Genomic DNA, 56,209 nt, shown 5'->3' with positions numbered 1-56,209 from the left:
TTTACAGTGGCCGCATGTCGTCCGCGTGGCACCGGCGCCCCGTGGTGGGTCGCGAGTCCGAACTCGCCGAGCTCACCGCCCTTCTCGAGCAGGCCCGCACCGGAAACCCCCGGGCGGTCGTCGTGGCGGGTCCGGCGGGGGTCGGGAAGACGGCGTTGCTGGACGAGTTCCTGCACCGGCACCCGGAGCTGCACGTGCTCCGCGCCTGCGGGCTCTCCTGGGAGCGCTCCGTCCGGTTCGGCGTCGCCGAGCAGCTGCTGTGCTCGGCCGCACCCGAGGGCGCGTGCACCGGCTTCCCGCCGCCGAGCGCGCAGCCGGCCACCGCGGCGGACGCGGAGCGCGCGGACGCGGTGGACACCGGTGACGACGACGTCGTCGAGACGGGACGCCGGTTGCTGAGCAGGTCGGTCCCGCCGTGCGGGCACGCGGTGCTGCTGATCATCGACGACGCGCATTGGGCCGACACCGCCTCGCTGCAGGCGGTGTCCTCCGCCCTGCGGCGGGCCGGATCCGCACGGCTGCTGGTCGTGGCCGCCAGCAGCGACGACCGCGAGGAGGAGAGCGCCGAACAGGCCCAGCGGCTGCTGACCGGGCACCGCGTCCCGGTGCTGCGGCCGGGGCCCCTGCTGCCGGAGCACGTCCGCGACATGGCCGCGTGGGTCGGCGTCGACGTGCCGCTGCCGGCGGCGCACCGGCTCGCCGAGCACACGGCCGGCGTCCCGCGGCACATCGACCAGCTGCTGCGGGAGTGCCCCGAGCAGCAGTGGGCGGGGCGCCGGCCGTACCTGCTGCCGGCGCCCCGGGCGGTGACCACCGAGGTGGTGAACCGGCTGCGCACCTGCAGCGCCACCGCCCGCGCGGTGGTGGAAGCGGCAGCGGTGCTGGGCGAGACCGTCTCGCTGGCCGATGCGGTCGCGCTGGCCGAAACCGTCGACGCCGCACCCGTCAGCGGCCCGGTGGCCGCGCTCGACGAGCTGTGCTCCGGCGGACTGTGCACCACGGCCGAGGGCGAGCTGCGCACCCTGCGGTTCGCCGCACCGCTGGTGCGCTCGGCCGTCCGCGGCACGATCCCGCCGGCGCGGCGGCAGCGGCTGCACCACTCCGCCGCGGCCGTGGTCGCCGACGAGGGGGCGCGGCTGTCGCACCGCGTGGCGGCCAGCCCGTTCCCCGACGCCGACCTGGCCGCGGAGCTCGACCGCTACGCCGGGGACCAGGCCGCCCAGGGCGCGTGGCCGGCGGCGGCGAACGCGCTCGTGCAGGCCAGCGAGCTCAGCCCGCGCCGCGCCGACCACGAGCACCGGTTGCTGCGCGCGGCCGACGCGCTCATCGGCGCGGGCCACCTGTTCGAGGCCGGTGCCTACACCCCGGCGATCCAGAGCTTCCCGCCGACCGCCTTCCGCGACGCGGTGCTCGGCTACCACGCGCTGGCACTGGGCCGCAGTTCCGACGCCGAGCAGCTGCTCGCCGACGCGTGGGAGCGCTGCGAGCCGGAGCACGACCCGGAGCTGGCCGCGCTCATCTGCCAGCGGTTCGTGCTGCACTCGCTGAGCCGGTGGCGCGGTGCGGACCTGGTGCGCTGGGCCCAGCGCGCCCGGACCCTGGCCGGCAGCGGCACCCCTGCGGTGGTGGAGTCCGAAGCGATCATCGGGCTGGGCATGGCTGTCTCGGGCCAGGTCGAGCAGGCCCGCGAGATCTACGCCGGCTCGAGCACGGCGGCCGGGGCCCAGGCGCAGCGGTTCCAGATGGCGCGGGGGTGGCTGTCCCTGGCGTTGGACGACCCCCTCTCGGCCCGCAAGGACCTGCAGAACGCCGTGCCCACGCAGTACCGCATGGGATCGGTGCGCATCTCGCTGTGGGCGCAGGCGTGGCTGGCGCGCACCGAGTTCTCCCTGGGCCTGTGGGACGAGGCGCTGCGCACCGTGGAGCGGGCCCGCGCGCAGCTGGACGACTCCGGGATCGAGCTGCTCGCCCCGCTGGTGCACTGGACGGGGGTGCAGATCCGCGCTCTGCGCGGTGACTGGGAACTCGCCGATGCGCACCTGAGCCGTCTGACCGGTGCGTTCGACTACGAGATCATGCTGCTGCCCGCGCGCATGGCCAAGGCGCACTACGCGGAGGCCCTGTCGGACTACGCCGGCGTGCTGCGCGCGCTGGAGCCGATCGCGCACGCGCCGAACCGCGAGCTCGTCGACGAACCGGGTTTTTGGCCGTGGCAGGACATCTACGCCAACGCGCTGGTGCAGACGAACCGCCTGGACGAGGCCGACGCGTTCCTCGAGCCGCACGAGAGGCGTGCCGCCGAGTGCGGGCACCGCTCAGCCATGGCCCGCACGGGGTACGTGCGCGGCCGGCTGCGCGGAGCGCGCGGCGACATCGAGCAGGCGCGCCGGCACTTCGACACGGCGCTGGAGAACGTGGCGCAGACGCCGATGCTGTACGAGCGGGCTCGGGTCAACTTCGCCTACGGGCAGACGCTGCGCCGGGCGGGCAAGCGCCGCGATGCCGACGTGGTGCTGCACCGGGCGCGGGAGCTCTACGCGGCGATGCGCGCCCGCACCTACGTGCAGCGCTGCGACCGGGAGCTCAAGGCCGGCGGACTGCACGGGCACAGGTCGGAGGCCGAGGCCGCCGAGCTGACCGCGCAGGAAAACGCGGTGGCCAAGCTCGTCGCCGAGGGCAGGAGCAACAAGCAGGTCGCCGTGGAGCTGTACGTGTCGGTCAAGACGGTGCAGTTCCACCTCACCCGCATCTACGGCAAGCTCGGCGTCGCCTCGCGCGGGGAGCTGGCGGCGCGCTTCCACGAGGAGGCGGGACGTGCGGAATGACGGCGGTGCGGCGGGGTTGCGGTGCCGCCGGCGGCTGCGGCGGGCGCGGCTCCGCGGGAGCAACGCCGCTGCGTCCCGGGTGCCTGGAGGGCGGTCCTGCGGAGCGCCCTCCAGGCACCGCCGGGCGCGGAGCCGGTGTCAGCCCGTCACGGCGAGGGCATCGATCTCCACCAGCAGTCCCGGGGGAAGGCCGACGTACACCGTGGTCCGCGCCGGGAACGGCTCCCCCACGACGCGCGCGTAGGTCTCGTTCATCTCCGCGAAGTGGGCGACGTCGGTGAGGTACACCCGCAGCATCAGCACGTCCTGCGCACCGGCGCCGCTGGCCTCGAGGATCGCGAAGACGTTGCGCAGGGCCTGCTCGGTCTGCGCGCGCACGTCGCCCTCGACGGGCTTGCCGGTCGCCGGGTCCACACCGGTCTGGCCGGACACCTGCACGAGGTTGCCCTTGCGCACCCCCTGCGACAGCGGGATCCCCGCCGCGGGCCGCGGTGCGTCGTCGGTGGTGATGACGGTCCTGTCCACGTTGCGTTCCTTTCCTCTCCGGGGACTGTCACGTTCCGCTCCACCCGAGCTCGGTGGAGATGCGCCGTGCGGTGGCCCGCAGGTCGTCGACGAGGGCCAGCAGACCGGTGCGGTCCAGCAGCACCTTCGGCACGGAGACCGAGACCGCTGCCACCACTGCACCGCGGTCGTTGCGCAGCGGAGCGGCGATGCAGTGGATGAAGTCCTCGTGCTCCGCGTCGTCGACCGCGTAGCCCTGCTGCTGCACCCGGTCGAGTTCGGCGAGGAACTGCTCGGGCGCGGTGATCGTGCTCGCCGTCAGGGCCGGGTACTCGAGGCGGTGCGCGAGCTCGGCGCGGGCGCTCCGGTCCCGCCCCGCGACGAGGACCTTGCCCACGGCGGTGCAGTGCAGGGGTGCGCGGCGGCCGATCCGGGAGTACATCCGCACCGGCTGGCTGCTGTCGACCTTGTCGATGTAGACGACTTCGTCGGCCTCGCAGATCGCCAGGTGGATCGCGTGCCCGGTCCGCCCGCCCAGCGCCTCCAGCTCCGCCCGGGCCGCGGCCCGCACGTCGAGGTCTTCGAGGGCTTGGTTGGCGAGGCCGAACAGGGCGCTCCCGAGGCGGTAGCGGTGCTGGTCGACCCGGTGGACGAAGCGGTGGTTCTCCAGCGTGCGCAGCAAGCGCATGGCCGTGGACTTGTGCACGCCGAGCCTGTCCGCGAGCTCGTCGAGGGTCAGCGGGTCCGCGGCGAGCTCGCTCAGCACGACGAGTCCGCGCTCCAGGCTCTGACTCACCCCTGACCTCCGCGTTCTCGTTCCTTTGACGCCCTGTTGGCCATATGCTAAACATTCGTTCACCATATTGCGCAACATGCATTGCACAAAATGCAATACCAGCGCTGCGCGCAGGGCGGACGGCCGGTGCGCACGCTGCGATACGACAGATTCCGACGCACCGATTCCGACGCATAGCGGGGTTCTCGTGCCGCGAACCGCGATCAATGAGACAGCCGTTCAGTCCCTCCAGGACGAACGCATCGACTGGCGCCACAAGGGGATGCCGCACACCGCCTTCGGCAGCACGGTCCGCGAGTTCCTCGCCGACCGGCCCGGTCTGTTCGACGCCGGGTTCACCGGGCCGCTGCTCGTGCTCGACGACCAGGCGCTCGAGCACAACCTGCGCTCGATGGCCGAGTGGTGCTCCCAGCGCGGTGTGCAGCTCGCACCGCACGGGAAGACGACGATGGCGCCCCAGCTCTTCGCGCGCCAACTCGCGCACGGGGCCTGGGGGATCACCGCCGCCACCCTCAGCCAACTGCGCGTGTACCGCGCCTTCGGCGTCGCACGCGTCCTGTTCGCCAACCAGCTCGTCGACCCCGGTGGCCTCGCGTGGCTGGCCCGGGAACTGGACGCCGATCCGGACTTCGCGTTCAGCTGCTGGGTCGACTCCACGCAGGGCGTCGAGCTCATGGACGCGGCGCTGCGACGAGCGGCACCGCACCGGCAGGTGGACGTGCTGCTGGAGCTCGGCGGCGCGGGAGGGCGCACGGGCGTGCGCGACCTCGCCGAAGCCGACCGGGTCGCCGCAGCTGTTGCGGCCAGCCCCGCGCTGCGCCTGGCGGGCGTGGGCGGCTACGAGGGGGCGCTGGCCCACGACCTCAGCGCGCACGACGTCTCCGCAGTGGACGAATACCTGGCACGGCTGCGCGAGGCGGTCACCAGGCTCGCCGCGGCGGGGCACTTCGACGGGCTCGACGAGGTGCTCGTGACCTGCGGCGGCAGCGCGTACTTCGACCAGGTCGCGGAAGCCCTGACCGCACCGTGGCCCGATGATCTCCCCGTGACCCCCGTGCTCCGCAGCGGTGCCTACCTCACCCACGACGACGGCCTCTACCGCACCATGTCGCCGTTCGGCAGGCAGCACCGCCTGGCCGCCACCGAGGCGGCGTTCCGGCCGGCGATGCGGATCTGGGCCCAGGTCACCTCCCGCCCCGAGCCCGAGCTGGCCCTGCTCACCATGGGACGGCGCGACGCCTCCTTCGACCAGCACTTCCCCGAGCCGCAGGTCGTGCGCTCCGGCGACGGGAGCACCCGCGCCGTCGCCGAGACCGCGCAGGTCACCGAACTCGCCGACCAGCACGCGTTCCTGCGCGTCGACCGCGGCACCGAGCTGCACATCGGTGACTGGGTCGGGTTCGGCCTCTCGCACCCGTGCACGGTCTTCGACAAGTGGAACCTCATCCCGGTCGTGGACGACCGGGGCACCGTGGTCGACCTGGTCCGCACGTACTTCTGAGCACCCGGGCCGGACCGGAGCGCGCCGGTCCGGTCCGCAGGGACCCGCACAGGCGCGTCCGAACACGAAAGCGCAGGTGAGGCATGGACACCGTCATCAGCGGAGCCGAGGTCATCGACGGCGCGGGAACACCGCGGTACCGGGCCGATGTGCGCATCCGGGGCCCGCGGATCGCGGAGATCGCCGAGGCCGGCAGCCTCTCCGGGAGCAGGACCATCGATGCCGGCGGGCTCGCGCTCGCCCCCGGGTTCATCGACATGCACGCGCACTCCGACCTGCAGGTCCTCGCGGAACCGGACCACACCGCCAAAGTCTCGCAGGGCGTCACGCTGGAGGTGATCGGGCAGGACGGCCTCTCCTACGCCCCGGTCGACGACAGCACGCTGGACGCCCTGCGCGGGCAGATCGCCGGCTGGAACGACGACCCGGCCGGGTTCGACTGGGACTGGCGCAGCGTCGGCGAGTACCTGGACCGGCTGGACCGGGGGATCGCGACCAACGCCGCGTACCTCGTTCCGCAGGGCACGCTGCGCATGCTCTGCGTCGGTCACGACGACCGGCCCGCGACCGAACGCGAAGTGCGGGCCATGCGCGCGCTGCTCGCGAGGTCCCTGGCGGAGGGGGCGTTCGGCATGTCCTCCGGACTGACGTACACCCCGGGCATGTACGCCTCCACCGCGGAACTCACCGCCCTGTGCGAAGTCGTCGGGCTGCACGGCGGGTTCTACAGCCCGCACCACCGCAGCTACGGCGCCGGGGCGCTGGAGGCCTACGCGGAGATGCTGCGCGTCACCGGCGACTCCGGCTGCCCGCTGCACCTGTCGCACGCGACGATGAACTTCACCGTGAACGAGGGCCGGGCGGGAGAGCTCCTGTCCCTGTTGGACGACGCCCTCGCCGGCGGGCAGGACATCACGTTGGACAGCTACCCGTACCTCCCCGGCTGCACCTCCCTGCACGCGCTGCTGCCCAGCTGGGCCACCGAGGGCGGTGTCGAAACCACCCTGCGCCGGCTGCGCGATCCCGAGCAGCGCGAACGGATCCGCGAGGTGGTGGAGGAAGTGGGCTCCGACGGGTGCCACGGGGTGCCGGTCGACTGGGAGTCCATCGAGATCAACGGCGTGCGCGACTCGGCGCGCAACGGCGGGTTCGTCGGTCGCAGCATCGCCGAGTCCGCGCGCCGCTCGGGCGTTCCGCCCTTCGAGGTGTTCTGCGACGTGCTCGTGCGCGACCACCTCGGAACGTCGTGCCTGATGCACGTCGGCCACGAGGACAACGTCCGGGCGATCATGCGGCACCGCGCCCACACCGCCGGCAGCGACGGACTGCTCGTGGGCGAGCGGCCGCATCCGCGCGCCTGGGGCACCTTCCCGCGCTACCTCGGTCACTACGCGCGGGAACTCGGCGTGTTCACGCTGGAGGAGTGCGTCGAGCACATGACCTCGCGGGCGGCCGACCGGCTCGGGCTCACCGACCGCGGACGCGTCCGCGCCGGCAACGCGGCCGATCTCGTCCTGTTCAGCCCCGAGGACGTCGCGGACACGGCAACGTTCGAACACCCGCGGCAGCAACCGGCCGGAATACCCCACGTCTTCGTCAACGGTGCCGCGGTCATCGACGCGGGCGAGCGCACCGACGCGCTTCCGGGCGGAGCACTGCGCAAACCCGCCTAAACCGCGGGCACGCGCGCCCTGCCGCGGGCACCGCACTCCGGGGTTCCGCCGCGCCGTTCTCCGCCGTGCCGTTCACGGGGCGGGGCGCACCCGCCCGCCGCCCACCGCCGCGACCCCCGCGGTCCGCACTGGTCCGACCCCCCGGTCCGAGGAGTACAGCGTGGATTCCTTAGTGCACTGGCTGCAGCACGAAACCGCCGGACTGCTCACGCTCTGCGCGAGCGGCATCGCCGTGCTGCTGCTCATGATCATCCGCTTCCGGATCGAACCGTTCATCGCGCTGATCATCACCAGCCTGCTCGTCGCCGTGGCGGCGGGACTGCCCCCGGAGCAGATCCTCGGCTCGGCGCAGTCCAGCGGGGACTCGCTGCTGGAGAGCGGTTTCGGCGACATCCTCGGGCACATCGCCGCGATCGTGGGACTCGGCACGATCCTCGGCTCCCTGCTGGAGCAGTCCGGAGGGGCGCAACGGCTCACCCGCTCGTTCCTGCGGGTGTTCGGGGACCGCAGGGCACCGCTGGCCATGGGTCTGTCCGGCTTCGTCTTCGGCATTCCCGTGTTCTTCGACATCGGCGTCTTCGTGCTCGCACCGCTGGTCTACGTCGCCGCGCGGCAGAGCGGCCGTTCGATCCTGCTGTACTGCCTGCCGCTGGTCGCAGGCCTGTCCATGACCCACGCGTTCCTCCCTCCCCACCCCGGACCGGTGGTGGCGGCCGGACTGCTGGGCGTGGATCTCGGCTGGCTCATCGTCATGGGACTGGCCTGCGGCCTCCCGGCGCTGGTCGTCAGCGGCGTCCTGTTCCCGGCGTGGATCGGCAACAGGATCCACGTCCCGGTCCCGGAGGAGATGCTCTCCGCGACCGACTCCGCGGAGGAGCCGGAGCGCGGGGCTCCCGGACTCGGCACGGTCGGTCTGATCATCGCCCTGCCGATGGTGCTGATCCTCGGCGGCACGGTCGGCAGCCTCGCGCTCACCTCGGGCACCACCGCGTACGACCTGGCGACGTTCTTCGGCAACCCGGTCGTCGCCCTGCTCATCTCCGTGCTGCTGGCCTTCTGGCTGCTGGGCGCGCGCCGCGGGATGTCCGGTGCCGAACTGTCGGCGCTGACCGGCAGGGCGCTGCGCCCGCTGGGCATGATCCTGCTCGTCGTGGGAGCCGGCGGGTTCTTCGGCACCGTGCTCGCCGAGACAGGTGTGGGCGAGGCCCTGGCCGGTTCCCTGAGCGCGGCCGGCCTGCCCCTGCTCGTCTCGGCCTACGTCATCAGCGCGGGACTGCGCATCGCCCAGGGATCGGCGACGGTGTGCATCGTGACCACCGGCGGCATCATCGCCCCGCTGGTCGCCGACCAGGGCTACGCGCAACCGCAGCTCGCGCTCATCGCGGTGGCGATCGCGGCGGGCTCGGTCGTCGCATCGCACGTCAACGACGGCGGTTTCTGGATCATCTCCCGGTACTTCGGGATCTCGGTCAAGGACACGCTGCGCACGTGGACCGTCCTGGAGACCGTGCTGTCGCTGGTCGCCTTCGGGACGGCCGCCGCGCTGAGCGCGTTGCTGGCCTGACCGCGCGGAGGTGCGCGAGCGCGGTTCAGCAGTCGTAGTCCACGGTGACCGCGTCGGTGTCCGGCAGCGACTGGCACGTCAGCACGAACCCGTCATCCACTTCGGACTGCTCGAGGGCGAAGTTGCGCCGCATGGTCACCGCGCCCTCGGTGACCTTGGCGCGGCAGGTGCCGCACACCCCGCCCTTGCAGGCGAACGGCAGGTCCGGCCGGGACTTCTGCGCCGCGTCGAGCACCGGCGTGTCCTTGGGCAGGGTGAGCGCGGAGGTGCGCCCGTCCAGGGTGATCTCCACCTCGGCGCAGTCCCCCTCGGGGACGGTTTCGCTGCGCCGCACCGGTTCCGGCGGAACCTCCTCGACGTGGAACAGCTCCTGGTGCACGCGCTCGTCGTCCACGCCGATCCCGGCGAGCACCTCGCGCGCTGCCGTGACCATGCCGTGGGGGCCGCACAGCCACCAGTGCTCGTCACCGGCAACGGCCACGAGGGAGTCCACGAGCCCGCGCAGCTTGGCCCCGTCGAGCCGCCCGGACACCAGGTCCGACTCGCGGGGTTCGCGGGAGAGCACGTGCACGAGTTCGAACCGGGCCGGGAACCGGTCCTTCAGGTCGGCGAGCTCGTCGGCGAACATGACCGTGTCGCTGCGCCTGTTGCCGTAGACGAGGGTGACGTGCGCGTTCGTCTCGCGCAGCAGGCTGGCGGCGATGGACAGCACCGGCGTGATCCCCGATCCCGCGGCGACGAGGACGTGCCGGTCGGAGGTGTCGTCGCCGGGGCTGAACGATCCGGTGGGCGGCTGCACCTCGATCACGTCGCCGGGCGCGACCTCGTTCACCAGCCAGCTGGAGAACAGCCCGTCCGGGACCAGCCGCACTCCGATGCGCAGCGCGCTGCCCCGCGCGGCGCAGATCGAGTACGACCGGCGGTGCTCACCGTCGGGCAGCCGGCGGCGCAGCGTCAGCGACTGGCCGGGCCGGAAGTCGAACACGTCGGCCGCCTCGCCGGGCACCTCGAAGGTCACCGCGACCGCGTCCTCGCACAGCCGGTCCACCGAGGCCACGCGCAGCGGGTGGAACTGCCGGCGCCGGTTCGGTGCGGCCGCGCTCGCGGGTGCGGTGGCGACCGCGGTGCGTTCGGTGGTGGTCACGTCACAGCTCCTTGAAGTGTTCGAACGGCTCGGCGCAGCTGCGGCACCGCCGCAGCGCCTTGCAGGCGGTCGACCCGAACCGGGAGAGCTCCTCGGTCTCGCGCGAGCCGCAGCGCGGGCAGGTCACCGCCCGCCGCGGGGGGCCGAGGGTCAGCGGCACCGGACCGCTGCCGTGCGCCGGAGCGCTGCCGGGCGGGGCGATGCCGTGCTCGGCGAGCTTGCGCCTGCCTTCCGCGCTGATCCAGTCGGTGGTCCACGGCGGGTCGAGCACGGTGCGCACCTCGACGTCGGCGAAACCCGCCCCGGTCAGGCGGCGGTGCACGTCCGCACGCATCTCCGCCAGCGCCGGGCATCCCGAGTAGGTCGGCGTCAGCGTCACCACGACGGTGCCGTCCGCGGCGAGCTCGACCGCGCGCAGCACGCCGAGATCGGCCAGCGTGAGCATGGGCAGCTCCGGGTCGGTCACCGCCTCGGCGACCGACCGCGCCCACTGCTCGGCGGAACGGGTGGGGCTGCCGATCACCATGTCGCCTCCGGGTGCGCACGCGCCAGGCTCTGCATCTCGGCGAGCACGTAGCCGAGGTGTTCGGTGTGCACCCCGTCGCGGCCGGCGCGGCCGCCGACGCCGGCGAGGGAGCTCGCCTCGGGCTGCGCCAGCGTCGCGGTGCTGCGCACCTGCTCCCAGGCCGCGTCGAACTCCGCTCGGGCCTGCGACGGGTCGACGCCGACACCGGCGTCGGCGGCGGCGCGCTCCGCGGCGTGCGGGCGGAACAGCTCGTCCACGAGCGGCCACACCTCCTCGACGCCGGACTGCATGCGGGTGTGCGACTCCGCGGTGCCGTCGCCGAGCCGCACGATCCACTTGGCGGTGTACTCCCGGTGGTACTCGAGCTCCTTGACGCCCTTGGCGGCGATGGCGGCCAGCACCGGGTCGCGCGAGGAGCGCAGGCGGGAGAACACCGCCAGTCGCCAGGAGGCGAACACGAACGCCCGCGCCATCGTCTCGCCGAAGTCCCCGTCGGGCGGTTCGACGAGGCGGACGTTGCGGAACTCGTGCTCGTCGCGGAAGTACGCCAGCGCGTCCTCACCGCGCCCGGTCCCGTCCACCTGACCCGCCCTGCCGAGCAGCATGCGGGCCTGGCCGAGCAGGTCGAGCGCGATGTTGGCCAGCGCCACCTCGTCCTCGAGCTCCGGCGCGGCGGTGACCCACTCGGTGAGCCGCTGCGCGGCGATGAGCGCGTCGTCGCCGAGCATCAGGCAGTACTCGCCGAGCAGCGCACCGTCCACACCGCCCGGAACTGCTGTGTCCACTCCGGACAGCGGATCGTCGAACCCGGTTCCGAACGCCCACCGGGGTTCGGCTTCGGCGGAGGCGAGCGCCTCGTAGGCGTTGTCGAACGACATGGCCGGCCTCACATGTGCGGGACGTCGTCGGGAATGCTGTAGAACGTGGGGTGGCGGTAGACCTTGTCCCCGTTCGGCGCGAACATCGGGTCCTTCTCGTCCGGGCTCGAGGCGGTGATCGCCTCGGCGCGCACGACCCAGATGCTCACGCCCTCGTTGCGCCGGGTGTAGAGGTTGCGCGCGTTGTGCAGCGCCATCTCCTCGTCGGCGGCGTGCAGCGAACCGACGTGGACGTGGTTGAGTCCGCGCTTGCCGCGGACGAAGACCTCGAACAGCGGCCACGAGGCGCGGGTCTCGCTCATGACGTGCCCTCCTCGGCGTGCTTGGCGGCGTGGGCGAGCGCGGCTTCGCGCACCCACCTGCCGTTGTCGTGCGCGGCGCGGCGGCGCCGCATGCGCTGGGCGTTGCACGGCCCCCGGCCGGAGATCACGTTCTTGAGCTCGGACCAGTCCGGTTCGCCGAAGTCGTAGTGGTCGCGCTCGGCGTTGAAGGCCAGTTCCGGGTCGGGCAGCGTCACGCCGAGCGCTTCGGCCTGCGGCACGGTCATGTCGACGAACTTCTGGCGGAGTTCGTCGTTGGTGTGCCGCTTGATGCGCCAGGCCATGGACTGCTGCGTGTTCGGCGAGTCCCCGTCCGGCGGCCCGAACATCATCAGCGAGGGCCACCACCAGCGGTCCGTCGCGTCCTGCACCATCCGGCGCTGCTCGGCGGTGCCGCTCATCATCGTCAGCAGCATCTCGTAGCCCTGCCGCTGGTGGAAGGACTCCTCCTTGCAGATGCGCACCATCGCCCGCGCGTACGGGCCGAAGGAACTGCGGCACAGCGGCACCTGGTTGCAGATGGCCGCGCCGTCGACGAGCCAGCCGATGACGCCGATGTCGGCGAAGTTCAGCGTCGGGTAGTTGAAGATCGAGGAGTACTTCTGGCGACCCTCGATGAGCTTGTCGGTGAGCTCGGCCCGGTCGACGCCCAGGGTCTCGGCCGCCGAGTACAGGTAGAGCCCGTGCCCGGCCTCGTCCTGCACCTTCGCCAGCAGGATGGCCTTGCGCCGCAGGCTCGGCGCGCGGGTGAGCCAGTTGCCCTCCGGCTGCATGCCGATGATCTCCGAGTGCGCGTGCTGCGCGATCTGCCGGACCAGGGTCTTGCGGTAGCCCTCGGGCATCCAGTCCCGGGGCTCGATGCGCTGGTCGCGAGCGATCCGCTCGTCGAAGTGCTGCTGCAGTTCCCCCTCGCCGGGGGTCTGCGCTTGTTCGACGACTGCTCCGCCGGTCGTCACGGGGACCACCTCCGCCGTTGCCGTGCACCGCTGGCATTCACGATCGGAATTACCGACCGTTCGGTCAGTAAATATTTTCGCGCAGGACACCTGCGGAACGCAACCCCCTCGCCGGGCCGTTCCGCGGTGCCTGCCGGGCCCGCTCAGGCGGAGCCGGCCGTCGCCCCGGCGTCCCGCTTGGCCACGAGCGTGAGCACGTCGTACTTGGCCACCGAGTCGCCGTTGCCGTTGGTCACGTCGGCGTCCCACCGGACCTCGCCGTGGGCCGCGTTCGCGCGCGGCGTGATGCGCTTGGCCGTCAGCGTCACCGTGATCTCGTCACCCGGGTAGGTCGGCGTGAGGAACCGCAGGTTCTCCAGCCCGTAGTTGGCCAGCACCGGTCCCGGCTCCGGCGCGACGAACAGCCCCGCGGCGAACGACACGACCAGGTAGCCGTGCGCCACCCGGCCGCCGAAGAACTCGTTGGCCGCCGCGGCCTCCTCATCGGTGTGCGCGTAGAAGGTGTCGCCGGTGAACTCCGCGAAGTGCTCGACGTCCTGCAGCGTGACCTGCCGCGGGCCGCCAACGACCGCGTCGCCCACCCGCAGGTCCTCCAGGTGCTTGCGGAACGGGTGCTCGTCGGTGACCGAGCGCCGGCTGCCCGGGACCCACTCGCCGCCGATCGCGGTGAGCGTGTCCGGATCGCCCTGCACCGCGGTGCGCTGCATGTGGTGCAGCACCCCGTGCAGGCCGCCCAGCTCCTGCCCGCCGCCCGCGCGGCCCGGCCCGCCGTGGACCAGCTGCGGCACGGGGGACCCGTGCCCGGTCGACTCGGCGGCGTTGTGGCGGTTGAGCACGAGCATCCTCCCGTGGCTCGCGGCCGCGCCGAGCACGACCTCCCGCGCGAAGTCGCGGTCGGCGGTGACCACCGACCCGACCAGGCTGCCCCGCCCGCGGCGGGCCAGCTCCACCGCTTGCGCCGCGCCCTCGTACGGCAGGAGCGTGCTGACCGGGCCGAAGGCCTCCACCTCGTGCGGCTGCGAGCGCTGCGGATCGTCGCAGCGCAGCAGCATGGGCGGGACGAAGGCTCCGTGCTCGGCATCGGCCCCCACCGGTTCCACCCGGTCCGGGTCGCCGTGGACCAGCTGCCCGGCCTCCAGCAGCGCCTTCACCGAGCGCCGCACCTCCTCGCGCTGCTCGAGGCTGGCCAGCGCCCCCATGCTCACGCCCTCGGCACGCGGATCACCGACCACGACGCGCTCCAACCGCTGCCGCGCGGCCGCGACCACGTCGTCGAGGAGACCCGCGGGAACCAGCGCCCGGCGGATCGCGGTGCACTTCTGCCCCGCCTTGACGGTCATCTCCGCGACGAGCTGATCGACGAACAGGCCGAACTCCTCGGTGTCCGGCCCGGCGTCGGGGCCGAGCACGGAGCAGTTCAGCGAATCCGCCTCCGCGTTGAACCGCACCGCCCGGTCCACCAGCGTCGGGTGCGCGCGCAGGCGTTCGGCCGTGGTCGCGGAACCGGTGAACGACACGAGGTCCTGGTCGGTCACGTGCTCCAGCAGGTCCCCGGCACCGCCGCACACGAGCTGCACCGTCCCCTCCGGCAACAACCCGGACTCCACGATGAGCTCGACCAGCCGGTGCGTGAGGTGCGCGGTCTGCTCGGCCGGCTTGATCAGGCTCGGCACGCCCGCCAGGAACGCCGGGGCGAGCTTCTCCAGCGGTCCCCACACGGGGAAGTTGAACGCGTTGATCTGCACCGCCACCCCGCGCAGCGGTGTGCACACGTGCCGACCGAGGAACGTGCCGCCCTTGCCGAGCGGTTCGGTCCCGCCGTCGAGGTAGACGGTGGAGTTCGGCAGTTCGCGGCGCCCCTTGCTGGCGTAGGTGAACAGCACCCCGATCCCGCCGTCCACGTCGAACTTGGCGTCTCCCCTGGTCGCACCGGTGCGCGCCGACAGCTCGTACAGCTCCTGGCGGTGCTCCCGCAGGTGCGAGGCCAGCGATTTGAGCAGTGCCGCGCGCTGGTGGAACGTCAGTTCGCGCAGCGCCGTCCCGCCGGCCTCCCGCCCGTGGGCGAGCGCGCCGGCCATGTCGATCCCCGCCGAGGAGACCCGGGCGATCTCCGCGCCGGTGACCGCATCGCGCATCGGGGTCCCCTCGTCGGCGGGCTGCTGCCAGCGACCGCCGACGTAACTGGGCAGTGCACTCATCTTCAACGACCTCCTCACCGGACGCGCCGGTCGATCGGTACCGCGGAGCCGGCGGCGACTCCGGCGGCGACTCCGCGGTTCGCCCGCGGGGCTACTCGCCCCGGAACTCGGGCTGCTGCTTGTTCAGGAACGCTTCGACCGCAGTGCTGTGGTCGCTGGTCGCGGCCAGGCGCTCCTGCGCCAGCGCCTCGGCCTCGAGGGTGGCGCCGAGCCCTTCCTGCGCCCGCAGCAGCGCCTTGAGCTCGGCGTAGGCGGCGGTGGGCCCGTGCGCGAGCTGCCGGGCCAGCTCCCACGCCGCCGACGGGGTCTCCTCGGCGGCGACGACGCGGTGCACCAGCCCCCACTCGTGGGCCGTCTCGGCCGGGATCATCTCGCCGAGGAAGAACAACCGGCCGGCGCGGGAAGCACCGATGGCGCGCACGAGGCTCGCGCTCAACCCCGAGTCGCTGGCCAGTCCGATGCCCGTGAAAGCGGTACCGAACTTGGCCCGGTCGGCGGCGACGCGGACGTCGCCGGCCAGGGCGAACCCCAGGCCCGCTCCCACGCACGGACCGTTGATGCCGACCACGACGGGCTTCGGCAGTTCGGCCAGCGCTGTCACGATCGGGTTGTAGTGCTCCCGCACCGTCGCCAGCGCGCTGCTCGCGTCGGAGCGCAGCGCCTGCGCGTGCTCGGCGAGGTCCTGGCCCACGCAGAAGGCCTTGCCCGCGCCGGTCAGCAGCACCCCGCGCACCGCGGTGTCCGCGGCGGCCTCGCGCAGGGCCTCCAGCAGCTCCTCCTTGAGCCGCCGGTCGAGCGCGTTCGCGGCCTCCGGGCGGTTCAGCGTGATCGTGCTGACCGCGTCGGCGGTTTCGCAGTGCACCGCGCTGTCGGTGGTCATGGACTGCCTCCGCTCACTCGTTCCAGTCGTGGAAGCCGCGCCCGCTCTTGCGGCCGAGTTCCCCGCGTTCCACCTTGTCCCGCAGCACCTGCGGCGGGGTGAAGCGCTCGCCGAGGGTGCGGCTCAAGTATTCGGCGACGGCCAGCCGCACGTCGAGCCCGACGAGGTCGGTGGAGCGCAGCGGACCCATCGGGTGCCGATAGCCCAGTTCCATGGCGGTGTCGATCGACGCGGCGTCGGTGACGCCCTCCTCGAGCATGCGCATGGCTTCCAGCCCCAGGGCGACTCCGAGGCGGCTGGTGGCGAACCCGGGGGAATCGCGCACGACGATCTCGGTCTTGCCGAGCGCCCGCGCCCAACCGCGCACGGCCTGCACCGCGCCCTCGCCGCTGGCGTCGGAGGCGACGACCTCGACGAGCTTCGAGGCGGGAACCGGGTTGAAGAAGTGCATGCCGACGAAGCGCTCGGGAACCCGCAGCGCGGCGCCGAGCTCGGCGATGGACAGCGAGCTGGTGTTGCTGGCCATCACCGTCGAGGCCGACACCGCCTCTTCGGCGGCGGTGAGCATCCGGACCTTCAGCTCCGGCTCCTCCGGCACCGCCTCGACGACGAGGTCCGCCTTCGCCGGCAGCTCGGAGAGCTCGGTGGTGGTGCGCAACCGCTGCAGCACCGCCTCCGGGGAGGCTTCGAGCTTCCCGCGCTGGCGGGCACCCTCCAGACCGTCGCGCACGCGCTCGCGGGCCGCCCGCGCCGCGGCCTCGTCGCTCTCGACGATGTGGACCTCGGCGCCGAGCGCGAGGAACACCTGGGCGATCCCCGCGCCCATGCGTCCACCACCGAGGACACCGACCAGTTCAGCCGTGTCGCTCACGTCCGTTCCTCCGTTCCTCCGACCCTGCTCGCCGTGCTCGGCCGCACCCGCGAGCGGCGCGGGGTGGGCATTTCCCGGGAAATGCCCGCGACTTCTCCCGAGAAGTGCTCCCGGTGCCGCTGGAGATCGTGCGCCACCGGCGGGCTCCGGCGGAAGCCGGCGGCGCGGCTGCTCCCCGATCGCGGCACGATCGGCGGTGTCCCCCCGAGCCGGATTCACCCCTCGGACGCGTGCTCCTCCCGCACCTCCGGTGAGACTGGACCGCGACGCGCAGCGATCCCCGTTCCAGCGGCGGGAACTCCGGCGGTGGAGCAGGGTTGACAACACATCGGGCACGGCCAACACTGCACATTAATAACCGACTGTTCGGTCAGTTCGCAAGGTGGTGAGACCCTGTGACCACGTCGGATCTGCCCGTGGCAGCGTCCACGCGCGCCATGCTCGACGACGACCACGCCTCCAGATCTCTCGGCATCGAGGTCGACGAAGCCGCCGACGGGTGCGCCTCGGCCCGGATGCGCATCACCGCCACCATGGTCAACGGGCACGGCATCGCGCACGGCGGCTACGTCTTCACGCTGGCCGACACCACGTTCGCCTGCGCCTGCAACAGCCACGGTCCCACCACCGTCGCCGCCAGCGCGGAGATCACCTTCGTCGCCCCCGCCCGCGAAGGGGACGTGCTGCACGCGCGCGCGGAAGAACGGGTCCGGTTCGGACGGAGCGGCATCTACGACATCACCGTCCGCCGCGGACCGGAGTCCGACAGCACCGTGGTCGCGGAGTTCCGCGGGCACAGCAGGAGCATGAAAGAAGGGAAGGAGGCAGGGAAATGACCGGGACAACGGAGTCGCCGGCACCCGCCGACACCGTCGCCGCACCGGCCGCGGTCGCACCCGGCGACGTCGCGCGCACCCGCACCGAACTCGAATCCCTGCAACTCGAACGTCTGCAGTGGACGCTCTGGCACGCCTACGAGAACGTCCCGTTCTACCGCGAGCGCTTCGACTCCGCCGGCGTCCACCCCCGCGACTGCCGCGCCCTGTCCGATCTGGCGAAGTTCCCGCCGACGACCAAGCACGACCTGCGGGACAACTACCCCTTCGGCATGTTCGCCGTGCCCCGCGAGCAGGTGCGGCGCATCCACGCCTCCAGCGGCACCACCGGCCAGCCCACGGTCGTCGGCTACACCGAGCACGACCTCCAGGTCTGGTCCGACGTGGTGGCCCGGTCCATCGCGGCCGCGGGCGGTCGCGCCGGCGACATGGTGCACGTCTCCTACGGGTACGGGCTGTTCACCGGCGGGCTCGGCGCGCACTACGGGGCGGAGCGCCTCGGCTGCGCCGTCGTCCCCGCCTCCGGCGGGATGACGGCGCGCCAGGTGCGGATCATCCGGGACTTCCGCCCCGAGATCATCATGGTCACCCCGTCCTACATGCTCACCCTCATCGACGAGTTCCGGCGCCAGGGCGTCGACCCGCGCGAGAGCTCCCTGAAAGTCGGGATCTTCGGCGCCGAACCGTGGACCGAGCAGATGCGCCGGGAGATCGAGCAAGCCGTGGACATCGACGCGGTGGACATCTACGGCCTGTCCGAGATCATGGGCCCGGGCGTGTCCTCGGAGTTCGCCAGCACCAAGGACGGCCCGCACGTCTGGGAGGACCACTTCTTCCCCGAAGTGCTCGATCCGGTGCACGGCACGCCGCTGGACGACGGCGAGAGCGGGGAGCTCGTGTTCACCTCGCTGACGAAGGAGGCCTTGCCGATCATCCGGTACCGCACGCGGGACCTCACCCGCCTGCACCCCGGTACCGCGCGGCCGGAGTTCCGACGCATGGAGAAGATCACCGGGCGCAGCGACGACATGATCATCCTGCGCGGGGTGAACGTCTTCCCCAGCCAGATCGAGGAGCTCGTGCTGCGCTGCGAGGGCCTGTCCCCGCACTTCCAGATCTCGCTGGAGCGCGAGGGCCGCATGGACCGCATGACCATCCGGGTGGAGTCCGCGGAGAGCACCACCGCGGCGCGGATCACCGCGATCCCCGAGCAGCTGACCGAGTCGGTCAAGGAAGCCGTCGGGGTGACCGCCCAGGTCGAGGTGCTCGAACCGGACACGTTGGAGCGCTCGGTCGGCAAGCTGCGCCGGGTCGTGGACCACCGATGACCGGCCCGCCGCTGCAGCTGGGAAGATGGTGGCCATGACGGCGAGGACGGCGAGCAAGAACTCGAATCGCGGACGTCCGGGCTACGATCTGGACTCCCTGCTGCGCACGGCGGCGGTGGTGTTCCACGAACGCGGCTACGACGGCACGAGCATGGAGGACCTCGCCAAACGGCTCGGCATCACGAAGTCGGCGATCTACTACCACGTCTCCGGCAAGGAGGAGTTGCTCCGCCTGAGCGTCGACCGGGCGCTCGACTCGCTGCTCGCGGTCACCGAGGAGGCCGCCTCGCAGCAGGGGGCGGCGATCGACCGGTTGCAGCACGTGGTGCGGCGGAGCGTGCAGATCCTCATCGAGGAGCAGCCGTTCGTCACGGTGCTGCTGCGCCTGCGGGGCAACAGCAAGGTCGAACGGCAGGCGATGGCGCGTCGCCGCACGATCGACCACTTCCTCAGCGACCTCGTCGACGACGCCCAGAGCGAGGGCAGCATCCGCACCGACCTCAACCCGGCGCTGACCACGCGGCTGCTGTTCGGCATGGTCAACTCGATCATCGAGTGGTACCAGCCCCGCAAGGGGCTGTCCGCCGAAGAGGTCGCCGACGCGGTGGTGACGCTGGCCTTCCGCGGACTCGCGTCCGCATCGGACGGCGACGGGTGAAACCCGGCGGGCGGCCGAGGTCCGGGGGACCGGCACGGATCGGGGTGGTGGTGCCAGGCACCACCACCCCGGACCGTTGCCACCGGTCACTCGCTGTTGGAGCGAGTGCCCGCCATCGCGAACGCGGCGACGCCCGCTCCCGCGATCACCATGACCGCACCGGCGATCACGTTGCTCCACACCAGACCCGCGGTCGGCCCGGCCGCGGGGACGATCCAGGTGGAGATGATCAGCCAGATTCCCAGCGGGGCCGCCACCCAGGACAGCCCGCCACCGCGCTCGGCCATGCCGGTGACGCCGAGGCCGATCCCGGCGACCACGAGGCCGATGACGAGGTGGTGCGTCGCCAGAGCGGGCACACCGCTCAACCCGATCACGAACGGCGAGACCGCTGCCCACACTCCGGCCAATGCGAGGACTCCGTCACCGAGGACCGTGCGGGGTGACCCCAGAGCCCCCCCGTACTGCCGCTGCAACTCGACCACGTCGGGGTGGTAACGCATGGATTCCCGTTCCGCGGTCCGACGCGGTTCTGCTCCGTCAACCACGGTGCTCCTCCTCCGTTCGAAGGTGCGCGTCCGCGGGGAGGAACTCCGCGCGGGCGCTGGAATCCCGGCGCGCCCTGTTGGGCACGAGGCGGAGAACCCGCAGGGCCGGAGCTGCCAGCACCGGCGACTCCACCGAGTTCTCCGCGTTCCTCGTGGTCCCGCCGCTCTCCGCGTTTCCGGAAGCGGGCTCCTCGCAGAGCCACCTCCGGGTGAGCGAACAGGCTGCCACCGGGAGCGTTTCGGTGCGCGGTCGGATCCGTGCGGGTTCCGATCGAGACCGTTGTCGTGCGGCGTCCGGGAGGCGCACCCGTCGCCGGCGGTCACCGGCGGCGCGTGCCGCTGGTTCCGCGAACGTCGCGCCGCGGACTTCCCCACGGAATTCCGCGACCAGGAGGCCGCGAACACGCGCATCGTGTTCGCCCGATCCATGTTAGCGCGTCCGCTTCCGCCGCAACCAGGACTTTCAGCCCGAATTCGGTCCGAAGTCCAGGCGGGGGCGAACGGCAGTTCGACCGCACCGCAGCCGCACCGCGACACCGCCGCGGATCAGTGCGGCGACTCCGGCGGGTCCGGTGCGCGCGGTGGATCCGGCCGCTCCGGTGGCGGGACCTCGGGCTCATCCGGTGCTTCCGGAGCGGGAACCTCCGGCGGATCCGGTGGCTGCGGGGCCTCCGGCTGCTGCGGGGGTTCCGGCTCCTCCGGAGGTCGCGGCTGCTCCGGATCAGGCCTCTCCGGCCGGTGCGCCTCGGGCGGAGGCGGGGCGCCCACGGCGGCACCGGCACGCGCGCGCAGCCGGTCCGCGACCCGCTCCGCTGCACGGGGAGTTTCTGTCAGCAGCATCGACACCACCACGCCAAGGCCGCCGCGCCACCGCGGCGGCACTCCTCCGATACTCGGCTACGCCCTCCCGGTACCCGGCAGGACCGCGCGCGACACGTCGTACCGAGGGCGAGCAGCGCCCCGCGGGGACCGGGCGCCGCACGGGGCCGGTCACCGAGCGTCACCGGACCGGCGGATCAGGGCTTGCGGGCCACGGCGGCGTACTGCGGCACCGCTTCCTCCGGCGGGGACGTGGTCACCGCGCCCGGATCCCAGTCGGCGCAGGAGACCAGCCCGGGCGACTGCACCTCGAGGTCACCGAGCAGACCGCGGATCTGCGCCCCGCTGCGCGCGGTGATCGGCGGGGTGGCGTTGGCGTTCCAGAACTCCATGGCCGCGCCGTTCTCCTCCCCGCCCAGTTCGGTGGTCGGATGGCTCAGCACGACGTAGCTGCCGGAGGGCACCGCGGCGGTCAGGCGTTCGACGGTGCGGCGGGCCTCGTCGACGTCGGTGAGGAAGTTGAGCACGCCGAGCAGCATGAGCGCCACCGGCCGGTCGAAGTCGAGCGTGCCCGCCGCCGCGTCCAGCACGGCCTCGACGTTGCGCGCGTCCTCGTGCAGGTAGTCCACGGGGCCGCTCGCGTCGTCGGAGGTCAGCAGCGCCCGGGCGTGGGCGAGCACCAGCGGGTCGTTGTCCACGTACACCACTCGGCAGCTCGGGTCGTGCCACTGGGCCACTTCGTGGGTGTTGTCCGCCGCGGGGAGCCCCGTGCCGATGTCGAGGAACTGCTGGACCCCGCGGTCCTGCACGAGGTGCCCGACGGCGCGGGCGAGGAACGCCCGGTCGGCGCGGGCGACCGTGGCGATCCCGGGGAACAGCTCGCGCACCCGGTCCCCCGCCTCGCGGTCCACGGCGTAGTTGTCCTTGCCGCCGAGCCAGTAGTCCCACACGCGCGCGTTGTGCGCGACGGTGGGATCGACGTGCGGGGTGGTCAGCGGCCCCTCGGCCTGCTCGGTCATGCGTCCCCTTCCTCGTGCGGCGTCGTCGCGCACATGCTTCTGCCTCCACCGCCCCCCGTCAAGGCGAGCCGCGCGGCCGCTGGCGGGAAGGACGCACCTCCGCACCACCGACCGGCCCTGGTTCCCGCCGGTCCCGGGTGCGCTTCGGGGCCTCGCGCCCGTGCTTCGAGATCGCTGTACTAACCTGCACCGCGTTGCGTAACCCGAACGTGGTTGTGCGCGGGAGAGCGCGGCCCTCCCGGACGCTCCGCCCCCGAGCGGCGATTCGCCGCGAAGCGGGCACGCCGTCCGGCCGGGTCGCGGTTCCCGGCCGTCAACCCGGCGCAAGTCCCCCGAACCCGGCGAAGGAGACGGAGTCACCGTGCACCACGCGGCGTCGCCCCGACCGAAACGCACGATCCGTGCTGCCTGCACGGCGGCGGTCCTCACCGCCACGATGGGCGTAACGGCCTCCCCCGCGCTGGCAGCCCCCGACCTCCCCGACGACCCCCAGCAGGCGGAGCAGAAGCTGCACGAGCTGTCCCGCCGCGCCGAGGAGCTCACCGAGAAGCACAAGAAGGCCCAGGACGACCACGAAGCCAAGCAGGAGGAACTCGCCAAGGCCACGGCCAGGGCGGAGCAGGCCGATCGCGTCGCCGAGCAGGCCCGCAACGAGGAGGAGCGCTTCCGCGGCCGCGTCGACCAGCTGACGAGCGCCAGCTACCAGGGGGCGCGGCTGAACAAGATGTCGGCGCTGCTGGCCAGCGAAAACCCGGATGACTTCCTCGACCGCGCCGCCACGCTCGACGTGCTGGCCCAGGACAACAACGAGGTGATCGGCCGGCTCGCCGCGGCCACCCACCGGGCGGAGAGGGCCGAGCACCGGGCGCAGGCGGCGCGCGACCGGGCCGCGAAGGCCGAAGCGGCCGCGGCGCGCCTGAAAACCGACATCGAAAACCGCAAGAGCGCCATGGACCAGCAGGTGGCCAAGGTCGAGGAGCACTACAACAGCCTCAGCCAGCAGGTCCAGGAGGAGATCTCCGGCGAGACCAGCTCGGTCGGGCAGCTCCTCGGCGGCGGTTCGGCCATCGAAGCGGTCAACGCGGCACTGGGCAAGCAGGGCTCGCCCTACGTCTACGGGGCCAAGGGGCCGAGCCAGTTCGACTGCTCCGGCCTGGTCCAGTGGTCGTTCCAACAGGCCGGGGTGGACCTGCCCAGCTCCACCCAGTCGCAGATCACCGAGGGCAAGGAGGTCTCGCAGAGCGAGATGAAGCCGGGCGACGTGATCTTCTTCTACAGCTCGGGCAGCCACAACGGCATCTACATCGGCAACGGGCAGATCGTGCACGCGCCCACCGAGGGGCAGACCGTCACGGTCGAAGAGGTCGCCTACATGGGCGAGGTCAACAGCGTGCGCCGCTACACCTGAGTCCGCACGGTCCTGCTGCCGAGCACCGGCCCGCGGCGCGCCACCGCTCGCGCCGCGGGCCGGTTGCTCGTCCGGCCCTCCCGTCCCCCGCACGCCGCGTGCGGCTGCCGCGCGCGGGCGCACCCGGTACCGCCCGAACGGAGGATCTCGGCGACACGCCGCCCCGAACCACCTCCGGAACGGTGCGCGCGCGGAGACGGTCGGCGATCCTGGGGCGAAGCGCCCACGGCGAACCGCGACCGCCCAGGCGGCAGGGGAGGCTGTCCGAGCATGACCGAAACACTTCGACCGGCCGTCGGAACTCCGGTTCCGCGCAAGGAAGACCGACCGCTGGTCCAGGGCAAGGCCACCTGGACCGACACGATCACCCCGCCCGGCACGATGCACGTGGCGGTGCTGCGCAGCCCCTTCGCGCACGCCCGCATCACGGCCCTGGACACCGCCGCCGCGGCCGAGCTGCCCGGCGTCGTCGCGGCGTTCAGCGGTGCCGACCTCGCCGGCGAGTGGGCCGGCATCCCGTGCGCCTGGCCGGTCACCGAGGAGATCCACCTGCCCGAGCACCCGCCGATGGCGGTCGACACCGTGCGCTTCGCCGGCGAACCCGTCGCCGTCGTCGTGGCCACCGACCGCGCCGCGGCCGAGGACGCCCTCGAGCGCATCGACGTCGACTACGAGCCAGCCGAGGCCGTCGCGGACGTCGAGGAGGCCCTGCGCGGTGGCCCGCTGGTGCACGAGCAGTTCGGCACGAACGAGTGCTACACGTGGGGCCTGGACAACGGCGACGTCCGGGCGGCGTTCGCGAACGCCGACGTCACCGTCTCGGAGCGGTACGTCCAGCAGCGCCTGCAGCCCACGCCGATGGAACCGCGCGCGGTGGTGGCCACCCCGGACCCGGGGGGCGGGGGGTTCACCCTGCACTCCTCGACGCAGATCCCGCACATCCTGCGCGGCGTGCTGGCGGCGGTGTGCTCGGTTCCGGAGTCCAAGCTCCGGGTGGTGGCCCCGGACGTCGGCGGCGGCTTCGGTGGCAAGCTCAACGTCTACCCCGAGGAGTGCCTGGCGCTGGCTCTGGCGCGACGGCTGGGCGCGCCGGTGAAGTGGGTGGCCGACCGCTCCGAGGACAGCCAGGCGATGACGCACGGCCGCGGCCAGGTCCAGTACGTCGACCTGGCGGCCACGAACGAGGGGCGCCTGCTGGGCATGCGGGTGCGCATCCTCGCCGACATGGGTGCCTACCTGCAGCTGCTCACCCCGGGAATCCCGCTGCTGAGCGCGTTCATCTTCCCCGGCGTCTACTCCTTCGACGCCTTCTCCATCGAGTGCCGGGGCGTGTTCACCAACCGCACCCCCACCGACTCCTACCGCGGCGCGGGGCGCACCGAGGGCATCTACGGGGTGGAGCGGGCCGTGGACGCGCTGGCCCGCGAGCTCGGTCTGGACCCGGCCGAGGTCCGCCGCCGCAACTACCACGCCCCCTTCGACTCGGGGTCGACCACGCCCGCCGGGCTCGAGATGGACTCCGGCAACTACCCGCTCGCGCTGGACCGGGCGCTCGAACTGTCCGACTACGCCGGTTGGCGCGCCGAGCAGCGCCGCAGGCGCGACGACAACGACCCGGTGCAGCTGGGCATCGGCGTGTGCAGCTACACGGAGAACGGCGGGCTGTCCCCCTCGAAGATGACCGCCGCGCTGCGGCTGGGAGCACCCGGGTGGGAGATGGCCGGTGTGCGGATGCTCGCGGGCGGCACGGTGCAGGTCGTCACCGGCACCTCGCCGCACGGGCAGGGGCACGAGACCACCTGGGCGCAGATCGCGGCCGACGCCCTGGGCGTGGCCGTCGAGGACGTCGAGGTCGTGCACGGCGACACCAGCACCGCCCCGTACGGGCTGGACACCTACGGTTCGCGCAGCGCGGCGGTCGGCGGCACGGCGGTGCACCTGGCCTCCCGCAAGGTGCTGACCAAGGCGCGGGCGATCGCCGCGCACATGCTCGAGGCCGCCGAGGACGACCTCGAGTTCGAGGCCGGGCGCTTCTCCGTCGCGGGCGCGCCCGGCGGGGGCGTCACCATCCAGGAGGTGGCGGGGGCCGCGTACCTCGCGGCCGACCTGCCCGAGGGGATGGAGCCGGGGCTGTCCGAGGAGCAGTTCTTCGACCCGCCGAACTTCACCTACCCCTTCGGCACGCACATCTGCGTGGTCGAAGTGGACACGGAGACCGGGAAGGTCACCGTGCCGCACTACTTCGGCGTCGACGATTGCGGCAACGTCATCAATCCCTCCATCGTGGATGGTCAGATGCACGGCGGCATCGCCCAGGGGATCGGGCAGGCGCTCTACGAGGAGGCCGCGCACGACGCCGACGGAACGCTTACCAGCGCCGCCCTGTCGGACTACCTCGTGCCGGCGGCACCGGAACTGCCCGAGTTCACCCTCGGGCACACGGTGACCCCCTCGCCGACGAACGCGCTTGGGGCGAAGGGGGCGGGCGAATCCGGCTCGATCGCCGCCACTCCCGCGGTGGTCAACGCCGTGCTCGACGCGTTGGCCCCGTTCGGCGTGGAGCACATCGACATGCCCGCCACTCCGCGGCGCGTGTGGGAGGCGATCCGGCACGCCCGGCAGCGGTCCTGACCGCGGGCGGGACCCCCGGGCACCGCGCCGGTCCTCGCGTGACCGCACCCCGGCGCGGTGCTCCCGCCTGCGGTGCCCGTCCTGACTCCACCTGCCCGCGTCCCGCTCCCCCGGTGTCCGCGCCGGCCTCCGCTGGCCGGCGCTCCCCGGCATGTCTGCGCGCCGGCGCCGCGGCCGTCGCGAGGGGCCGCGGCGAGGGGCCGCCTACCGCGCTTTGTCGCGGTACATGGCCGCATCCGCCCGCGCGAGCGCCTCCAGGGGCGTGTCCGCCCCTGCCGCGAGCACGTGCCCGACGCTCGCCGCGATCCCCCGCGGGGCCTCCTGCCCCAGCGCGACCGGGGCCCCGAGCGCGTCGGCCAGCCGCTGCTTGAACTTCTCCGGCGAGCCGGCAGGTTCGAGGATGACCAGGAACTCGTCCCCGCCGATGCGGCCGATGAGGTCGGTTTCCCGCGTGCACTGCTTCAGCCGCTGGGCGCACGTGCGCAGCAGCATGTCCCCGACGTTGTGCCCGAACCGGTCGTTGATCTCCTTGAAGCTGTCCAGGTCGACGTAGACCAGGCCGACGTCGTAGTGGCCCCGGGAAGCGCGGGAGAGCGCCGCCTCGAGGTACTCGAGCACGAGCGCCCGGTTGGCGACCCCGGTGAGGTCGTCGTGCGTGGCCTGGTGGTGCAGTTCCAGGTGCACGCTGTAGAGCTGCTGCAGCGTCACGAGCTGGCGCAGCACGACCAGTCCCACGACCACGCCGAGCAGGTACATCTCCACCGGGTTGGTCTCGGTCTCGCGCGTACGGCCGACGACCATGATGACGATCACCGCGACCAGCGGCACGTACGGCAGGAACAGCAGCGGCAGGCTCGGCTTCAACCGCGGCAGCGGGTTGTCCGGGACCAGTGCGGCGATCAGCAGGAACACGGGTGCGGACAGGTAACCGATGTCGCTGGCAGGCGCGGCCTCCGCTCCGAGGGAGATCGTGTAGGTGTACGCGGCGTCGGAAACGCCGATCGCGATGAGCCCGAGCATGATCCAGGCCAGCGGGATGCGCCGCACGCTGTGCAGCGTCACGGCGAGCAGGATCGCCACCACGATCAGCACGAGGTCGCCGAACGTGTAGGACACCGCCAGCAGCAGCGCTGCGGAGTTCTCCCCGTAGAAGATCGATCCGAGCGTCAGCTCCCACAGCAGCACTGCCAGGCTGCAGACGATGATCAGCGCGTCGAGCGCGATCACCCGGCGCGGCGAGACGACGTCCTCCCGCCGCAGCGAGCGCTCCCTCCGCGCGGCGCTGACGAGGGCGACGAACGCGCACAGCGGCAGCCCGAAGTAGAAGATGTTCTCGATGTCGGGGAAGGTGATCACCCGGCCGTTGAGCCGGTGCCAGGTCCACATCGCCTGCCCGACCGCCCACAGCGCCATCGCCGTGGACAACCAAGCCCGCCACGCCTCACCGCTGCGGTAGCCGGTGATGCCGAACGCGGCGGCGGCCGCGACCGCCCCGACGAGTCCGGTCACATCGGCGAGCGTGCGCGTGGCCTGCGGCGGGAGCACCCCGGACGCCACCAGGGCGGCCACCGCGCACACGGCGATGACGAGGTACGGCTGCCACTGCCTCACCACGGCGACCGCGCCAGGATCCGCGACCGACGACCGCACCGCGCACGCGCCGCCCCGGGCCCAGCAGCGGCGGTCCGGCCGCACGCCGCGCGGCGTGCGCGCCGCGGCCTGGGGACGCGGAATCGAGCAGCACCCATGTCACTCGCAGCCTGATCTCTTCGTTCCGCACGCGTCGTCGGCGCCCGCGGAGCACGCATCCGCACTCCTCCGGACACGACCGGATCAGCGGCCACCGGTTCCGGTGGTCCGGTCGGACGTTCGCGGCTCAGCGAGGCGCAGGAGAAGTGTACCGCGAGCGGAGGAGACGCACAGCTGAGCGAACAGCGCCGCGCGGGAACAGCGGGATTCCGCTCCTCGCTCTTTCGCGCGGGCGGAGAACCGGCAGGGCGGCATTCGAGAACGCGCGGATCCGCGTGAACTGCAGTTCGATTCGACGGCCGCTCGTTCGTGCCACCGATCACGAGGAGGAATTCGAACTGCACCGCTCGTCGCGCAGGGGTACCACTGGTCGTGCTGCGCGACCACTCGTCGCGGTCCTGTTGCGTGTGATCCCGCACTCACCGAAGGATGTCGCGCACACGGCAGAGCCCCCGCGAGGGGCGCGGAGACGGATCGGCGCGGCGGCGTTTCCCACCGCCGCGCGGATTCCGCTCCGGCGAGAACAGCGAACATCTGCGAGGAGAAACGATGGCGGACAGCGACACGGGCGGAACTGCCGACCCGACGGCGCACATCGCGGATCCGGGGCCGTTGGGGCTGGCCGGATTCGCCTCGACCACCCTGGTGCTGAGTTTCGTCAACGCGGGCCTGGTGGGCACCAGCGTGGAGACCACCGCCGTGGTCGCGTTGGCGCTGTTCTACGGCGGTCTGGCCCAACTGCTCGCGGGGATGTGGGAATTCCGCAAGGGCAACACCTTCGGCGCGACCGCCTTCCCCACCTACGGCGCCTTCTGGCTGGCGTTCGCGGTCTACGTCTGGCAGTTCATGGACACCATGGACGACCAGCAGCAGGCCGTGGCGACCGGTCTGTTCCTGCTCGCCTTCACGATCGTGACGGGCTACCTCACCGTCGCCTCACTGGCCACGAACACCGCCCTGGTGACGGTGTTCGTCCTGCTGTTCCTGACGTTCCTGGTGCTGACGATCGGCGATCTCGGCGGTGTTGACCCGCTCGGCACCCTCGGCGGTTGGCTCGGCATCCTCACCGCGCTGGCGGCCTACTACGCCTCCTTCGCGGGAGTGCTCAACACGACGTGGAAGCGCACCGTCCTGCCCGTCGGACCGCGCACACCGTGAACCGCACCCGCGTGCCGGAGGCGGCACGCGCCCACCGTCACGCCGCCCACGAACGAGAGAGAAGCAAGGCAAACGCATGAGCGACCAACAACCGTCCACTGGGGATGCCGGCGCGCGCACCTTCCCGCCGAGCGCCGAGTTCGCCGCCCGGGCCAACGCCGGCTCCGAGCTGTACGACCGGGCCGCGGCGGACCGCGAGGCGTTCTGGGCGAGCCAGGCCGAGCGGCTGCACTGGGACGCGAAGTGGAACGACGTCCTCGACTGGTCGAACGCACCGTTCGCCCGGTGGTTCACCGGCGGCCGGCTCAACGTCGCCTACAACTGCGTCGACCGCCACGTCGAGGCGGGCCACGGCGACCAGGTCGCGCTGCACTGGGTGGGCGAACCCGGTGACACCCGCGACATCAGCTACGCCGAGCTGCAGCGGGAGGTCTCCCGCGCGGCCAACGCGCTGAGCTCGCTCGGCGTGCGGGCCGGTGACCGGGTCGCCATCCAGCTGCAGATGATCCCCGAGGCCGTCGTGGCCATGCTGGCCTGCGCGCGGATCGGGGCGACGCACAGCGTCGTCTTCGGCGGGTTCTCCCCGAGCGCGCTGCGCTCCCGGGTGGACGACGCGGAGGCCTCCGTCGTGATCACCTCGGACGGGCAGTACCGGCGCGGTCAGGCGGCCCCGATGAAGGAGGGCGTCGACGAGGCGCTGCAGGGCGCCGAGACGGTCCGCCACGTGGTCGTGGTGCGCCGCACCGGCGACGACCTCGGTTCCGTGCCCTGGACGGAGGGCCGCGACCTGTGGTGGCACGACCTGCTCGCCGAGCAGCCGGAGCAGCACGCCCCGGAGGCGTTCGACTCCGAGCACCCGCTGTTCATCCTCTACACCTCGGGCACCACCGGCAAGCCCAAGGGCATCGTGCACACCTCGGGCGGCTACCTCACCCAGGCCGCCTACACGCACGACGTCGTGTTCGACCACGAGCCCGGCCGCGACGTCTACTGGTGCACCGCCGACATCGGCTGGGTCACCGGGCACACCTACATCGTCTACGGCCCGCTGGCGAACCGGGCCACCCAGGTGCTCTACGAGGGAACGCCGAACACGCCGCACCAGGGGCGGCACTGGGAGATCGTGCAGCGCTACGGCGTCTCGATCTACTACACCGCACCCACGCTCGTGCGCACCTTCATGAAGTGGGGCGAGGACGTCCCCGCCCAGTACGACCTCTCCTCGCTGCGGCTGCTCGGCACGGTCGGCGAGCCCATCAACCCGGAGGCCTGGACCTGGTTCCGCGAGCACATCGGCCGGGGCAGCACCCCGATCGTGGACACCTGGTGGCAGACCGAGACCGGTGCGATCATGATCTCCCCGCTGCCCGGGGTGACCGCGGCCAAGCCGGGCTCGGCGCAGCACGCGCTGCCGGGGATCTCCGCCCAGGTCGTCGACGACCACGGGGACGAGGTGCCGGCCGGTTCCGGCGGGTACCTGGTGCTGACCGAGCCGTGGCCCGCCATGCTGCGGGGCATCTGGGGCGACCCGGAGCGCTACCGGGACACCTACTGGTCCACCTTCGCCGACCGCGGCTACTACTTCGCCGGTGACGGCGCCAAGTACGACGAGGACGGCGACGTCTGGCTGCTCGGCCGGGTGGACGACGTCATGAACGTCTCCGGCCACCGCATCTCCACCACCGAGGTGGAGAGCGCGCTCGTGTCCCACCGGGCGGTGGCCGAGGCGGCGGTCGTCGGCGCCTCCGACGAGACCACCGGTCAGGCGATCGTGGCGTTCGTGATCCCGCGCGGCGAGGCCGCCGCGGCGGAGGAAGTCGTGCAGGAGCTGCGCGACCACGTGGCCGCCGAGATCGGGCCGATCGCCAAGCCCAAACGGATCATGGTGGTTCCGGAGCTGCCCAAGACCCGTTCGGGCAAGATCATGCGGCGGCTGCTGCGGGACGTCGCCGAGGACCGCGAGGTCGGCGACGTCAGCACGCTCGCCGACTCGAGCGTGATGGACTCCATCGCGCGCGGCATGCGCGCTCCGAGCGACGAGAGCTGACGCCACCGGTCGGCGCCGGGGCTTGACCGCCCACCTCGGCGCTGTGGCAGTGTTCAGCCCCGCGGAGTCATCGGGTACGTTCCTCGGGCGGCCGGGTTCAGGACCTCACCGGTCCGGCCCGGCCGCCGGGAGCGACGATCGTCCGCCGTCCGTCGAGGTTGAACCGTCATGCCGGTGCGCGCTACCAGGACACTGCTACGGCCGGGGAGAGCGGCCGGTGATCCCACGAGCGCGCTGCGCGCGTCCCGGCACCTGCTGGACGACCTCCGCGACGGGATCACCACGCCGGCCGCGGCGCGTGCGCTGGAACGCGCCCGCGAACTGCTGGGCGTTCCGGGGCTCGCGCTGATGGACGTCTCCGGCGAGTCGGTCTGGGCGGGAACGCCGGCCTCCGCCGAGCAGGTGGGGCCGCTCGTCGAGAACACCTGGCGCACCGAGCGCCGCAGCGGGCGCCCCCCGCTGATCACCGTGCCGCTGCACGTCCACGAGGAGCTCGCCGCCGTGCTCGTCGTCTCCGGACGCGCCCGCGCGGGTGCGCTCCGCGAGATCGCCGCGCTGCTCGTCCACGGACTGGAACGCGGTGAGCTCGAGGCCTCGGCCGAGCACGCCGGGCGAGCCGAACTGCGCGCGCTGCGCGCCGAGATCTCCCCGCACTTCGTGCACAACGCGCTGACCGTCATCAGCTCGCTGGTGCGGGGCTCGCCCGAACGCGCCCAGGAGCTGCTGCTCGACTTCGCCGACTACGCCCGCTACACCTTCGCCCGCAGCGACGAGTACACGACGGTCTCCGAGGAGTTCTGCGCCATCGAGACCTACCTCGCGCTGCAGCGGGCCGTGCTGGGCGAGCGCCTGCAGGTCCGCATCCGCGTCGCCCCGGAGGTGCTGGGCGTGGCGCTGCCCTGCCTGATCCTGGAGCCCCTGGTGGAGAACGCGATCCGGCACGGCATCGAACCGCGCACCGAACCCGGCACGCTGGAGGTGCGCGGCGGCGCCGACGGCGACGAGTGCGTGATCACGGTGGAGGACGACGGCCCGGGGATGCCTCCGGAGCACGCGGCCGAACTCCTCGCGGGCGAATCGCCGAGCGGCCGGGTGGGGCTGGCCAATGTGGATCGACGTCTCCGCAAGGTCTACGGTTCCTGGTTCGGGCTGGTCCTGGAAACCGACGTCGGCAGCGGCACGCGCGCCGTGGTCCGGCTGCCGCGTTTCCAAGCGGGAGTGACACCGTGAGCGAACATCGTGGCGAACTGCGCGTTCTCGTCGTCGACGACGTCGCTGAAGCGGCCGACGAGCTGGCCCGGCTGCTGGCGGGCACGCCCGAAGTGGACAGCGTCAGCACCGCGACCGAACCGCTCGCCGCGATCCGCGAGATCGAGCTGCACCCCTTCGACGCCGTGTTCCTCGACATCGCCATGCCCGGCCTGGGCGGGCTGGAACTCGGCTCCCTGCTGGCGCGCCTGGCCGCACCGCCGGTGATCGTGTTCGTCACCGCCCACGCCGAGCACGCCGTGAACGCCTACGGCGTCGGGGCGATCGACTACCTGCTCAAGCCGGTCCGCGCGGAGCGGCTCGCCACCGCCGTGTCCAAGGTGCGGCGCATGGTGCGGGGCACGCACCTGGTGCAGCAGGAGTCGGCCCCGGAAACGGCCGAGGACCTGCCGGTGCTCACGGTGGAGTCCGAGGGGCGCACCTGGTACGTGCGCCGCGAGGACGTGCGGTTCGTGGAGGCCAGCGGCGACTACGTCCGGCTGCGCACCCCGAGCGGACGGCACCCGGTGCGCATGCCGATCTCCCGGCTGGAGCAGCAGTGGGCCGCAGCCCACTTCCTGCGCGTGCACCGCAGCTACCTGGTCGACATCCGCGCCGTGCGCGAGCTGCGCAGCGACTCGGCGGGCAGTCTGCTGGCCCGCACCGACGTCGGCGACGTCCCCGTCAGCCGCCGCCACGCCCGCCAGCTGCGGGAGAGCCTGCTGCACGCAGCGCAGAACGGCCTGCTGGAGGACACCTCGTGAACCGCCCGCGCCGGACGACCGTGATGAGTCCGCGCACGCGCCTGGCCCGGGAACGCGGCCGGATCCGCCGCCGCTGGCCCGCGCGGCGGCTGGACGCCGCCCAGGCGCGGCGCGCGCAGCGCACGCGGCGGACGCTGCTGCCCCCGGTGCTGGGCACGCTCGCGACGCTGGTGCTGCTGCTGTTCGGGCTGCCGGTGCTGCTGTGGTCGCTGCCGGTGCTCACCGAGCTGCGCGTGGCCGGCGTTCCGGCCTCCTGGCTGCTCGTCGGGGCGGCCCCCTTCCCCGCGATGCTCGCGCTGACCTGGTACCACCTGCGGCGGGCCGAGGAGATCGAGGAGAACGTGTGACAGCCGCCGTGTCCGTGGCCGCTCTGCTGGTGCTGACGCTGCTCATCGGCACCCGCGGCGTGGCCGCGATGCGCACCACGTCGGATTTCCTCGTCGCCTCGCGGCAGGTTTCGCCCCTGGTCAACGCCGCGGCCGTGTCCGGCGAGTACCTCTCGGCGGCCTCGTTCCTCGGCATCGCCGGGTTGATGCTCAAGAGCGGTGCGGGAGCGCTGTGGTACGCGGTGGGGTTCACCGCCGGCTACGTCGTGATGCTCACCCTGGTGGCCGCGCCGATGCGGCGGTCGGGGGCGCTGACGGTGCCGGACTTCGCGGAGGCGCGGCTGCAGTCGCTGGCCGTGCGCCGGCTGTCGGCGGTGATCGTGCTGGTCATCGCGACGCTGTACGTCGTCGCGCAGTTCCGCACCGCGGGGCTGGTGCTCGGGCTGATCGCGGGCACGCCGTACTGGGTGGGTGTCGTGCTCGCCGCCGCCACCGTGAGCCTCACGGTGGCGCTGGGCGGCATGCGCGCGGCCACGTACGTGCAAGCCTTCCAGTTCGCGCTGAAACTGGTGCTGTTCGCCGGCTGCGCAGCGGTGCTGCTGGTGCTCGTCGGCGGGCAGACCCGCGAGGAGATGGGCGACCCCGTCGAGTTCACGCACTTCGAGCAGCGCACCCGGGTCACCTTCGACGTTCCGGTCACCCTCGGGATCGCCGAACCCACCCGCGTGCTGGTCGCGGGCGAGCCGCGCACGCTGCCGCCGGGGGAGGTCGACGTCGGCGCGGACGAGCGGTTCACCTTCCCGCGGGGTGCGGCGGTCCCCTCCGTCGACGGCACCGAGCGCCCGGGCGGCCGGGGGTGGGCCCACCCGCTCGTCGACAGCGGCGCGACCGAGCACCCGCTGCTGAGCACCTGGGGCGTGCTCCTGGCGACCATGTTCGGCGCGATGGGCCTGCCGCACATCCTCGTGCGCTTCCACACCAGCCCGAGCGGGGCCGCGGCACGCCGCACCGCGGCGTTCACTGTCGCCCTGCTCAGCGCGTTCTACCTCTTCCCCGGCGTGTACGGGGCGCTGGCGCGGGTGCTCACCCCGCAGCTGTACCTCTCCGGCGGCGCGGACACCGCCGTGGTGGCCCTGCCGATGCACCTCGGCGACGGCCCGGCCGGCACCGTGCTGACGGCGCTGCTGAGCACCGGGGCGTTCTCGGCCGTGCTGGCCACCTCGCTCGGGCTCGTGCTCGTCGTCTCCTCGGCCGTGGCGCACGACCTCATGCCGGCGCGGCTGCGGACGCTGCGGCTGAGCGCGCTCGGCGCGGCCGCCCTGTTCGTCGCCGCGACGCTGCTCGTGCCGAACGCCGATGCCGACGCGCTCGTGACCTGGGCTTTCACCATCGCCGCGGCCACGTTCTGCCCCCTGCTCGTGCTCGGGATCTGGTGGGACGGGCTCACCACCCGCGGTGCGGCCGCGGGCATGACCGCGGGCCTGGTCGCCACTTCGGCGGCGACGTGCGCCGCGCTGTTCGGCCCGGAGCTCGCGCCGTGGGCCACGAGCCTGCTGCGCCAGCCGGCGCTGTGGACCGTGCCGCTGGCGTTCGCGCTGATGCTGCTGGTGTCCCGGTGGGATCCCGCTCCGCGGGGCGATCGCTCGGCGATGGTGCGCCTGCACCTGGCCCGCCCGGCGGGTCCGAGCGCGGGCACCGGAGAACCGGAACCGAGCGAACGGAGGTGAGGACCATGGTCACCGGTTGGGACGATGCGGCGGCCGCGGACGCTTTCACCGCGTTCGACGCGGAGCTGTGGTGGCGGGCGGGCTACCACTACCTCCCGGAGGAGCTCGCGGTCGAGGCCGGGCAGCGCGTGCTCGACGTCGGCTGCGGGCCGGGCGCGGTGGCGCGGTGGCTGGCGCGGACGTGCGACGTCCGCGTCTTCGGCCTCGACCGCTCGCCGGCGATGCTCGAGCGCGCCGCGCGCGAGGCCGACGACGCCCGCGTGTCCTTCCACCGGTTGCGGCACGGCACCCTGGTCCGGCTGCTGCCGCAAGGGTCGGTCGACGCGGCGGTGGCCGCGTTCGTCTACGAGTGCGAACCGCGGTGGGCGGAGCTGGTCGAGCTCACCCGCGGAGTGTTCCGGTCGCTGCGTCCGGCGGGGCGGTTCGTGCTGCTGGCGGGCAATCCGGACACGACGGGCACGCTCTTCGAGGGGCTGCGCCAGGGCGAGCCGGGGGTGTCCTACCGGCCGGGTGATGACCTCCCGGTGGACATGCGCCGGCACGACGGCACGTGGGAGCGGATCTGGGACGTGTTCTGGGACCGCGACAGCTACGAGCGCCTGTTGCGGGAGGCCGGTTTCCGCGTGCTGCACCACCGCAGCCCGGTCGTCGCCGCGGCGGGGGCGGCACCGTTCCTCCTCGTCACGGCTGAGCGCCCGGGGTGACCGCGCGGGCGCGCCGGCGCCGCCGGGCGCCGATCCGGCCCCACGGCTTGTACACGGCGAGGACCGTCGCCGCGAGCAGGCCGAGCGGGGACACCACCGCCGGGAAGACGAGCTCGCCGACGACGGCGTCCGCCGCGCCCTGCTCGCTGAGCGCGCGCCCGCGCTCGGCCGCGGCGAGGACCTGCGGCCGCAGCGCCAGCACCACGAGCGCGACGAAGACGACGTTGATGGCCAGCTTGGCCGCGACCCACCAGTAGCGCAGCAACCCGTACTTCGTCCCCCACCCCAGGGTCAGGCCGCTGACCAGGCACACCACTCCCGCGGCCAGCAGCGGTCCGATCGCGAACAGCTCGAGGGCCCGCAGGCTCACCGCCGCCACCTGCGCGTCCGCCGTGAACAGCGCGGTGAACACGAACACGGCCAGCACCACGTCCATGCCGATCCACGCCCCGGCGGAGACGACGTGCATCAGCAGCGCGGCGCGCCGCGCGCGTCGTCCCAGGTGCGCGGTGCTGCTGCGGGGAGGTGCCGTGCTCGTCGCCGTCATACGGAAAAGGTAGGCGCCTAATCATTAGGCGTCAATCCATTAGGTTCCGAACGTTCGTGCTAGGCTGCGCCCATGCCCCGCCCGCCCGGAACCCCCCTCGGACTCGCCCTCGCGAACACGGCCAAGACCGTCAGCCAGGCCTTCGACGAGGCGCTGGCCGCGGCCGGGGGATCCCGCCCGAGCTGGCTGGTCCTGCGCTCGCTGAAGGCCACCCCCCGGGCCAACCAGCGCGAACTGGCCGCGGCCGTCGGCATCCGCGGCGCGACGCTGACCCAGCACCTGCACGCGATGGAGCAGGACGGGCTGCTCACGCGGCGCCGCGATCCGGACAACAGGCGCGTGCACCTCGTCGAGCTCACCGAGCGGGGCGAAGCCGCGTTCTCCCGGATGCGCGATGCGGCCGCGGCCTTCGACCGACAGCTGCGCAGCGGCCTCGCCCCCGAGGAGGTCGCGCAGCTGGAGCGGCTGCTCGGTCGCCTGCGCGACAACGCCTCCGGCTCGGGGGGATGACTCCGCCCGCGCCGGGGCGCTGCGCTCACGCGCGCGCCGGGGCGGGCACCGGCCGGTGCGCACCGGTCTCCGCGACCGCGCGCACCACGCGCCGCAGCTGCGCCAGGAACGCGCGCGCGGTCCCGCGGGCCCCGCCGGTGTCCGCGTGGGCCGCGGTCACCGACAGCCCGTCGCAGGTGCGGTGGAACCACAGACCGGCGTGCCAGCCGTCGGCCTGCACGAACTTGCCGAGGTTGCACGCGTTCCACTCCGACCAGCCCTCGATCCCCGGAACGCCGCGGAAGTCCATGTAGGACACGTTGAAGGGAGCCTCGGGCAGTTCGCCGAGCAGCTCGGCGACCCTGCCGCTGGGCACGCGCAGCGCGGGGATCGCGCCGCGGATCACCGCCGCGGCATCAGCGTTGACCTCGGCGAAGCTCGCGCCATCGCGCACACCGAGGTGGAACGGCAGCACGTTGACGTACCACCCGAAGGAGGAGACCCACTCGTTGCGGCGGCGCGTGTGCATCGGCAGCGTCGCCCGGAATTCGCGCGTGCCACCGGTCTCCGAGGCCGCGAGGGCGCAGGCGGCCATCACCCCGGTGTGGAACCGCCCGCCGCTGCCCGCGCACACCTCCTCGAACTCGGCGGCCTCCGCGGCGCCCAGCAGCTCCTCGCGGTGCGCCGTCGAGGGCACCACCTGCCCCGGCGCGAGTTCCGGGTCGAACGGGAACGCCGCGTTCCCCTCGCCCGCTCCGTCGAGGAACTTCCGCCACACCCCCGCAGCCGGATGGGCCGAGTCCACATCGGAGGCAGCGGACCGCTCGACCGCGCTGTAGTCCACGTGGCTGCCGGTCGCGGGCAGGCCCACCGGACGGTCGTCCCGCTCGGCGAGGAGCAGTTCCCGGATCTCGTGCGGCACGAGCCCGTTGGAGTAACCGTCGGTGGCGCTGTGGTCGAAGGCCGTGAACACCGTCGCCGTCCCCTCGTGCAGCACCGCGGCGAACACGTAGGCCGGCCACCGCGCCAGCACGTCCGTTCCCTCGTCGAACAGCTCCTCCAACCGAGCGCGCACCTCCGCACCGGAGGTGAAGTCCCCGAGCACGGCGGAGCGGACGGCCAGCTGCTCCGAGGCGTAGGTGAACCGCCGCAGCCGCCCACCGGTGCGGACCAGCCCGGTGCGCAGCCCTTCGTGGCGGCGCACCCAGGCGGCGAAGGCGCCGCGGAGGTGGTCGAGCTCGACCGCCTCCGGCGCGTCGAAGGCGATGGCCAACCACGTGGGCGACCACCGATCCGCGCGCAGCAGCGCCTCCTCGGCGCGCAGGTGGGTCTCCTGCAGGTAGGACGGCGGCCTGTCGTCGGCGGGGGCGGCTCCGGAGGCGGCGGGCCGCACGCGGAACTCCACGAGACGTCCGGGCGGCACGGGGTGGTCGGAGAGCGCGGTGAGCATGAGCTTCCTTCGCGTGTTCGGGGTCGGCAGCAGCGGCCACGAGGGCGCACCGGCGCGTGCGGGTGAGCTCGCCCCCAGCGCTGGTGGCCCGGTGCTGGTCGGCCAGCGCCGAGCCCGCTCAGCGCTGGGGCTGTTCGGCCGGGGCCGGGGCCGCGCAGCTGTCGGGCAGGGGTCCGGCGAGCTCGTCGATCGGTCGTTTCGCGAGGGCGGCCAGGTCGCGGCGGTTCCGCGCGGTTCCCGGGTCGAGCGGGGGCAGCAGGGTGATGTGCAGGTGCAGTCCGCGCATCCGCAGCACGCGGCGCAGCATCGCCGCGGGTGATTCGTCCTGGGCGAAGAACGTCGCCCGCGCGGTCGGCGTTCCGTCCGCCAGCACGCAGCGGAGCAGCACCGGCTGCACGGCGACGTCCGCGTCGAGGGCGGCTTGCAGCACGGCCGGCGGGAACGGCCCGCCGGGTTCCCGGCAGCGGATCTCCCCCTCCGGGCAGACGAGCACGGACTCGCCGGAACGCAGCGCTCCGGCGACGGAGCGGACCATGGCCACCAGTCCCGAGCCGCCGCCCTCGACGAAGACCGCTCCGCTCGCGCGGCTCAACCGGCCGAAGACCGGGTTGTCCGCGGATCCGCTGTCGGCGACGAGGACGAAGTGGCCGAACCGCGCCAGCATCGCCATCCCGTCGAAGGCGGACACGTGGTTGGACGTCACGAGCTTCGCACCGGGGTGCTCGGGCGCGCCGTCGATGCGGACGGAGATCCCGGCGGCCCGGAGCAGGCAGCGCGACCACAGCTGCAGCAGGCGCCGCGCGGACCGCTCGGACGACCACCGGCTGGCCCACCCGAACGCGATCGCCACCAGGTGCGAGACCGCGACGGCGACCTGCCGCAGGGAGCGGTGCACCACGCCGACGCGGGGCGGGGCGTCGTCCGGGGGCAGGCACGCGGGTCGGCAGCGGTTGTGCACGGTCACCAATCCATCGAGGTACTGGACAGGAGCGGAACGTCCGCTGTGGACGATCCGCCGAACGGGCGCACCATCGCGGCGCCGCCCCATCCTGCGATGCGTGTCCACTCCGGCGTTTCCCCCATCGGGAACGCCCCGTGCCGAAGTTTCCCGCGCGTCACCGCGAATTTGCCGCAATGTCCCCGCGCGTTCCGCGTGCGCGGGGAGCTCCGCGTCGGAATCCACTCGATCGAGTGATCCTCGCGATTTCGGTCGTCCACCGCGCCGGCCCTCCACCGCACCGGTCGGGCCAGTCGCTGCGCGCCGGTGCTCGACGGCGCCGCTCGTGCACCGCGCCGTGCGCCGTCCGCGCAGTCCGGGCGGTACGACGTTCGCCCGCCGCACGCGGGCGGTGGCATCATCGTGGTGGCACGTGCACCGGAAGGAACCGGCGAGCGGAGAGGACGCGTCGTTGGCTGAATCCCACCGCCCGCACCGCCGCGACCGGGTCGTGGTGATCGGGCTCGGCCGGTTCGGTGGCTCCCTGGCCGCGGAACTGACCGAGCGGGGCTCCGAAGTGCTCGCCCTGGACAACCGTCCGAACGTCATCCACCAGTTCGCCGATTCGGTCGCCTACGCCGCCGTCACCGACGCGACCGACCCGGAAAGCCTCCGGCAGCTCGACGTGCACCACTACCGCACCGCGGTCAACGCCATCGGTGACGACCTCGAGTCGAGCGTGCTGACCACGTCGAACCTGACGGACATGGGCCTCCCGCACATCTGGGCGAAGGCGGTGACCCGGCAGCACGCGCGCATCCTCGAGCGCGTCGGCGCCAACCACGTGGTCCTGCCGGAGCACGACATGGGCCGGCGCACCGCCCACCTGGTCACCGGGCGCATGCTGGACTACATCCAGCTCGAGGACGACTTCGCGATCGCCAAGACCCGCGCTCCGGCCGGTTCGCTCGACAAGCCGCTGGAGGAGAGCCGCATCCGCAGCCACTACCGCGTCACCATCGTCGGCATCAAACGCCCCGGCGAGGGCTTCACCTACGCCACGCAGCGCACGGTGCTGCACGCCGACGACCTGCTCATCATCTCCGGCCTGACCGGCGATGTCGAGCGCTTCGCCAACCTGACCTGAGCACCGGCGCCCGCAGGGTCCGGCGCACGGCGGCGCTGCGGGCTCACCTCAGGGCTGCGCGGGCATGTCCTTCAACGCCTCGGCGACGTCGACGAGGTCCTCCCCGGTCACGTCCGGTGGGGCGCACACGTCGGAGTAGTGCCCCTCGAGACGGCTGGCCCATCCCGCGGTGAGCCCGGCGCGCTTGGCGCCGTGGCAGTCGAAGGCGTGCACCGCCACGAGGGCGACCTCGTTCGCCGGCAGGCCGAGACGCCGCAACGTGTGCTCGTACACCCCGGTCACGGGTTTCCAGCCGGGCACGTCGGCCACCGTCAGGACCTCCTCGACGTAGCCGTCGAGACCGCTGCGGGAGAGGAAGCTCGTGGTGGCCTCGGTCGTGCCGTTGCTCAGGCACACCATCCGGAGCCCGGCCTCGGACAGCGTGCGCATCGCCGGTTCGGCGTCGGGGTGCGCCGGGAGCTCGGCCAGGCCCGCGAGGACGTAGTCCACCGCGTCGTCGTCGAGCTCCCCCCGCGACAACGTCCGCAGCGAGGTCGCCGCGACCGCGGGGAACGGCTCGTAGTCCCCGGTCAGCGTCAACGTCATGCCCTCGCGCAGCACCCGGTCGAACCAGTGCTCCAGCAGGTTGCCGGCCAGGCCGACGTCGATGAAGCGGTCGCGGAGCGGGTCCAGGGACATCAGCGTCTCGATCACGTCGAACACCACTGCGTGCGGCCGGGTCGGCATGGAAGCTCCTCGCTGGATCGGTGCTCGCTCCGCCCGTCGCCGGGCGGGACCCCCGTCATCGTGCCACGCACGAGACCTCGGATGTCCGCCCGCGCGGACCGCGGTCGCACTTCCCTCCGTTCGGAGGACGGACCCGGGCCGGAGCACGACCGCGCCCCGGAGGAGCGCCACCGGTGGCTGCACGGGACCCGGCCCTCGCGCTGGAGACCGAGCCCGGGGTGCGGACGCTGGCCGCGGCTCGGCCGCAGCGGCCCGCCAGGCAAGCGGCGCAGCCGCTTTCCACCGCGTACCGGCCAATCCGCGGACTCCCCGACCGAGCACGCCGGTTCAGGCCTCGCCACCGGTGCGGAAGCTCGGGGTGTGCCAGGTGTGCTCCGGCAGGAACTCCACGTCGTACTCGCGCGGCACGCGGGCGAAGTCCGCCGCGGCGGGGACGACGGGCTCCCGCGGCAGGCCGAGCTGCTCGGTCGGCACGCCCAGGTTCTCGAAGAACCGCTCGAAGGTGCCGCCCGGGCCGGCCGCCACGCCGACGATGCGGCTGTGGTGCCGTTCGATCCGGTAGGCGTGCGGGCAGTCCTTCGGCACGAATCCGAAGTCACCGGCGCCGAGCAGCTTCTCGTACTGCTCTCCGGCGGTGTCCTCGACGAACACGCGCACGGCACCGCCGGTGACGTAGAAGACCTCGTAGGTGTTCGGATGGCTGTGGGCCGGGATGACGTCGCCCTGCGGCCCCTCGCAGGTGAAGAAGTTGAACGTGCCCTCCGTCTGCTCCCCGCCGGCGTAGACGGTCACCAGATCGCCGAACAGGTGCGCGCGGTCTCCCCTCCCCTGCTCGACGAAGTACGGCGTTCCCGGTTCGGGCGGGATGCGCGAGCGCGAGCGGTGCGGCGTCGCGAACTCCATCGTCATGTGCCACCTCCTGCGACGTGTCACTGTCAGGGTACCTGACATATATCGTGCCGCGGGGACGCCGCCCGACCACCGCACCGCGAGGGACCATGAACGAGCCGAACCTGCCGCAACTGCTCACCGCGGCCAAGCGCTGGTTCGACGACGCGCTGCTCACCGGCATGCGCGAGGCCGGCGAACAGCCCGTGACCGCGGCCCAGGCGTCCGTGTTCGCCCACCTCGACCCGGACGGGACCTCGATCGCCGAACTCGCGCGCCGGATCGGAACCGCCCGGCAGTCGGCGCACCAGGCGGCGCACGCGCTCATCGCAGCGGGACTGCTCGAGCAGGTACCCGACCCCGGCTCGGCGCGCACCCGGCTGGTCCGCCGCACCGCCGAGGGCGAGCGCGTCCACCGCCGCGCGCTGCGGACGATCGGACACGTCGAAGACGCCCTCGCCGAGCGCATCGGCCGCGACGCGTTCACCGCCCTCCGCTCCGCCCTCGCCCAGCCGTGGGGCGAGCCGCCCGCAGTCCGCGAGGACTGAACACCGGAGCGCGCCGCAGCGCCCGCGGCCGCACAGCTGGAGAGCTCACCAACACCACCTCACACGACGAAACATGATTCACCGCGCACCCCAAAAACAGGAGCAGTACATACTCTCATCAGTCGATCCCTGCTCCGGACGCACGACGACGATCGGGGCATGCTCAGAACATCAACCGACAAGCGGAAAGACACGACATCTCCGTCGTGCTGACCTGGATGCTGCTGATCAACCGACTGAGATCCAGGAGGACCACGGTGGACGCCTGGGAATCGATAAACGAACTCCGCAAGAACACCACGCTACCGGTGCACTCCAACCAGACGCTGTCCGCGAAAGTATCCGAACAGCGAAACAAGGAGAACGAGCGACGCCTCAAGAGCAACAAAATTCCGATTGGCGATCTTCCGGAATTTAACCCGACCACCGGAACTCCTGAGAGCGACGCCGTCACCACCCCGCCTGTCGGCCTGCTGCATATTCTTGCGCGCGCAACCGCATTGTCGAGCCATGACTCCTCGCGTGTGCTAGCCCGACACTGGGACTGCCTTCGATACGTCGCAGCATTGCAAGCCGCTCCCGACGGGATGACATTGTCCCAAGATGGAAACGATAAGCGATTTCATCGGCGTCGCGTGCAGGCTGAGGACCTCGGCACTGCGTTCGGGATCGCCGCAGCTCGGAAGATCATGACGCAGCGACACCGCGGATACCGGTTCGACGTTGTCGATGCGGACGTCGCACTGGAGGCCGGCTGGAAGCTCCGGAACCTCTCAAGCGACGCGCGAGAACTCCTGTCGAACCGCCATAAATATTTCCTGGTGGGCCATAAGGCGCGGCAACCACTCCTGCTCGCTTCCGTCGAATGCCGCGGGTCGCACGGCCAACTCGACGACCAACATCTGCAACTGGCTACCGGAGCACCACGGCTTCCGCTCATCGCCATCGGGAATGACTGCACACCGCTGCCCGGCGTGGTGACATCAACAGCGTTGTTTCCGGAATCAGGCGCCATCCGGACACATGCTCTCCCGACCACCGGGAACCCGCACATCGCACCCCCGGAAGGAAGTACAAAATTCGGATCCCCGGTAGACGAGGGAAACATCTTTCCCGGAATTCCATACACGGACCCCGCAGGAAAGCGGGACAGGCGTCCAGGGTTCCATCTCACCGAAGGGAATCGCGAGTGGTTCTCGCACGCACTCGCTCGCACTGCCGCAGCATCGCTGCTGACTTTCGCCGGGGACCGCAACGCAGCGAGTAAACTGCTCACCAAGCGGCAGGGCGGACGCCTGGGCAGTCAACATTCCCGAGGCAGTACAGGGATGAGCTGTGACACGCCTATCACTCTGGGTGGGATGGAATTCGAGGGCACTGACCACGTGTTCCGGTTTGACGGCGTACGAGTGGAAGCCTTCTCCGGACTGGAGAAAATCCTGCACAGGCAACTCGCGAGCCAGGAGCTGGCCAGCTACGAAGCCGCACTGCCCGCCGTCTTGCAGCAGTGGCGGCAGCAGAAGTCCCGAATCGAGCAGGACTGGGGCGGGGTGATCCACATGGATCCGGCCGGTTCGGTCCTGGCGATCAGGGCACAACCAGGCACGGAGTCCGAGTGCACGCCACTCCTCTAAGCAGGTGAGCTGCGGCGCGCCCACTCGTGCACGACACCGGGCCGGAGCGCGCCGCAGCGCCCGCGGCCGCACCCCGCACCCCCAGCAACGCCACCCCGCGCCGCAGCAACGCCACCCCGCGCCGCAGCAACGCCGCGGAGCACCGCACCGGGCCGTGCCCTGATCGCGGCACACGGCGCGCGCCGAGCCCGGCACTGGCGCATGGTGCACAGCGGGGTTTGCAACCCCGCTGCAACCCTTCTCACACACCTTTGTGACGAGTATCACTGGGACATGGAGCTGGTGACGCCGTGCTGGAGGCCGAGGCCGCGATGGGTGCGTCAACGATCGGTGTGATCGCCAACCCGATGTCCGGGCGCGACATCCGGCGGCTCGTCGCGCAGGCCTCGGTGTTCCCGAACGCCGAGAAGGCGAACATGGTGCTGCGGTTGATCTCCGCGGCGGGGCGGCTCGCGGTGGACCGCGTCCTCGTCTCCGCCGACGACGCCGGCATCGCAGCGGCCGTGCGACGCGCGCACCTCAAGCAGCGCGACGCGGGCGCCCACCCCGAAGTCACCTTCCTGCGCCCCGAGGCCCCGGAGGGAACCGCCGCCGACACCCGCGATCTCGTGCGCCGGATGCGCGCGCAGGGCGCCGACGCGATCGCGCTGCTCGGCGGGGACGGCACGATCCGCGCCGCCGTCCCGGAACTCGGCGACACCCCGGTGCTGCCGCTGTCGACCGGGACGAACAACGCCTTCCCGCAGGTCTGGGAGGCCACCGTGGCGGGCGTGGCGATCAGCCTGCTCGCCACCGGCCGGATCGGTGCCGACGAGGCCGCCGGGCGCCCCAAGGTGCTGTGGGTGGAGTGCGGCCGGGCGCGGGAACCAGCCCTGGTCGACGTGTGCGTGTCCACCGAGACCGACGTGGGCGCCCGGGCCCTGTGGCGGGTGGGCGCGCTGCGCGAGCTGTACTGCACCTTCGCCCGGCCGCAGGCGATCGGCCTGTCCGCCGTCGCCGGTCAGCTCGACCCCACCGCCCCGGAGGACGAGCACGGTGTCGCGGTGCACCTGTCCGGCACCGCGCCGGCGCCGCGCTCGGTGCTCGCCCCGATCGCCCCGGGCCTGCTCGACACGGTCGGGGTGCTCGGCACCTCGCGCATGACCGACGGGGTCAGCGCGCTGAGCACCGTTCCCGCGGGGACCGTGGCCCTCGACGGCGAGCGCGAGCTGGAGTTCGGCGGCGGCGACCCCGTCCGCATCACGCTGCGCCGCACCGGACCGCGCGTGGTCGACATCGGCACCGTCCTGCGGTTGGCGGCCGACCGCGGCCTGCTGCGCACCGAGGACGGCACCACCGGCGGGGCCGGCAGGACCGCCGCGGCGCGCGGCGCGGCCGCGCAGCGGGAAACGCAACCGGGCACAACGGCGTGTTGAGGAGCGCGATGAGCATCGAGGGGACCAACGCCGTCGTCACCGGAGCGGCGCGGGGCACCGGACGGGCGATCGCGCTCGGACGGCTGCAGCGGCCGGAGGACGTCGCCAGTTCCGTGTCCTACCTGGCCGGTCCCGACTCGGACCGCACGACCGGCCAGTCGGCGGTGATCGGCGGCGGCGTGGTGGTGCGTTGAGCACGACCGCCGCACGACCACCGGTGAACGGGTCAATCCCACGTGGAGGAGGCACCGAGATGACCGAGACCCTCGCGGCACCGGGATCCCCGGATCTCGATTCGGCCGCACTGCACGAGGCCTACCGCACCATGCGCACGATCCGCGCGTTCGAGGAACGCGTGCACGAGGAGTTCGCCACCGGCGACATCCCCGGGTTCGTGCACCTCTACGCCGGCGAGGAGGCCTCGGCTGCCGGCGTGTGCGCGCACCTGGACGAGCGCGACACGATCGCCAGCACCCACCGCGGGCACGGGCACTGCATCGCCAAGGGCGTGGACCCCGCGGAGATGATGGCCGAGGTCTACGGCCGCAGCACCGGCTCGTGCCACGGCAAGGGCGGGTCGATGCACATCGCCGATCTGTCCAGGGGCATGCTCGGCGCCAACGGCATCGTCGGCGGCGGCCCGCCGCTGATCTGCGGTACCGCGCTGGCCGCCAAGCAGCGCGGCACCGGTGGTGTGGGCGTGGCCTTCTTCGGCGACGGCGCCAGCAACCAGGGCACCACGCTGGAGGCGATGAACCTCGCCGCGGTGTGGAACTTGCCGGCCGTGTTCGTCGCGGAGAACAACGGCTACGCCGAAGCGACCGCGAGCACGTGGTCGGTGGCGGCGGACAACATCGCCGACCGGGCCGCCGGTTTCGGCATGCCCGGCGTCATCGTCGACGGGTTCGACTTCTTCGCCGTGCACGAAGCCGCCGGCGAGGCCGTCGCCCGCGCCCGCGAGGGAGGTGGCCCCACGCTCATCGAGGTCACCTTCACCCGCTACTTCGGCCACTTCGAGGGCGATCAGCAGGCCTACCGCGGCGACGAGGTCGCGCGGGCGCGCGCCGAACGCGACTGCCTGCAGCGCTTCCGCGACCGGGTCACCGAAACCGGCCGCCTGTCCACATCGGACTTGGACGCGGTGGACGGCGAAGTGGCCGCGCTGATCGACGGTGCCGTGCAGCGGGCCAAGGAAGCGCCCAAACCCACCCGAGCCGACCTGGAAACCGACGTGTACGTCGCGTACTGAGCGAGGAGTTCGCAATGGCCAGGACGATCAGTTACCGCGAGGCGCTCAGCGAAGCGCTGCGGCAGGAGATGGAACGCGACGAGAACGTCATCGTCATGGGCGAGGACAACGCCGGAGGTGCCGGCGGGGCCGGGGCCGAGGACGCCTGGGGCGGTGTGCTCGGTGTGACCAAGGGGCTGTACCACCAGTTCCCGGGACGCGTGCTGGACACCCCGATCACCGAGTCCGGGTTCATCGGTGCGGCGATCGGCGCGGCCACCCGCGGGATGCGCCCGGTCGCCGAGCTGATGTTCATGGACTTCATGGGCGTGTGCTTCGACCAGATCTTCAACCAGGCGGCGAAGTTCCGGTACATGTTCGGCGGCAAGGCCGTCACCCCCGTCGTCATCCGCACCATGTACGGGGCCGGGCTGCGCGCCGCCGCGCAGCACTCGCAGACGCTGTACGGGACGTTCACCTCCGTGCCCGGCCTGAAGGTCGTGGTGCCCTCGAACCCGTACGAGGCGAAGGGGTTGATGACCCAGGCGATCCGCGACGACGACCCGGTGATCTTCTGCGAGCACAAGACCATGTACGACACCTCCGGCGAAGTCCCGGAGGAGAGCTACACGATCCCGTTCGGCGAGGCCGAGTTCGTCCGCGAAGGCCGCGACGCCACGGTCGTGGCCATCGGCCGGATGGTCTCGGTGGCCGGCGACGCCGCCGAGGACCTGTCCTCCTCGGGCATCGAGTGCGAGGTGATCGACCCGCGCACCACCAGCCCGCTGGACATGGACTCGATCGTCGAGAGCGTCGAGCAGACCGGCCGGCTCGTGGTCGTCGACGAATCCACACCGCGGTGCAACGTGGCCACCGACATCTGCGCGCAGGTCGCCTCGCAGGCCTTCCACGCGCTGCGCGCACCGGTGCAGATGGTCACCGCCCCGCACACGCCGGTGCCGTTCTCCGACTCGCTGGAGGACCTCTACATCCCGGACGCGCAGCGCGTCGCGAACGCGGTGAAGACGACCGTCGAAGGGACGAGGTGAGCGGCGCATGGCCGACGACCGGATTCAACGGGTGGTCATGCCCAAATGGGGCCTGTCGATGAAGACGGGCAAGGTCACCGAGTGGATCGCCGCCGAAGGCGACGAGATCAGCTCCGGCGACGACCTCGCCGAGGTGGAGACCGACAAGATCGCGGGCACGATCGAGTCCACGTGGGAGGGGCAGCTGCGCCGGATCGTCGCCCGGGTCGGCTCCGACGCGCCCGTGGGAGCCACGATCGCCGTCATCGCCCCGCAGGAGGTCCCCGACGAGGAGGTCGACGCGGTGGCCACCGAGGCCGCCGAGCAGATCGCCGCCGGGGAGGTGGAGGAGGAGGAGGCGGGCCCGCGCGTGGACACCGCCGACGTGGACGGCCGGTCGCTGAGCTACTCGGTGCTCGGCGAGGACGCCCCCGGCGAACCGCTGGTGCTGGTGCACGGCTACGGCGGGGACAAGAACTCCTGGCTGTTCGTGCAGGAACCCCTCGCCCAGCAGCGGCCGGTGTACGCGCTGGACCTGCCCGGCCACGGCGCCTCGGGCAAGGACCTCGGCGGCGGCGACGTGCTGGGCACGCTCACGCGGGCGGTCACCGGGTTCCTCGACGCGCTCGGCATCGCCCGCGCCCATCTCGTCGGGCACTCGCTCGGCGGAGCCGTGTCCGCCTCCGCGGCGGAAGCCGCCCCGCAGCGGGTCGCCTCGCTGACCCTGCTCGCCCCGGCCGGGTTCGGATCGCGGATCAACGCCGACTACGTCCGCGGGTTCGCCGCGGCGGGCACCCGTCGCGAGCTCAAACCGCACGTCGGCGAGCTGTTCGCCGACTCCTCGCAGGCCACGCGGCAGATCGTGGACGACCTGCTGAAGTACAAGCGGCTCGACGGGGTCGGCGAGGCGCTGTCGGCCCTGGTGGGGGCGCTCGTGGCCGAGGGCGACGTGCAGGCCGTGGACGTGCAGCGCCTCACCGCGGGACTGGACGTGCCGGTGATCGCGGTGTGGGGCGAGCAGGACCGGATCCTGCCCGCGGACAACGCGGCCGCCCTGCCCGAAGCGGTGCGGCTCACCCGCCTCGACGAGGCCGGCCACATGGTGCACATGGAAGCGCCGCGCTCGGTCGTCGAGGCCGTCGGCGCGGCCACCGGCGAGCGGTGACCGCGGGCGCGCCGGTGCCGTCCCCGGGAGCTGCCCGCCTCGGTCGGGGAGGGCAGCTCCGTGCCGGCACCGGCCGGACCGCGGACCGGATCGATCCGGTCCGCGGTCTCCGTGGCGCGTGCGCTGCGACGTCGGCAGAATCGGAGCCGCGCGCGCAGGAGGCGCGCCGCGGGCACCACGCCCCGCGCCACGTCCGAGGGAGACGCCGGTGCGTCGTGACCAGCTGGAACCCGCTGTGCCCACGGGCACGGACCCGCGCAGGTACGCGCGCGTGCTGGCAGCGGTGCACGAGGCGACCCTGAGCGGCTCCTCCCCACCGGTGCGCCCGCGCGGCGTCATCGCGCAGTCCTGGTCGCGCGTGCGGGCCGGCGGGCTCGACCCGGACCGCGGTTTCGACCCGGCACCGCTGCCACCGGACGAGGTCGAGCGGCGGCGCCGCACCTGCAAGCTCGGCGAGCTCCTGCCCCAGCTGCGCGGCGAGCTCGTGGCCGTCGCCGACGCGGCCGCGCACATCATGGTCATCGCCGACGCCGACGGCCGCGTGCTGTGGCGCGACGGCAGCTCCGCGGTGCACCGCCGGGCGGACGCGTTGACCTTCGTCGAGGGCGCCGACTGGAGCGAGCGCACCGTCGGCACGAACGCGATCGGCACCGCCCTGGCCACCGGCCGTCCCGTGCAGGTGTACTCCGCCGAGCACTACGTGCGCACGCACCACCCGTGGACCTGCTCGGCCTCACCGATCAACGACCCCGCCAGCGGTGCGGTCCTCGGCGTCGTCGACGTCAGCGGCCCGGCGGCCACGGTGCACGCGAGCACGCTCGCCCTGGTCGACGCGGTCGCCAAGCTCGGCGAGATGCACCTGCGCACCGCCCACCAGGAGGAACTGGAGCGGTTGCGGGCGGTCTCCGCCCCGCTGCTCGCCCGCGGCACCTCGCCCGCGCTCGTCGTCGACCGGCACGGCTGGGTCGCGGCGGTCTCCGGCACCACCCCGGTCGACCGCGTGCTGCTGCCCGAACTCGGTGAGGACGCCGAGACGTGGGTCCCGGCGCTGGGCCCGTGCGCGGCCGAGCCGCTGCCCGGTGGCTGGCTGCTGCGGCCCGGCGGCGACGGGCCGCCGGCTTGCACCACCGCCCAGTTGGACCTGCGGCGGACGAGCGGCTGCACGCTCACCGTGAGCGGCCCCAGCGGCACGTGGGAGCACCGGCTGACCCCGCGCCACGCCGAGATCCTGTACGTGCTGGCGCGCACGCCCGAGGGGCGCAGCGCCGCCGCGCTGGCCGGGGACCTGTTCGGCGATGCCGACCGCACCACCACCACCCGCGCCGAGATGTCCCGGCTGCGGCGCCATCTCGGCGGGGTGATCGCCCAGCGCCCGTACCGCTTCGACGAGCGCGTCGACGTGCGGGTGCTGCACCCGGAACCCCCTGCCGAACCGCTGCCGGAGAGCGCTGCCCCGGGGGTGCTGCGGCTGCGCACCTGCTGACGCCCGGGGCGGGCCCGGCACCGCGAACGCTCCCGCGGGAATCCACATCGGACTGGAGGCGGAGCCGGCCGGGGGAACCTCCCCGGAGTCACCGCCCGAGGTGCTCCAGCAGCAGCCGGTGCGGCGCGTCCGGGTCCGTGGTGCCGACGCGCGGAATGCCGCGCACCCACTGGTGATCGGTCATGCCCGGGTTGTGGGTGCTCGTCCCGTCCGGCCAGAAGACCTGCGGGCTCCCCCGGATCGGCAGCTCGTGGCTGCGCCGGTAGTCCGCCAGCACGTCGGCGCGCACCGGTTCGGAGTCCCAGACATCGAGGATCCGCCCCGCGTCGAGCTCGGGGTGGTGCTCCGCGGCGGCGGTGAGCACCTGCCACAGCCCCGCCCGGATGCTGATGTCCACACCGTCGCGGAAGTAGGCCAACCGCACGTGGTAGTCGACGTCCTCCGCGGCACGCGCGCCCTGCGCCCGACGGGCCGCGGCGATGAGCTCGAACGCGGGCATCGCCGTGGACGGCCGCGGCTCCTGCCCGAAGGCGGTGAACAGCTCCGGTTCGAGCGAGGCGAGCACGGCCGCCTCCACCGGCACGACGTCGTACGGGATGCCGCGCCCGTTGACCAGCTCCAGCGGCCACGCGCGCTGGTCGAGCACGACGTCGAGGCCTTCGGCGTCGCGGGCGGCGCGCAGCCGGTGCACCGCCACCGCCGCCCACGGGCAGTGCACGTCCGACCAGACCACCACCGTCGTCATCGCCGCCGGTCCTCTCCGCGTTCGGTCACGGGTACCTGCGCGCACCACCGGAGCGCACCACCGGATCAATGCCGGTTCTACCACGGCCCCGCCACGTGCGCCCACCACCGCGGTGACCGCAATTTGACGTTTTCGTGATCTCGCTGATATTACTCCTTTCGAGCGAAACACGGGATCGCGACGGCATGCTCCCCGCCCGGACCCCGCCCTTGCCGACAACGCGCGGGGCCACCGTCCGACCCCTCGTTCGACGAGAGCGATGGAGACGCCCCCGATGCCCCACTCCGCCCCGACCCGGAACCGCGTCGCCGCGGCCACGGCGCTGATCGCCGTCCTCGGCATCGGTTCCCCGGTCGCGAGCGCCGCCCCGGACCCGCCCGAGAACTCCTCGGAGGCCGGCCAGCGCCTCGAAGACCTGACGCGCAAGGCCGAGATCCTCACCGAGGACTACAAGAAGGCCCGGGAGGACCACGCCGCGCGGGAACGAGCCCATCAGCGGGCCGAATCCGCAGCAGCTCGTGCCGAGCGGACGGCGCAGCGCGCTCGTGCCGAGGAAAACGCGCTGCGCGGCAAGGTGGACGAGCTCACCGCCGCCTCCTACCAGGGGGCCCGGCTCAACCAGGTCCCCGCGTTGATGGCCAGCGGTGCCCCGGAGGACTACCTCGACCGGGCCGCGGTGCTGGACAAGCTCGCCGCCGACAACAACGAGGCGATCACCGAGCTGGCGAAGGCCACCCGGCAAGCCGAAGACGCTGAACACCAGGCGCGGAGGTCCCGGGACGAGGCAGCCGCAGCCGCGGAGAAGGCCACTCGGCTGGAACGCGCGATCGCCCGGCGCAAGCAGGCGATGGACGAGCAGATCACCGCGGTCAAGCAGCAGTACCAGCGCCTGAGCGAGCAGGAGCAGCAGGCGCTCAGCGGCGATTCCACGAACGTCGGGGCGATCGGTGGTTCGGGTGCGGCGGTGGCCGCGGTCAACGCCGCGTTGGGCAAGCAGGGCTCGCCGTACGTCTGGGGCGCCAAGGGGCCGGACCAGTTCGACTGCTCCGGGCTGGTGCAGTGGTCTTACGAGCAAGCGGGCGTCGACCTGCCCGCCTCCACCCGCAGCCAGGTCAACGCGGGCCGCAGCGTGTCCCAGGGCGGGATCAAGCCCGGTGACGTCATCTTCTACTACAGCTCGGCCAGCCACAACGCGATCTACATCGGCAACGGGCAGGCGGTGCACGCACCGACCGAAGGCGAGGACGTCAAGGTCGACGACTACCAGGACATCGGCGACGTCCACTCCATCCGGCGGGTAGTCGGCTGAGCTCGTCGCTCGAGCCGGGACGCGGAGCCGAGCGGGCCCCGGGCGAGCCCGGAGGCAGGGGCTGAGCAAACAGTCGCACGATGCATTCGCGGCACACGCGCAGGAACTTCGGGTGCGCCGGCGCGGATGCGGGCTGTTCACGGCCCGCGCGGCGAGCGCGTCGGCACCGCGCGCCGCCCGCCCGCCGGCGTACCCCGCGTTGAGCCGCCCCGCACGGGTTCGACGCGCTCGACCGGTCCCTACGGCTCGGAGGAGTCCTCGTCCGCGAGCTCCGAACGGAGCCGGTCGGCACCGGCGACCGACTGCAGCAACGCCGGATCGAGCGCCCGGCCCCGCCCGTCGACGGTGAGCACCGAAACCGTGCCCGTGGTCTCCAGCACCACCGCAGCCACCTGCTCGTACCGGCCCACTCCCGCCAGCCGCAATTTCGAGCGCAGGTCGTCGTCGGTCATGCGGGCGCGCGCCAGGTTCCCGGTCAGCACCGTGGTGCCGTCCATCAGCAGCAGCGGGCGACTGTCCACGGTCCGTTCGACGCGTTTCCGCCGGCGCAAGTAGGCGATCGCGGCTTGCACCGCGAACAGCACCGCGAGCGCCACGACTCCCTGCAGCAGCGACGTGGACGTGCTCACCGCCGTCGTCGCGGACATCGACCCGAAGATGACCGTGGCGGCCAGGTCGAAGTTCGTCATCTCGGCGAACGAGCGCAACCCGGCGATCCGGGAGAACAGGATCAGCGCCAAGTACACGCCGATCGTGCTGATCACGACCACCGCGATCGTGTTCCCCGAGCTTCCCAGCTGGGACAGCAAACCCCATCACATCCTTCCCGCACCTGCCGATCGCGCGGCATTCCGGATACCCCGGAGGAGCAACGATCCAACGATCCCGTCCGAGTTCCGCGATCGACCTGCCGGGGGTGCAGGCAGGACGGTGTCACGGCGCGTGCGCACTCGCCACGGGCCGCGGGTGTCCGCTGTAGACGCAGCAGTTCCCCCGCCCCGGCGCTGGTCGCGCGCTCCGGCTGCTCCGCTCCGTCACCGGGCCGAGCCGGGAAGCCCTCGACCTGGATGGAACAGCTCGGGCACAGCTCCACCGGGCGGCACGGGCGTCTGCCCCTGCTCGACGACAGCAAGCGGGAGATGTCGAGCCGGAGGGACCGCTCCCGCAACGGCGGTTGCGGGCAGGCGCGGATGTGAGCACCGCACATGATCCTGGAGAGCACGTGCTCGGCGTGCGAGACTGAGCTCGTGGCTCATCATCCGGTCGATATCGCCGAGAAGTTGTCCCTGTTCTCCGAGCACTGGTCGCCGAAGACGGTAGCTCGGCTCAACGACCACGAGATCAAGCTCGTGAAAGTCGAAGGCGAGTTCGTCTGGCACACCCATGACGACACCGACGAGCTGTTCCTGGTCATCGACGGGGAGTTGACGATCCAGATGCGCGACGAAGACGTGCGTCTGCGCCCTGGTCAGCTGTTCGTCGTTCCTCGGGGCGTGGAGCATTGCCCGATCGCCCGAGGCGAGGTTCACGCGATGCTCATGGAACCAGTCGGTGTGGTCAACACCGGCGACGCGGAGAGTTCACTGACTGCTGCACACGACGACTCGTTCGCGTAGCTTCGGAATCCGCAGGTCACCCTGCCGATGCGCATGCGCCACCACCGAACCCGCCGGCCGCTCGTGCTGGGCGCAACGCTGCATCCTTCAAGTCCGCTCCCGCGAGACGCGCCGCGCGAACCAAGCCGGCGGCGACCGGCCGGCGCAGAGCGGAGCCCGCGGAGCGGCGCGCCAGGTCGCCCGGCTCTAGGCCGCGTCCAAGACGTGCAGAAAGTTCTCACAGCACGGGCACCAGCACGGTTGTGCGGTCCCGGGAGATGCTTGGCACACCGGTCTCACCTGATGCTTCACAGGGGCCTCATCGGCTTGGCCGTCACACGCCGCGGACCGGGGCCTTCGCATCACTGGTGGCGTAACGGTTGGCCACCCTTCAGGGAGATTTTCACCGCACTAGGCATGTGAGAAACCCCTGGTCAGCGATGTACCAGTTCATGACTTCCTCGCGCGTTCGCGCACCAGACTGCGGCTGCCTCAGGGGGAGTTCCGCTATTGACGCACGGTCACGTGCCCCGGGGCGCGAGCACGGTGGGGCGGTATTCGACCAGTTGAGTACGCCCGTCGAAGGTTCGGTGGTCGATCATCTCGAGGGCGACGTCCGGGTAACCGTCGTAGATGCGCTCGGCTCCCGTGGCCCCGGTGATCACCGGGAACATGACCACTCGGAAGCGATCGACGAGTCCGGCTCCTAGTAGCGACCGGCACAGGCTGAGGCTGCCGATCGTGCTCAGGAGCCCCGAGCCGTTCTCCTTCATGGCGCGGACCGTCTCGACGGCGTCGTCGCGGACGAGCGTGGAGTTGGCCCACGTCAGTGGCTCCTCGAGCGAGGAGGAGAACACCACCTTGGGCGCTTGCGTGAGCTCGTCGACGGACGCCTCTTCTTCGGACCTGAACTCGTCCAGGCCCTCCGGGACCTCGCCGGCGGCGAAGCCTGCCATCAGGCGGTAGGTGTTCGCTCCCATCAGGTAGGTGGCCTCGGGCTGCTCGCCGAGCCAACCGAGATATTCGGGTCCTTCCAGCCCCCACCATCCTGGCCAGCCCTCACCTGAAGCGTAGCCGTCGAGGGAGGTGATGAAGTCTACGAGGAGTTCAGACATGGTCGTGACCTTTCTGTGCTGTCGGTGGCCGCCCGATGCGTCATGGCCCCCGGCGTTACAAGGTTGGACGGGCGGTGAGTCCACAACTCATCGCTGAAGCGGACACTGGCGACCGCGCTGCCTGATGCGATGCCGGGTGATAATGCCGCGCGCACCTCGAAGAGCATGCCTCGCCAGCGTGGTGGGCACGAGCGTGACGCGCAGCCGGTCGGCCGCGTGCTTGGCGATCGCTGGTCGAGCACTGCGGAGGTTCACCCGCGTGCCTGATGCGGCGTCGAGACGAGCGGCTCATACGCGTCCCGCTGGTCGATCCCCCAACGAGACAGGCCGAGAGGTCGAGTCCTTGCTCCCGTCCAGTCGGGGAGCGTCCGCGGGGGTTGATGTTGGACCCGAACAGCGGGCCAGTGCCCGCCCTGCACAGCCCTCACGTCAAGCATCAGGTGAAGCCACAACGTCAACCAACACCTGAGACGGGTCTGGTCAGCGACGTACCAGCTCATGACGTCCTCGCACGTGCGCGGCACCAGACTGCGGCCGTCTCAGTGGGGGTGCCCCAAGGGGACACGGTTGGTATTGCTCATTCGTGACGGGCGGCCTGGGGTCGTGCGTCCGTTTCTTCGGAGTTATTTCGGGAGCATGCGCGGAGGACGCTTGCCAAAACCTCCGGAAATAGCCGTAGTGCTTCCTGCCGGAGGGAGACGAAGCAGCGCGTGCCCTCGAGCCGGTGCTGAGTCAGCCCCGCCTCGCGAAGCGTTTTCATGTGATGGCTCAAGGTGGATGGTCCGACCTCGACCTCGAAGTCTTCGCGTGGATGCTCCCTGCGGTCGGCGAGCACCGTCACGAGCTGCAGCCGGATGGGATCGCCCAGGGCCGACAGCAGACCGGCCAGCGAGATGTCTTGCGGATCAGGGTGATGCAGCTTACGAGGCATGACGCCACCATACATCGATGTTCGACGAATATCGATGTATGGTGCGTTGGAGACATTCGCAGACCTGACGACGGAGGGCAGGATGGACTTTCTCGTCCGCATCGATACAGCACGCGTCTACGAGCTGCCGACCGACGAACGCGAGGACCTCATCGCTCGCGAGCGCATACGAGGTCGCGAGCTCATGGCCGAGGGCGTACTGCGTCACCTGTGGAGCGTGCCC

General features: G+C 72.2%; 52 protein-coding genes (1 of these 52 cut by a window edge). 30 read left to right on the top strand and 22 right to left on the bottom strand.

The genetic code is table 11. The features are described from left to right. Positions 1-14: 14 nt before the first annotated feature. The gene (locus ACVGV0_RS09055; RefSeq protein WP_459159422.1) at positions 15-2,825 is read left to right on the top strand and encodes a helix-turn-helix transcriptional regulator; all 2,811 of its coding nucleotides are present in this window, start codon (positions 15-17) and stop codon (positions 2,823-2,825) included. A gap of 138 nt (positions 2,826-2,963) precedes the next feature. Here the strand turns inward: ACVGV0_RS09055 and ACVGV0_RS09050 are convergent, their stop codons facing one another. Together ACVGV0_RS09050 and ACVGV0_RS09045 are read right to left on the bottom strand one after the other, a co-directional pair. Then, a complete protein-coding gene (locus ACVGV0_RS09050) occupies positions 2,964-3,350 on the bottom strand; it encodes a RidA family protein (RefSeq protein WP_459159421.1) in 387 nt (128 codons plus the stop codon). 28 nt (positions 3,351-3,378) lie between these two features. Next, positions 3,379-4,125 carry an IclR family transcriptional regulator gene (locus ACVGV0_RS09045; RefSeq protein WP_459159420.1) on the bottom strand — a complete coding sequence of 249 codons (747 nt, stop codon included), beginning with the start codon at positions 4,123-4,125 and terminating at the stop codon, positions 3,379-3,381. 262 nt (positions 4,126-4,387) lie between these two features. Here ACVGV0_RS09045 and ACVGV0_RS09040 point away from each other — a divergent pair, with 262 nt between their 5' ends. The 3 genes from ACVGV0_RS09040 (at position 4,388) to ACVGV0_RS09030 (ending at position 8,863) form a co-directional block, all read left to right on the top strand. Next, the gene (locus ACVGV0_RS09040) at positions 4,388-5,626 is read left to right on the top strand and encodes an amino acid deaminase (protein ID WP_459159963.1); all 1,239 of its coding nucleotides are present in this window, start codon (positions 4,388-4,390) and stop codon (positions 5,624-5,626) included. An 83-nt stretch (positions 5,627-5,709) separates the two neighbouring features. Next, on the top strand, positions 5,710-7,299 hold the full coding sequence (locus ACVGV0_RS09035; protein WP_459159419.1) for an N-acyl-D-amino-acid deacylase family protein: 1,590 nt from the start codon (positions 5,710-5,712) through the stop codon (positions 7,297-7,299). Between the two features lie 160 nt (positions 7,300-7,459). Beyond that, a complete protein-coding gene (locus tag ACVGV0_RS09030) occupies positions 7,460-8,863 on the top strand; it encodes a GntP family permease (protein ID WP_459159418.1) in 1,404 nt (467 codons plus the stop codon). Between the two features lie 25 nt (positions 8,864-8,888). Here ACVGV0_RS09030 and paaE read toward each other — a convergent pair whose 3' ends face one another. The 8 genes from paaE to ACVGV0_RS08990 form a co-directional block, all read right to left on the bottom strand. Beyond that, on the bottom strand, positions 8,889-10,007 hold the full coding sequence (paaE, locus tag ACVGV0_RS09025) for a 1,2-phenylacetyl-CoA epoxidase subunit PaaE (RefSeq protein ID WP_459159417.1): 1,119 nt from the start codon (positions 10,005-10,007) through the stop codon (positions 8,889-8,891). Between the two features lies 1 nt (position 10,008). Then, a complete protein-coding gene (paaD, locus tag ACVGV0_RS09020; RefSeq protein ID WP_459159416.1) occupies positions 10,009-10,533 on the bottom strand; it encodes a 1,2-phenylacetyl-CoA epoxidase subunit PaaD in 525 nt (174 codons plus the stop codon). Continuing rightward, a complete protein-coding gene (paaC, locus tag ACVGV0_RS09015) occupies positions 10,527-11,411 on the bottom strand; it encodes a 1,2-phenylacetyl-CoA epoxidase subunit PaaC (RefSeq protein WP_459159415.1) in 885 nt (294 codons plus the stop codon). Before paaC ends, paaD begins: the two co-directional genes overlap by 7 nt. Before the next feature lie 8 nt (positions 11,412-11,419). Beyond that, on the bottom strand, positions 11,420-11,713 hold the full coding sequence (paaB, locus tag ACVGV0_RS09010) for a 1,2-phenylacetyl-CoA epoxidase subunit PaaB (protein WP_459159414.1): 294 nt from the start codon (positions 11,711-11,713) through the stop codon (positions 11,420-11,422). Beyond that, positions 11,710-12,633 (bottom strand): 1,2-phenylacetyl-CoA epoxidase subunit PaaA, encoded by a 924-nt coding sequence (gene paaA / locus ACVGV0_RS09005; protein ID WP_459159962.1) that lies wholly within the window; start codon positions 12,631-12,633, stop codon positions 11,710-11,712. The genes paaB and paaA overlap by 4 nt, the downstream gene beginning before the upstream one ends. Positions 12,634-12,830: 197 nt before the next feature. Beyond that, a complete protein-coding gene (gene paaZ / locus ACVGV0_RS09000; RefSeq protein WP_459159413.1) occupies positions 12,831-14,885 on the bottom strand; it encodes a phenylacetic acid degradation bifunctional protein PaaZ in 2,055 nt (684 codons plus the stop codon). A gap of 91 nt (positions 14,886-14,976) precedes the next feature. Continuing rightward, entirely contained in the window at positions 14,977-15,765 is a 789-nt protein-coding gene (locus tag ACVGV0_RS08995; protein WP_459159412.1) for an enoyl-CoA hydratase/isomerase family protein, read from the bottom strand. A 13-nt stretch (positions 15,766-15,778) separates the two neighbouring features. Next, positions 15,779-16,636: a 3-hydroxyacyl-CoA dehydrogenase family protein gene (locus ACVGV0_RS08990; RefSeq protein ID WP_459159411.1), complete on the bottom strand. Its 858-nt coding sequence runs from the start codon at positions 16,634-16,636 to the stop codon at positions 15,779-15,781. Positions 16,637-17,073: 437 nt separating this feature from the next. Here ACVGV0_RS08990 and paaI point away from each other — a divergent pair, with 437 nt between their 5' ends. From paaI to ACVGV0_RS08975, 3 genes are read left to right on the top strand one after another with little or no spacing between them, the layout of a single operon-like run. Further along, the gene (gene paaI, locus ACVGV0_RS08985) at positions 17,074-17,472 is read left to right on the top strand and encodes a hydroxyphenylacetyl-CoA thioesterase PaaI (RefSeq protein ID WP_459159961.1); all 399 of its coding nucleotides are present in this window, start codon (positions 17,074-17,076) and stop codon (positions 17,470-17,472) included. Then, positions 17,469-18,800, top strand: a complete 1,332-nt coding sequence (gene paaK, locus ACVGV0_RS08980) for a phenylacetate--CoA ligase PaaK (RefSeq protein ID WP_459159410.1) — start codon at positions 17,469-17,471, stop codon at positions 18,798-18,800. The genes paaI and paaK overlap by 4 nt, the downstream gene beginning before the upstream one ends. A gap of 34 nt (positions 18,801-18,834) precedes the next feature. Then, positions 18,835-19,458 (top strand): TetR/AcrR family transcriptional regulator, encoded by a 624-nt coding sequence (locus ACVGV0_RS08975; protein WP_459159409.1) that lies wholly within the window; start codon positions 18,835-18,837, stop codon positions 19,456-19,458. A gap of 86 nt (positions 19,459-19,544) precedes the next feature. On the opposite strand, the gene ACVGV0_RS08970 is transcribed toward ACVGV0_RS08975, so the two are convergent. Both ACVGV0_RS08970 and ACVGV0_RS08965 read right to left on the bottom strand, forming a co-directional pair. Beyond that, positions 19,545-19,961, bottom strand: coding sequence for an SPW repeat protein (locus tag ACVGV0_RS08970; RefSeq protein WP_459159408.1), 417 nt, complete (start codon positions 19,959-19,961; stop codon positions 19,545-19,547). 1,061 nt (positions 19,962-21,022) lie between these two features. Next, a complete protein-coding gene (locus tag ACVGV0_RS08965) occupies positions 21,023-21,844 on the bottom strand; it encodes an SAM-dependent methyltransferase (RefSeq protein ID WP_459159407.1) in 822 nt (273 codons plus the stop codon). 436 nt (positions 21,845-22,280) lie between these two features. Here ACVGV0_RS08965 and ACVGV0_RS08960 point away from each other — a divergent pair, with 436 nt between their 5' ends. Together ACVGV0_RS08960 and ACVGV0_RS08955 are read left to right on the top strand one after the other, a co-directional pair. Next, positions 22,281-23,252, top strand: a complete 972-nt coding sequence (locus ACVGV0_RS08960; RefSeq protein ID WP_459159406.1) for a C40 family peptidase — start codon at positions 22,281-22,283, stop codon at positions 23,250-23,252. A gap of 270 nt (positions 23,253-23,522) precedes the next feature. Then, positions 23,523-25,883: a xanthine dehydrogenase family protein molybdopterin-binding subunit gene (locus tag ACVGV0_RS08955; RefSeq protein ID WP_459159405.1), complete on the top strand. Its 2,361-nt coding sequence runs from the start codon at positions 23,523-23,525 to the stop codon at positions 25,881-25,883. A 204-nt stretch (positions 25,884-26,087) separates the two neighbouring features. On the opposite strand, the gene ACVGV0_RS08950 is transcribed toward ACVGV0_RS08955, so the two are convergent. Continuing rightward, positions 26,088-27,497 carry a diguanylate cyclase domain-containing protein gene (locus ACVGV0_RS08950; protein ID WP_459159404.1) on the bottom strand — a complete coding sequence of 470 codons (1,410 nt, stop codon included), beginning with the start codon at positions 27,495-27,497 and terminating at the stop codon, positions 26,088-26,090. Positions 27,498-28,181: 684 nt separating this feature from the next. Here ACVGV0_RS08950 and ACVGV0_RS08945 point away from each other — a divergent pair. The 7 genes from ACVGV0_RS08945 to ACVGV0_RS08915 all read left to right on the top strand — a co-directional run bounded on the left by ACVGV0_RS08945 (position 28,182) and on the right by ACVGV0_RS08915 (position 35,606). Further along, the gene (locus ACVGV0_RS08945) at positions 28,182-28,790 is read left to right on the top strand and encodes an acetate uptake transporter (RefSeq protein WP_459159403.1); all 609 of its coding nucleotides are present in this window, start codon (positions 28,182-28,184) and stop codon (positions 28,788-28,790) included. 76 nt (positions 28,791-28,866) lie between these two features. Then, positions 28,867-30,837: an acetate--CoA ligase gene (gene acs / locus ACVGV0_RS08940; RefSeq protein WP_459159402.1), complete on the top strand. Its 1,971-nt coding sequence runs from the start codon at positions 28,867-28,869 to the stop codon at positions 30,835-30,837. Positions 30,838-31,005: 168 nt separating this feature from the next. Next, complete coding sequence (locus ACVGV0_RS08935) at positions 31,006-32,067, top strand: sensor histidine kinase (protein WP_459159401.1); 1,062 nt, start codon at positions 31,006-31,008, stop codon at positions 32,065-32,067. Then, complete coding sequence (locus tag ACVGV0_RS08930) at positions 32,064-32,849, top strand: LytR/AlgR family response regulator transcription factor (protein WP_459159400.1); 786 nt, start codon at positions 32,064-32,066, stop codon at positions 32,847-32,849. The genes ACVGV0_RS08935 and ACVGV0_RS08930 overlap by 4 nt, the downstream gene beginning before the upstream one ends. A 23-nt stretch (positions 32,850-32,872) precedes the next feature. Continuing rightward, positions 32,873-33,196: a hypothetical protein gene (locus ACVGV0_RS08925; RefSeq protein ID WP_459159399.1), complete on the top strand. Its 324-nt coding sequence runs from the start codon at positions 32,873-32,875 to the stop codon at positions 33,194-33,196. Then, positions 33,193-34,902, top strand: coding sequence for a sodium/solute symporter (locus ACVGV0_RS08920; RefSeq protein ID WP_459159398.1), 1,710 nt, complete (start codon positions 33,193-33,195; stop codon positions 34,900-34,902). Before ACVGV0_RS08925 ends, ACVGV0_RS08920 begins: the two co-directional genes overlap by 4 nt. 5 nt (positions 34,903-34,907) lie before the next feature. Then, complete coding sequence (locus ACVGV0_RS08915) at positions 34,908-35,606, top strand: class I SAM-dependent methyltransferase (protein ID WP_459159397.1); 699 nt, start codon at positions 34,908-34,910, stop codon at positions 35,604-35,606. Here the strand turns inward: ACVGV0_RS08915 and ACVGV0_RS08910 are convergent. Next, positions 35,584-36,153 carry a hypothetical protein gene (locus ACVGV0_RS08910; protein ID WP_459159396.1) on the bottom strand — a complete coding sequence of 190 codons (570 nt, stop codon included), beginning with the start codon at positions 36,151-36,153 and terminating at the stop codon, positions 35,584-35,586. The two genes, ACVGV0_RS08915 and ACVGV0_RS08910, sit on opposite strands and share 23 nt — an antisense overlap. A gap of 72 nt (positions 36,154-36,225) precedes the next feature. Here ACVGV0_RS08910 and ACVGV0_RS08905 point away from each other — a divergent pair, with 72 nt between their 5' ends. Next, the gene (locus tag ACVGV0_RS08905; protein ID WP_459159395.1) at positions 36,226-36,663 is read left to right on the top strand and encodes a MarR family winged helix-turn-helix transcriptional regulator; all 438 of its coding nucleotides are present in this window, start codon (positions 36,226-36,228) and stop codon (positions 36,661-36,663) included. A gap of 25 nt (positions 36,664-36,688) precedes the next feature. Here ACVGV0_RS08905 and ACVGV0_RS08900 read toward each other — a convergent pair whose 3' ends face one another. Together ACVGV0_RS08900 and ACVGV0_RS08895 are read right to left on the bottom strand one after the other, a co-directional pair. Then, positions 36,689-38,092, bottom strand: a complete 1,404-nt coding sequence (locus ACVGV0_RS08900; protein WP_459159394.1) for a condensation domain-containing protein — start codon at positions 38,090-38,092, stop codon at positions 36,689-36,691. A 118-nt stretch (positions 38,093-38,210) separates the two neighbouring features. Next, complete coding sequence (locus tag ACVGV0_RS08895) at positions 38,211-39,056, bottom strand: lysophospholipid acyltransferase family protein (protein ID WP_459159393.1); 846 nt, start codon at positions 39,054-39,056, stop codon at positions 38,211-38,213. A gap of 445 nt (positions 39,057-39,501) precedes the next feature. Here ACVGV0_RS08895 and ACVGV0_RS08890 point away from each other — a divergent pair, with 445 nt between their 5' ends. Further along, positions 39,502-40,176 carry a potassium channel family protein gene (locus tag ACVGV0_RS08890; RefSeq protein WP_459159392.1) on the top strand — a complete coding sequence of 225 codons (675 nt, stop codon included), beginning with the start codon at positions 39,502-39,504 and terminating at the stop codon, positions 40,174-40,176. A 48-nt stretch (positions 40,177-40,224) separates the two neighbouring features. Here the strand turns inward: ACVGV0_RS08890 and ACVGV0_RS08885 are convergent, their stop codons facing one another. After that, positions 40,225-40,902, bottom strand: coding sequence for a haloacid dehalogenase type II (locus tag ACVGV0_RS08885; protein ID WP_459159391.1), 678 nt, complete (start codon positions 40,900-40,902; stop codon positions 40,225-40,227). A gap of 327 nt (positions 40,903-41,229) precedes the next feature. Then, positions 41,230-41,811 carry a quercetin 2,3-dioxygenase gene (locus tag ACVGV0_RS08880; RefSeq protein ID WP_459159390.1) on the bottom strand — a complete coding sequence of 194 codons (582 nt, stop codon included), beginning with the start codon at positions 41,809-41,811 and terminating at the stop codon, positions 41,230-41,232. A gap of 89 nt (positions 41,812-41,900) precedes the next feature. On the opposite strand from ACVGV0_RS08880, the gene ACVGV0_RS08875 reads away from it, so the two are divergent. From ACVGV0_RS08875 to ACVGV0_RS08840, 8 genes are all read left to right on the top strand, one after another. Continuing rightward, a complete protein-coding gene (locus ACVGV0_RS08875) occupies positions 41,901-42,338 on the top strand; it encodes a MarR family winged helix-turn-helix transcriptional regulator (RefSeq protein WP_459159389.1) in 438 nt (145 codons plus the stop codon). A 257-nt stretch (positions 42,339-42,595) separates the two neighbouring features. Further along, the gene (locus ACVGV0_RS08870; protein WP_459159388.1) at positions 42,596-43,972 is read left to right on the top strand and encodes a hypothetical protein; all 1,377 of its coding nucleotides are present in this window, start codon (positions 42,596-42,598) and stop codon (positions 43,970-43,972) included. Positions 43,973-44,262: 290 nt separating this feature from the next. Next, positions 44,263-45,387, top strand: a complete 1,125-nt coding sequence (locus tag ACVGV0_RS08865) for an ATP-NAD kinase family protein (protein WP_459159387.1) — start codon at positions 44,263-44,265, stop codon at positions 45,385-45,387. Between the two features lie 8 nt (positions 45,388-45,395). After that, positions 45,396-45,581 (top strand): hypothetical protein, encoded by a 186-nt coding sequence (locus tag ACVGV0_RS08860; protein ID WP_459159386.1) that lies wholly within the window; start codon positions 45,396-45,398, stop codon positions 45,579-45,581. Positions 45,582-45,640: 59 nt separating this feature from the next. Continuing rightward, positions 45,641-46,636, top strand: coding sequence for a thiamine pyrophosphate-dependent dehydrogenase E1 component subunit alpha (locus ACVGV0_RS08855; RefSeq protein WP_459159385.1), 996 nt, complete (start codon positions 45,641-45,643; stop codon positions 46,634-46,636). 14 nt (positions 46,637-46,650) lie between these two features. Continuing rightward, positions 46,651-47,664: an alpha-ketoacid dehydrogenase subunit beta gene (locus ACVGV0_RS08850; RefSeq protein ID WP_459159384.1), complete on the top strand. Its 1,014-nt coding sequence runs from the start codon at positions 46,651-46,653 to the stop codon at positions 47,662-47,664. Between the two features lie 7 nt (positions 47,665-47,671). After that, positions 47,672-48,808, top strand: a complete 1,137-nt coding sequence (locus ACVGV0_RS08845) for an acetoin dehydrogenase dihydrolipoyllysine-residue acetyltransferase subunit (RefSeq protein WP_459159383.1) — start codon at positions 47,672-47,674, stop codon at positions 48,806-48,808. A gap of 208 nt (positions 48,809-49,016) precedes the next feature. Beyond that, positions 49,017-50,291 (top strand): GAF domain-containing protein, encoded by a 1,275-nt coding sequence (locus ACVGV0_RS08840; protein WP_459159382.1) that lies wholly within the window; start codon positions 49,017-49,019, stop codon positions 50,289-50,291. Between the two features lie 88 nt (positions 50,292-50,379). Here ACVGV0_RS08840 and ACVGV0_RS08835 read toward each other — a convergent pair whose 3' ends face one another. Further along, positions 50,380-51,036 carry a DsbA family oxidoreductase gene (locus tag ACVGV0_RS08835; RefSeq protein ID WP_459159381.1) on the bottom strand — a complete coding sequence of 219 codons (657 nt, stop codon included), beginning with the start codon at positions 51,034-51,036 and terminating at the stop codon, positions 50,380-50,382. A gap of 274 nt (positions 51,037-51,310) precedes the next feature. Here ACVGV0_RS08835 and ACVGV0_RS08830 point away from each other — a divergent pair, with 274 nt between their 5' ends. Further along, complete coding sequence (locus tag ACVGV0_RS08830; RefSeq protein WP_459159380.1) at positions 51,311-52,345, top strand: C40 family peptidase; 1,035 nt, start codon at positions 51,311-51,313, stop codon at positions 52,343-52,345. A 239-nt stretch (positions 52,346-52,584) separates the two neighbouring features. Here the strand turns inward: ACVGV0_RS08830 and ACVGV0_RS08825 are convergent, their stop codons facing one another. After that, a complete protein-coding gene (locus ACVGV0_RS08825) occupies positions 52,585-53,154 on the bottom strand; it encodes a DUF421 domain-containing protein (protein WP_459159379.1) in 570 nt (189 codons plus the stop codon). A 258-nt stretch (positions 53,155-53,412) separates the two neighbouring features. On the opposite strand from ACVGV0_RS08825, the gene ACVGV0_RS08820 reads away from it, so the two are divergent. Both ACVGV0_RS08820 and ACVGV0_RS08815 read left to right on the top strand, forming a co-directional pair. Beyond that, complete coding sequence (locus ACVGV0_RS08820; RefSeq protein WP_459159378.1) at positions 53,413-53,541, top strand: hypothetical protein; 129 nt, start codon at positions 53,413-53,415, stop codon at positions 53,539-53,541. Between the two features lie 9 nt (positions 53,542-53,550). Continuing rightward, positions 53,551-53,961 (top strand): cupin domain-containing protein, encoded by a 411-nt coding sequence (locus ACVGV0_RS08815; protein ID WP_459159377.1) that lies wholly within the window; start codon positions 53,551-53,553, stop codon positions 53,959-53,961. Positions 53,962-54,461: 500 nt separating this feature from the next. On the opposite strand, the gene ACVGV0_RS08810 is transcribed toward ACVGV0_RS08815, so the two are convergent. Beyond that, the gene (locus ACVGV0_RS08810) at positions 54,462-55,055 is read right to left on the bottom strand and encodes a dihydrofolate reductase family protein (RefSeq protein WP_459159376.1); all 594 of its coding nucleotides are present in this window, start codon (positions 55,053-55,055) and stop codon (positions 54,462-54,464) included. 577 nt (positions 55,056-55,632) lie between these two features. Beyond that, positions 55,633-55,986 carry an ArsR/SmtB family transcription factor gene (locus tag ACVGV0_RS08805; RefSeq protein WP_459159375.1) on the bottom strand — a complete coding sequence of 118 codons (354 nt, stop codon included), beginning with the start codon at positions 55,984-55,986 and terminating at the stop codon, positions 55,633-55,635. A gap of 82 nt (positions 55,987-56,068) precedes the next feature. Here ACVGV0_RS08805 and ACVGV0_RS08800 point away from each other — a divergent pair, with 82 nt between their 5' ends. Further along, positions 56,069-56,209, top strand: the 5' end (the start) of a protein-coding gene (locus ACVGV0_RS08800; protein ID WP_459159374.1) for a muconolactone Delta-isomerase family protein. Its footprint extends 150 nt past the window's final position; 141 of the gene's 291 nt are visible here — the first part of the coding sequence; the start codon lies at positions 56,069-56,071; its stop codon lies beyond the right edge, outside the window.

Source organism: Salinifilum ghardaiensis (genome assembly GCF_054491345.1).
Note: the sequence above shows the minus strand (reverse complement) of the source record. Positions and strands in the feature narration are given on the sequence as shown.

Bases quoted from the DNA above. Each gene is read 5' to 3' on its own strand.
- ACVGV0_RS09055 (WP_459159422.1), top strand. From the start codon at position 15: ATGTCGTCCGCGTGGCACCGGCGCCCCGTGGTGGGTCGCGAGTCCGAA.
- ACVGV0_RS09040 (WP_459159963.1), top strand. From the start codon at position 4,388: ATGCCGCACACCGCCTTCGGCAGCACGGTCCGCGAGTTCCTCGCCGAC.
- ACVGV0_RS09035 (WP_459159419.1), top strand. From the start codon at position 5,710: ATGGACACCGTCATCAGCGGAGCCGAGGTCATCGACGGCGCGGGAACA.
- paaD (WP_459159416.1), bottom strand. From the start codon at position 10,533: ATGGTGATCGGCAGCCCCACCCGTTCCGCCGAGCAGTGGGCGCGGTCG.
- paaC (WP_459159415.1), bottom strand. From the start codon at position 11,411: ATGTCGTTCGACAACGCCTACGAGGCGCTCGCCTCCGCCGAAGCCGAA.
- paaB (WP_459159414.1), bottom strand. From the start codon at position 11,713: ATGAGCGAGACCCGCGCCTCGTGGCCGCTGTTCGAGGTCTTCGTCCGC.
- paaZ (WP_459159413.1), bottom strand. From the start codon at position 14,885: ATGAGTGCACTGCCCAGTTACGTCGGCGGTCGCTGGCAGCAGCCCGCC.
- ACVGV0_RS08995 (WP_459159412.1), bottom strand. From the start codon at position 15,765: ATGACCACCGACAGCGCGGTGCACTGCGAAACCGCCGACGCGGTCAGC.
- paaI (WP_459159961.1), top strand. From the start codon at position 17,074: ATGCTCGACGACGACCACGCCTCCAGATCTCTCGGCATCGAGGTCGAC.
- paaK (WP_459159410.1), top strand. From the start codon at position 17,469: ATGACCGGGACAACGGAGTCGCCGGCACCCGCCGACACCGTCGCCGCA.
- ACVGV0_RS08975 (WP_459159409.1), top strand. From the start codon at position 18,835: ATGACGGCGAGGACGGCGAGCAAGAACTCGAATCGCGGACGTCCGGGC.
- ACVGV0_RS08970 (WP_459159408.1), bottom strand. From the start codon at position 19,961: ATGCGTTACCACCCCGACGTGGTCGAGTTGCAGCGGCAGTACGGGGGG.
- ACVGV0_RS08965 (WP_459159407.1), bottom strand. From the start codon at position 21,844: ATGACCGAGCAGGCCGAGGGGCCGCTGACCACCCCGCACGTCGATCCC.
- ACVGV0_RS08960 (WP_459159406.1), top strand. From the start codon at position 22,281: ATGGGCGTAACGGCCTCCCCCGCGCTGGCAGCCCCCGACCTCCCCGAC.
- ACVGV0_RS08955 (WP_459159405.1), top strand. From the start codon at position 23,523: ATGACCGAAACACTTCGACCGGCCGTCGGAACTCCGGTTCCGCGCAAG.
- ACVGV0_RS08945 (WP_459159403.1), top strand. From the start codon at position 28,182: ATGGCGGACAGCGACACGGGCGGAACTGCCGACCCGACGGCGCACATC.
- acs (WP_459159402.1), top strand. From the start codon at position 28,867: ATGAGCGACCAACAACCGTCCACTGGGGATGCCGGCGCGCGCACCTTC.
- ACVGV0_RS08935 (WP_459159401.1), top strand. From the start codon at position 31,006: ATGCCGGTGCGCGCTACCAGGACACTGCTACGGCCGGGGAGAGCGGCC.
- ACVGV0_RS08925 (WP_459159399.1), top strand. From the start codon at position 32,873: ATGAGTCCGCGCACGCGCCTGGCCCGGGAACGCGGCCGGATCCGCCGC.
- ACVGV0_RS08915 (WP_459159397.1), top strand. From the start codon at position 34,908: ATGGTCACCGGTTGGGACGATGCGGCGGCCGCGGACGCTTTCACCGCG.
- ACVGV0_RS08910 (WP_459159396.1), bottom strand. From the start codon at position 36,153: ATGACGGCGACGAGCACGGCACCTCCCCGCAGCAGCACCGCGCACCTG.
- ACVGV0_RS08905 (WP_459159395.1), top strand. From the start codon at position 36,226: ATGCCCCGCCCGCCCGGAACCCCCCTCGGACTCGCCCTCGCGAACACG.
- ACVGV0_RS08900 (WP_459159394.1), bottom strand. From the start codon at position 38,092: ATGCTCACCGCGCTCTCCGACCACCCCGTGCCGCCCGGACGTCTCGTG.
- ACVGV0_RS08885 (WP_459159391.1), bottom strand. From the start codon at position 40,902: ATGCCGACCCGGCCGCACGCAGTGGTGTTCGACGTGATCGAGACGCTG.
- ACVGV0_RS08880 (WP_459159390.1), bottom strand. From the start codon at position 41,811: ATGACGATGGAGTTCGCGACGCCGCACCGCTCGCGCTCGCGCATCCCG.
- ACVGV0_RS08875 (WP_459159389.1), top strand. From the start codon at position 41,901: ATGAACGAGCCGAACCTGCCGCAACTGCTCACCGCGGCCAAGCGCTGG.
- ACVGV0_RS08860 (WP_459159386.1), top strand. From the start codon at position 45,396: ATGAGCATCGAGGGGACCAACGCCGTCGTCACCGGAGCGGCGCGGGGC.
- ACVGV0_RS08855 (WP_459159385.1), top strand. From the start codon at position 45,641: ATGACCGAGACCCTCGCGGCACCGGGATCCCCGGATCTCGATTCGGCC.
- ACVGV0_RS08850 (WP_459159384.1), top strand. From the start codon at position 46,651: ATGGCCAGGACGATCAGTTACCGCGAGGCGCTCAGCGAAGCGCTGCGG.
- ACVGV0_RS08845 (WP_459159383.1), top strand. From the start codon at position 47,672: ATGGCCGACGACCGGATTCAACGGGTGGTCATGCCCAAATGGGGCCTG.
- ACVGV0_RS08835 (WP_459159381.1), bottom strand. From the start codon at position 51,036: ATGACGACGGTGGTGGTCTGGTCGGACGTGCACTGCCCGTGGGCGGCG.
- ACVGV0_RS08830 (WP_459159380.1), top strand. From the start codon at position 51,311: ATGCCCCACTCCGCCCCGACCCGGAACCGCGTCGCCGCGGCCACGGCG.
- ACVGV0_RS08820 (WP_459159378.1), top strand. From the start codon at position 53,413: ATGGAACAGCTCGGGCACAGCTCCACCGGGCGGCACGGGCGTCTGCCC.
- ACVGV0_RS08815 (WP_459159377.1), top strand. From the start codon at position 53,551: ATGATCCTGGAGAGCACGTGCTCGGCGTGCGAGACTGAGCTCGTGGCT.
- ACVGV0_RS08810 (WP_459159376.1), bottom strand. From the start codon at position 55,055: ATGTCTGAACTCCTCGTAGACTTCATCACCTCCCTCGACGGCTACGCT.
- ACVGV0_RS08805 (WP_459159375.1), bottom strand. From the start codon at position 55,986: ATGCCTCGTAAGCTGCATCACCCTGATCCGCAAGACATCTCGCTGGCC.